Annotated in this window: 50 protein-coding genes and 3 pseudogenes; 26 read left to right on the top strand and 27 right to left on the bottom strand. The window is 61.3% G+C overall.

Annotation, left to right across the window (positions count from 1 at the left end; translation table 11 throughout):
- The 4 genes and pseudogenes from F3J18_RS13180 to F3J18_RS13165 form a co-directional block, all read right to left on the bottom strand.
- Positions 1–228: pseudogene (locus F3J18_RS13180) on the bottom strand (alpha,alpha-trehalose-phosphate synthase); the annotation flags it as partial.
- 142 nt (positions 229–370) lie between these two features.
- Positions 371–625, bottom strand: a complete 255-nt coding sequence (locus F3J18_RS13175) for a hypothetical protein (protein WP_166913064.1) — start codon at positions 623–625, stop codon at positions 371–373.
- Positions 626–739: 114 nt separating this feature from the next.
- Positions 740–1159: an Hsp20/alpha crystallin family protein gene (locus F3J18_RS13170; RefSeq protein ID WP_166913063.1), complete on the bottom strand. Its 420-nt coding sequence runs from the start codon at positions 1157–1159 to the stop codon at positions 740–742.
- 58 nt (positions 1160–1217) lie between these two features.
- Positions 1218–1658, bottom strand: coding sequence for an Hsp20/alpha crystallin family protein (locus tag F3J18_RS13165; RefSeq protein ID WP_166913062.1), 441 nt, complete (start codon positions 1656–1658; stop codon positions 1218–1220).
- A 207-nt stretch (positions 1659–1865) separates the two neighbouring features.
- Here F3J18_RS13165 and F3J18_RS13160 point away from each other — a divergent pair, with 207 nt between their 5' ends.
- The 3 genes from F3J18_RS13160 (at position 1866) to groL (ending at position 4704) form a co-directional block, all read left to right on the top strand.
- On the top strand, positions 1866–2501 hold the full coding sequence (locus F3J18_RS13160; RefSeq protein ID WP_166913061.1) for a diguanylate cyclase: 636 nt from the start codon (positions 1866–1868) through the stop codon (positions 2499–2501).
- Between the two features lie 174 nt (positions 2502–2675).
- Positions 2676–2993 (top strand): co-chaperone GroES, encoded by a 318-nt coding sequence (locus tag F3J18_RS13155; RefSeq protein WP_166913060.1) that lies wholly within the window; start codon positions 2676–2678, stop codon positions 2991–2993.
- Positions 2994–3081: 88 nt separating this feature from the next.
- On the top strand, positions 3082–4704 hold the full coding sequence (gene groL, locus F3J18_RS13150) for a chaperonin GroEL (RefSeq protein WP_166913059.1): 1623 nt from the start codon (positions 3082–3084) through the stop codon (positions 4702–4704).
- Positions 4705–5815: 1111 nt separating this feature from the next.
- On the opposite strand, the gene F3J18_RS38150 is transcribed toward groL, so the two are convergent.
- Positions 5816–6037, bottom strand: coding sequence for a hypothetical protein (locus F3J18_RS38150; protein ID WP_240154482.1), 222 nt, complete (start codon positions 6035–6037; stop codon positions 5816–5818).
- 537 nt (positions 6038–6574) lie between these two features.
- On the opposite strand from F3J18_RS38150, the gene F3J18_RS13140 reads away from it, so the two are divergent.
- Both F3J18_RS13140 and F3J18_RS13135 read left to right on the top strand, forming a co-directional pair.
- Complete coding sequence (locus F3J18_RS13140; RefSeq protein WP_166913057.1) at positions 6575–6919, top strand: zinc ribbon domain-containing protein YjdM; 345 nt, start codon at positions 6575–6577, stop codon at positions 6917–6919.
- A gap of 32 nt (positions 6920–6951) precedes the next feature.
- Positions 6952–7782, top strand: a complete 831-nt coding sequence (locus F3J18_RS13135; protein WP_166913068.1) for a fused MFS/spermidine synthase — start codon at positions 6952–6954, stop codon at positions 7780–7782.
- 12 nt (positions 7783–7794) lie between these two features.
- Here the strand turns inward: F3J18_RS13135 and F3J18_RS13130 are convergent, their stop codons facing one another.
- Entirely contained in the window at positions 7795–7992 is a 198-nt protein-coding gene (locus F3J18_RS13130; RefSeq protein ID WP_166913056.1) for a CopG family transcriptional regulator, read from the bottom strand.
- Between the two features lie 170 nt (positions 7993–8162).
- Here F3J18_RS13130 and F3J18_RS13125 point away from each other — a divergent pair, with 170 nt between their 5' ends.
- Positions 8163–8873: a YoaK family protein gene (locus tag F3J18_RS13125; protein WP_166913055.1), complete on the top strand. Its 711-nt coding sequence runs from the start codon at positions 8163–8165 to the stop codon at positions 8871–8873.
- Between the two features lie 572 nt (positions 8874–9445).
- Here F3J18_RS13125 and F3J18_RS13120 read toward each other — a convergent pair.
- Together F3J18_RS13120 and F3J18_RS13115 are read right to left on the bottom strand one after the other, a co-directional pair.
- A complete protein-coding gene (locus F3J18_RS13120) occupies positions 9446–9730 on the bottom strand; it encodes a hypothetical protein (protein ID WP_166913054.1) in 285 nt (94 codons plus the stop codon).
- 372 nt (positions 9731–10102) lie between these two features.
- Positions 10103–10798: pseudogene (locus F3J18_RS13115) on the bottom strand (IS3 family transposase); the annotation flags it as partial.
- Between the two features lie 529 nt (positions 10799–11327).
- On the opposite strand from F3J18_RS13115, the gene F3J18_RS13110 reads away from it, so the two are divergent.
- Both F3J18_RS13110 and F3J18_RS13105 read left to right on the top strand, forming a co-directional pair.
- Positions 11328–11831, top strand: coding sequence for a hypothetical protein (locus tag F3J18_RS13110; protein ID WP_166913053.1), 504 nt, complete (start codon positions 11328–11330; stop codon positions 11829–11831).
- Between the two features lie 291 nt (positions 11832–12122).
- A complete protein-coding gene (locus F3J18_RS13105; RefSeq protein WP_166913052.1) occupies positions 12123–12344 on the top strand; it encodes a hypothetical protein in 222 nt (73 codons plus the stop codon).
- Between the two features lie 21 nt (positions 12345–12365).
- On the opposite strand, the gene F3J18_RS13100 is transcribed toward F3J18_RS13105, so the two are convergent.
- Complete coding sequence (locus tag F3J18_RS13100) at positions 12366–13898, bottom strand: PAS domain-containing sensor histidine kinase (protein WP_166913067.1); 1533 nt, start codon at positions 13896–13898, stop codon at positions 12366–12368.
- Positions 13899–14330: 432 nt separating this feature from the next.
- On the bottom strand, positions 14331–14687 hold the full coding sequence (locus F3J18_RS38145) for a DDE-type integrase/transposase/recombinase (protein WP_240154509.1): 357 nt from the start codon (positions 14685–14687) through the stop codon (positions 14331–14333).
- On the opposite strand from F3J18_RS38145, the gene F3J18_RS38140 reads away from it, so the two are divergent.
- Positions 14586–14960: a hypothetical protein gene (locus tag F3J18_RS38140; RefSeq protein ID WP_240154510.1), complete on the top strand. Its 375-nt coding sequence runs from the start codon at positions 14586–14588 to the stop codon at positions 14958–14960. The two genes, F3J18_RS38145 and F3J18_RS38140, sit on opposite strands and share 102 nt — an antisense overlap.
- Positions 14961–15158: 198 nt before the next feature.
- Positions 15159–15830 carry a hypothetical protein gene (locus F3J18_RS13085; protein WP_166913051.1) on the top strand — a complete coding sequence of 224 codons (672 nt, stop codon included), beginning with the start codon at positions 15159–15161 and terminating at the stop codon, positions 15828–15830.
- A gap of 447 nt (positions 15831–16277) precedes the next feature.
- On the opposite strand, the gene F3J18_RS13080 is transcribed toward F3J18_RS13085, so the two are convergent.
- From F3J18_RS13080 to F3J18_RS13070, 3 genes are all read right to left on the bottom strand, one after another.
- Positions 16278–17189, bottom strand: a complete 912-nt coding sequence (locus F3J18_RS13080) for a LysR family transcriptional regulator (protein WP_166913050.1) — start codon at positions 17187–17189, stop codon at positions 16278–16280.
- 293 nt (positions 17190–17482) lie between these two features.
- Positions 17483–18418 carry a threonine/serine dehydratase gene (locus tag F3J18_RS13075; RefSeq protein ID WP_166913049.1) on the bottom strand — a complete coding sequence of 312 codons (936 nt, stop codon included), beginning with the start codon at positions 18416–18418 and terminating at the stop codon, positions 17483–17485.
- Positions 18415–19404: a nitrilase-related carbon-nitrogen hydrolase gene (locus F3J18_RS13070; protein WP_205195422.1), complete on the bottom strand. Its 990-nt coding sequence runs from the start codon at positions 19402–19404 to the stop codon at positions 18415–18417. The genes F3J18_RS13075 and F3J18_RS13070 overlap by 4 nt, the downstream gene beginning before the upstream one ends.
- Before the next feature lie 115 nt (positions 19405–19519).
- Between F3J18_RS13070 and F3J18_RS13065 the strand changes: the two genes are divergently transcribed.
- A complete protein-coding gene (locus tag F3J18_RS13065; RefSeq protein WP_166913048.1) occupies positions 19520–20257 on the top strand; it encodes an IclR family transcriptional regulator in 738 nt (245 codons plus the stop codon).
- Positions 20258–20311: 54 nt separating this feature from the next.
- Here the strand turns inward: F3J18_RS13065 and F3J18_RS13060 are convergent.
- Together F3J18_RS13060 and F3J18_RS13055 are read right to left on the bottom strand one after the other, a co-directional pair.
- A pseudogene (locus tag F3J18_RS13060) lies at positions 20312–20807 on the bottom strand (helix-turn-helix domain-containing protein); the annotation flags it as partial.
- A 592-nt stretch (positions 20808–21399) separates the two neighbouring features.
- Positions 21400–22308, bottom strand: a complete 909-nt coding sequence (locus tag F3J18_RS13055; RefSeq protein ID WP_166913047.1) for a LysR family transcriptional regulator — start codon at positions 22306–22308, stop codon at positions 21400–21402.
- A gap of 132 nt (positions 22309–22440) precedes the next feature.
- On the opposite strand from F3J18_RS13055, the gene metE reads away from it, so the two are divergent.
- The 6 genes from metE (at position 22441) to F3J18_RS13025 (ending at position 28824) form a co-directional block, all read left to right on the top strand.
- On the top strand, positions 22441–24735 hold the full coding sequence (gene metE / locus F3J18_RS13050) for a 5-methyltetrahydropteroyltriglutamate--homocysteine S-methyltransferase (RefSeq protein ID WP_166913046.1): 2295 nt from the start codon (positions 22441–22443) through the stop codon (positions 24733–24735).
- A gap of 58 nt (positions 24736–24793) precedes the next feature.
- The gene (locus F3J18_RS13045) at positions 24794–25093 is read left to right on the top strand and encodes a hypothetical protein (protein ID WP_166913045.1); all 300 of its coding nucleotides are present in this window, start codon (positions 24794–24796) and stop codon (positions 25091–25093) included.
- Between the two features lie 126 nt (positions 25094–25219).
- A complete protein-coding gene (locus F3J18_RS13040; protein ID WP_166913044.1) occupies positions 25220–25891 on the top strand; it encodes an epoxyqueuosine reductase QueH in 672 nt (223 codons plus the stop codon).
- A 237-nt stretch (positions 25892–26128) separates the two neighbouring features.
- Complete coding sequence (locus F3J18_RS13035; protein WP_036047976.1) at positions 26129–27112, top strand: DUF1852 domain-containing protein; 984 nt, start codon at positions 26129–26131, stop codon at positions 27110–27112.
- A gap of 26 nt (positions 27113–27138) precedes the next feature.
- Positions 27139–28167 (top strand): methionine synthase, encoded by a 1029-nt coding sequence (locus tag F3J18_RS13030; RefSeq protein ID WP_345891692.1) that lies wholly within the window; start codon positions 27139–27141, stop codon positions 28165–28167.
- Positions 28168–28314: 147 nt separating this feature from the next.
- The gene (locus F3J18_RS13025; RefSeq protein ID WP_166913043.1) at positions 28315–28824 is read left to right on the top strand and encodes a flavin reductase family protein; all 510 of its coding nucleotides are present in this window, start codon (positions 28315–28317) and stop codon (positions 28822–28824) included.
- A gap of 25 nt (positions 28825–28849) precedes the next feature.
- Here the strand turns inward: F3J18_RS13025 and F3J18_RS37830 are convergent, their stop codons facing one another.
- The 3 genes from F3J18_RS37830 to F3J18_RS13015 all read right to left on the bottom strand — a co-directional run bounded on the left by F3J18_RS37830 (position 28850) and on the right by F3J18_RS13015 (position 32152).
- Positions 28850–29314, bottom strand: coding sequence for a methylenetetrahydrofolate reductase C-terminal domain-containing protein (locus F3J18_RS37830; protein ID WP_205195421.1), 465 nt, complete (start codon positions 29312–29314; stop codon positions 28850–28852).
- Positions 29271–30311, bottom strand: a complete 1041-nt coding sequence (locus F3J18_RS13020; protein ID WP_205195420.1) for a methylenetetrahydrofolate reductase — start codon at positions 30309–30311, stop codon at positions 29271–29273. The genes F3J18_RS37830 and F3J18_RS13020 overlap by 44 nt, the downstream gene beginning before the upstream one ends.
- A gap of 1445 nt (positions 30312–31756) precedes the next feature.
- Positions 31757–32152 (bottom strand): group 1 truncated hemoglobin, encoded by a 396-nt coding sequence (locus F3J18_RS13015; RefSeq protein ID WP_166913042.1) that lies wholly within the window; start codon positions 32150–32152, stop codon positions 31757–31759.
- A 141-nt stretch (positions 32153–32293) separates the two neighbouring features.
- Between F3J18_RS13015 and F3J18_RS13010 the strand changes: the two genes are divergently transcribed.
- Positions 32294–33247 (top strand): GlxA family transcriptional regulator, encoded by a 954-nt coding sequence (locus F3J18_RS13010; protein ID WP_166913041.1) that lies wholly within the window; start codon positions 32294–32296, stop codon positions 33245–33247.
- Between the two features lie 740 nt (positions 33248–33987).
- Here F3J18_RS13010 and F3J18_RS13000 read toward each other — a convergent pair.
- Positions 33988–35373 (bottom strand): integrase family protein, encoded by a 1386-nt coding sequence (locus F3J18_RS13000; protein ID WP_166913039.1) that lies wholly within the window; start codon positions 35371–35373, stop codon positions 33988–33990.
- A 596-nt stretch (positions 35374–35969) separates the two neighbouring features.
- On the opposite strand from F3J18_RS13000, the gene xopAD reads away from it, so the two are divergent.
- Positions 35970–43883: a XopAD/skwp family type III secretion system effector gene (gene xopAD, locus F3J18_RS12995; RefSeq protein WP_166913038.1), complete on the top strand. Its 7914-nt coding sequence runs from the start codon at positions 35970–35972 to the stop codon at positions 43881–43883.
- Positions 43884–44139: 256 nt separating this feature from the next.
- Here xopAD and F3J18_RS12990 read toward each other — a convergent pair whose 3' ends face one another.
- On the bottom strand, positions 44140–45066 hold the full coding sequence (locus F3J18_RS12990; protein WP_166913037.1) for a LysR family transcriptional regulator: 927 nt from the start codon (positions 45064–45066) through the stop codon (positions 44140–44142).
- Positions 45067–45214: 148 nt separating this feature from the next.
- Between F3J18_RS12990 and F3J18_RS12985 the strand changes: the two genes are divergently transcribed.
- The 3 genes from F3J18_RS12985 to F3J18_RS12975 all read left to right on the top strand — a co-directional run bounded on the left by F3J18_RS12985 (position 45215) and on the right by F3J18_RS12975 (position 46862).
- A complete protein-coding gene (locus tag F3J18_RS12985) occupies positions 45215–45607 on the top strand; it encodes a tautomerase family protein (protein ID WP_166913036.1) in 393 nt (130 codons plus the stop codon).
- Between the two features lie 133 nt (positions 45608–45740).
- Positions 45741–46622: a fumarylacetoacetate hydrolase family protein gene (locus F3J18_RS12980; RefSeq protein ID WP_025100998.1), complete on the top strand. Its 882-nt coding sequence runs from the start codon at positions 45741–45743 to the stop codon at positions 46620–46622.
- Between the two features lie 63 nt (positions 46623–46685).
- The gene (locus F3J18_RS12975; RefSeq protein WP_166913029.1) at positions 46686–46862 is read left to right on the top strand and encodes a hypothetical protein; all 177 of its coding nucleotides are present in this window, start codon (positions 46686–46688) and stop codon (positions 46860–46862) included.
- 228 nt (positions 46863–47090) lie between these two features.
- On the opposite strand, the gene F3J18_RS12970 is transcribed toward F3J18_RS12975, so the two are convergent.
- Positions 47091–48059 (bottom strand): hypothetical protein, encoded by a 969-nt coding sequence (locus F3J18_RS12970; RefSeq protein WP_051598372.1) that lies wholly within the window; start codon positions 48057–48059, stop codon positions 47091–47093.
- 53 nt (positions 48060–48112) lie between these two features.
- On the bottom strand, positions 48113–48487 hold the full coding sequence (locus tag F3J18_RS12965; protein WP_166913035.1) for a hypothetical protein: 375 nt from the start codon (positions 48485–48487) through the stop codon (positions 48113–48115).
- Here F3J18_RS12965 and F3J18_RS12960 point away from each other — a divergent pair, their 5' ends adjacent.
- Entirely contained in the window at positions 48488–49288 is an 801-nt protein-coding gene (locus F3J18_RS12960; protein ID WP_166913034.1) for an FkbM family methyltransferase, read from the top strand.
- A 13-nt stretch (positions 49289–49301) separates the two neighbouring features.
- On the opposite strand, the gene F3J18_RS12955 is transcribed toward F3J18_RS12960, so the two are convergent.
- Genes F3J18_RS12955 through F3J18_RS12945 form a run of 3 tightly spaced genes read right to left on the bottom strand, consistent with a single transcriptional unit; the run spans position 49302 to position 52112 of the window.
- Entirely contained in the window at positions 49302–50687 is a 1386-nt protein-coding gene (locus F3J18_RS12955; RefSeq protein WP_025100994.1) for a HAMP domain-containing sensor histidine kinase, read from the bottom strand.
- On the bottom strand, positions 50684–51235 hold the full coding sequence (locus F3J18_RS12950; RefSeq protein ID WP_152554506.1) for an oxidoreductase: 552 nt from the start codon (positions 51233–51235) through the stop codon (positions 50684–50686). The genes F3J18_RS12955 and F3J18_RS12950 overlap by 4 nt, the downstream gene beginning before the upstream one ends.
- A 4-nt stretch (positions 51236–51239) precedes the next feature.
- Positions 51240–52112 carry a helix-turn-helix domain-containing protein gene (locus tag F3J18_RS12945; protein WP_025100992.1) on the bottom strand — a complete coding sequence of 291 codons (873 nt, stop codon included), beginning with the start codon at positions 52110–52112 and terminating at the stop codon, positions 51240–51242.
- 24 nt (positions 52113–52136) lie between these two features.
- Between F3J18_RS12945 and F3J18_RS12940 the strand changes: the two genes are divergently transcribed.
- Complete coding sequence (locus F3J18_RS12940) at positions 52137–53246, top strand: cell division protein FtsZ (RefSeq protein WP_166913033.1); 1110 nt, start codon at positions 52137–52139, stop codon at positions 53244–53246.
- Here F3J18_RS12940 and F3J18_RS12935 read toward each other — a convergent pair.
- Complete coding sequence (locus F3J18_RS12935; protein ID WP_166913032.1) at positions 53243–54160, bottom strand: LysR family transcriptional regulator; 918 nt, start codon at positions 54158–54160, stop codon at positions 53243–53245. The two genes, F3J18_RS12940 and F3J18_RS12935, sit on opposite strands and share 4 nt — an antisense overlap.
- Before the next feature lie 113 nt (positions 54161–54273).
- Here F3J18_RS12935 and F3J18_RS12930 point away from each other — a divergent pair, with 113 nt between their 5' ends.
- Positions 54274–55008, top strand: a complete 735-nt coding sequence (locus F3J18_RS12930) for a glutamine amidotransferase (RefSeq protein WP_166913031.1) — start codon at positions 54274–54276, stop codon at positions 55006–55008.
- Between the two features lie 33 nt (positions 55009–55041).
- Here the strand turns inward: F3J18_RS12930 and F3J18_RS12925 are convergent, their stop codons facing one another.
- On the bottom strand, positions 55042–55812 hold the full coding sequence (locus F3J18_RS12925; RefSeq protein ID WP_025100988.1) for a DeoR/GlpR family DNA-binding transcription regulator: 771 nt from the start codon (positions 55810–55812) through the stop codon (positions 55042–55044).
- Between the two features lie 258 nt (positions 55813–56070).
- On the opposite strand from F3J18_RS12925, the gene F3J18_RS12920 reads away from it, so the two are divergent.
- Positions 56071–57075 (top strand): 2-keto-3-deoxygluconate permease, encoded by a 1005-nt coding sequence (locus F3J18_RS12920; protein WP_025100987.1) that lies wholly within the window; start codon positions 56071–56073, stop codon positions 57073–57075.
- Positions 57076–57167 lie beyond the last annotated feature (92 nt).

Here is a 57167-nt window from a genome sequence, read left to right as displayed (position 1 = left end):
GTAGTCGCGCTGCGAGAGGTCGATGGTGGCGAGTTCCATGTTGCCGTATTCGCGAACCTGCACCTCTTGGTTGCCGGGATCGCTGTCGGCCTCGGCGAGCTTGCCGCTCCAGCCGAACCAGATGCCGTCGCGCTGCTGCAGGCTGTCGTTGAGCGCGACGGCCAGCCCGCCAGGGGCGGAACTATCCGGGTCTGCTGTCCGGTTCGATACGACGATGAGACGACTCACGTATACCTCCTGCTTATCATTCCGTTGTTCATACTCTGCAAAGCAAAGAGTGGATTTTCGACTTTTCCTTGGAATGCCAGCGTGCCAAGCTGGCTGGTATCCCGATAATTCTTCCGTGGGGCACACGGACTGAGGAACGCTGTCAGTCAGACAGATAGCGGATCAGCAGGGCTGGGTCTGCAATATCTAGAATGATCTTGCGAAGGATGCGCCGCCGCATGTGATTGGCGTCAAGCGTCCAAGGACCGGTTGTTTCGTTTAGATGTCGGGTAAGCGACTCCTGCAGGCTGTGGCCGAGTGCTGGTGGCAAATCGAGACGAATGGCAAATAGCCCGGCGACAACGTCGTCGAGCTCAAGATCGAGTGACCTCGATTCGATTGTGAGGCTGAGTTTCATAATGCTTTCTCAAGAGCAGGAGAAACTGCCCGCGACGGAAATCTGATGCCGTCGCGGGAGTGACAAATGGCGAGACGGAGATCCGTACCTCACCCTACCTTTGGATGTTTTTCGTCATCCCGCGATGACTTCGATTCTCCGGGGTTTCGCTTCGTCGCGCCGCGGAATCGTAAGCTTCAGTACGCCATCGCGCAACTGCGCGTCGATACGCGTCACATCGAAATCTGAACTCAGCGCGAAGGCGCGCGCGTAATGAGGGTTGCGAATCTCTCCGTGATGGAGTCGCAAACCTGCCGGCATCGGGACAATCGCCTCTGCCTCGAGAGTCAGATTTCCGTCCTGCACGCGTATGTCTAGTTTGTCGCGCGGAACGCCAGGTAGGTCTGCGTACAGCGTGATGCCATGGCTGTCTTCGACGATGTCGACTACCGGTACGAGACGCGTGCGCGACTCATTAGTGCGCCCGTTATCCCCACTCTTGGGGGTATCCGTTGCTTCCTTTGTCGGGACGCTCAGCTCAGTGCTATTGCTCATAATATTCTCCATCAATTAATGAATGCGATGATCGTTGTCCTAAATTTTGACCATCTGATCACTGCACGGTAATCGCACGCGGTTTCGATGCTTCCGAGCGGACAATGCGGATCGTTAGGCATCCATTGACATAGCGGGCCTTCACGTTCGCCGGGTCTGCATGCGGCGGAAGTTCGATCACACGCCGGAATGCCCCCGCGAAGCGTTCCTGCGCGTAAACTTTCACGTCGTCGGCTGCTTCGCGCTCAGGCGCCTTGCGTTCACCACTGATCGTGAGCAACCCCTTGTCGATCGACACCTCGATCTGCGCGGGTTCGAGACCTGGGGCAAAGGCGACGATCTCGATCGAATCATCAGTGCTGCCGATGTTGACAGGCGGAAATAGTCCTGCACGCGTGGCACGCAGGCTAGCAGGGAAACTTGTGAGAACACCCGCGATCTGGCGTTGCAAGCGATCGAATTCGCCCAGCAGATCGGTGCTGAAAATAAAATCATTCATGGCTGGCTCCTTAGAAAAGGGCCTGCACGGAGGTCGAACAGGACCACGCGCTCCAGTTCACCTGTCCGCAGCAGGCCGCAGACTGACAAATCGAAACACGCAGCGCGCTGGCGAGGTGAGTCGCGCGACTGCCTAAGCGAAACCTAAAATAGTTCAGCGTCCGCAAATTTCAAGAGGTTGCGACGCACATTGTTAAAAGGAGGCTTCATGGATCTTCTCGATACCCTGCGCGAGCAGATGGATGCCGTGAAACTGCCGCTCTACGCGGTGACCGTCACTGCCGTGGCGCGGGTCAATACGCCGCTCGTCGCCATCCTGCACTGGCACGGTTTCCGGCGGGCAACCCCGCTCGTGCTGCCCGGCATCGACATCCCGCCCCGGCCGGTGCCGGGCTCCGCGATCCAGCTCGGCAAGCCGTGGCACAGCTTCGAGACGGTCGATGCCACCCTGCTCGATGCGGCCTGGCAGCTCGGCGCATGGGACGTCGAACGCATCGAGCGGCGCGCCTGCACGGTGATCGGCGCATCCGCCGCCGAGGCGCTCGCCTGCCGCCAGGCGTTCGGCGGCTATGACGACGGCGAGCCCGTGGACCGGCATCTTCTCGACGGCGCACCAGACCGGGAAGCACTCATGCAGCTCGCCGCGCGCCGGGGCTACCTGCGCTGGCTGTTCCGCCCGGTCAAGGGCGGACTCTGGCAGACGCTGGACGAACCGGACGACACGCTCGACGCCGACGGCGGCCGCCCGCTGCCCTGCCCGGTACCACCCAGACCGCACCGGCCTGGCGTATCGGGCCGCACCGTCTACCGGCTGGGCGCCGTCCGGCGCATCCTGCTGCGCTGAAATATTTTGTTACACATTCGCTGTGTCGTGACCTCTTGAAGCACACGCGACGCGCCTCTATTTCGCTTTCCGCCAGACATTGGCACGGCCCGCGCGCCGGAGCGGCAACGCCCCGTTGTCGCTCCGGCGCGCGGCCGGGTTCCCTTTTGGTGATCTATCGTTCAGGAGATGGAAATGCAGATTCGTCCCCTCTATGACCGGGTTATCGTCAAGCGAATCGAACAGCAGCGCACGACGGCATCCGGCATCGTCATCCCCGACTCCGCCGCGGAAAAGCCCGAACAGGGCGAAGTCGTCGCGGTCGGCAATGGCCGGCTGCTACAGGACGGCACGCAGCGCCCGCTCCAGCTGAAAGTCGGTGACCAGGTGATCTTCGGCAAATATGCCGGCCAGACCGTCAAGGTCGACGGCGAGGAACTGCTCGTCATGCGCGAGGAAGACGTGATGGGCGTGCTCGAAGCCGATCAGACCATCGCCCGCGAGGCCGCTTGATACCCGAACCGGTCGCGGACATCCTCTCTCCCATTTCGACTGGCTGTTCGCGACGCGTTGAGTCAACGACTTTTCCCGGAGCAAGAACATGAGTGCAAAAGACGTCAAATTCCATGACAGCGCCCGCGCCCGCATCGTCAAGGGCGTCAACGTGCTGGCCGATGCCGTCAAGGTGACGCTCGGCCCGAAGGGCCGCAACGTGCTGATTGAGCGCAGCTTCGGCGCGCCGGTCATCACGAAAGACGGCGTGTCCGTCGCGAAGGAAATCGAGCTGAAGGACCGCTTCGAGAACATGGGGGCGCAGGTGGTCAAGCAGGTCGCGTCGAAAACCGCCGACGTGGCGGGCGACGGCACCACCACCGCCACCGTGCTCGCCCAGGCGATTGTGCAGGAAGGCATGAAGCACGTCGCTGCCGGCATGAACCCGATGGACCTGAAGCGCGGCATCGACAAGGCCGTGGCCGCCGTGCTTGACGAACTGCGCAAGCTGTCGAAGCCAATCTCGACCAACAGGGAAATCGCGCAGGTCGGTTCGATCTCGGCGAATTCGGACGAGTCGATCGGCAAGATCATTGCCGATGCGATGGAAAAGGTCGGCAAAGAAGGCGTGATCACGGTCGAGGACGGCAAGTCGCTGGAGAACGAACTCGACGTCGTCGAGGGCATGCAGTTCGACCGCGGCTATCTGAGCCCGTACTTCATCAACGACCCGGAAAAGCAGGCCGCTTACCTCGACGACGCGCTGATCCTGCTGCACGACAAGAAGATCTCGGCGATCCGCGATCTGCTGCCGATCCTCGAAGCGGCCGCGAAGGCGGGCAAGCCGCTGCTGATCGTCGCCGAGGACATCGAAGGCGAAGCGCTCGCGACGCTCGTGGTCAACGCGATGCGCGGTATCCTGAAGGTCGTCGCGGTCAAGGCGCCGGGCTTCGGCGACCGCCGCAAGGCGATGCTCGAGGATATCGCGACCCTCACCGGTGCCACCGTGATCTCGGAGGAAACCGGCAAGCAGCTCGACAAAGCGACGCTTGAAGACCTCGGCAGCGCGAAGCGCGTCGAAGTGCGCAAGGAAGACACCATCATCATCGACGGTGCGGGCGACGCGAAGCGTATCGAGGCGCGCGTCAAGCAGATTCGCGTGCAGATCGACGAGGCGACCTCCGACTACGACCGTGAAAAGCTGCAGGAACGCGTCGCGAAACTCGCGGGCGGAGTCGCGGTGATCAAGGTCGGCGCGGCCACCGAAGTCGAGATGAAGGAGAAGAAGGACCGCGTCGACGACGCACTGCACGCGACGCGCGCGGCTGTCGAGGAAGGCATTGTGCCGGGCGGCGGCGTCGCACTGCTGCGCGCCCGCGCCGGCGTGACGAACCTGAAGGGCCTCAACGCCGACCAGGACGCAGGCATCCAGATCGTGCTGCGCGCGCTGGAAGCACCGCTGCGCGTGATTGCGTCGAATGCCGGCGACGAGCCGTCGGTCGTGATCGCGAAGGTGCGCGATGGCAAGGGCAACTTCGGCTACAACGCGGCCACCGGCGAATATGGCGATCTGGTCGAAACCGGCGTCGTCGACCCGACCAAGGTCACGCGCACGGCACTGCAGAACGCCGCGTCCATCGCCGGGCTGATCCTCACGACGGACGCGACCGTGGCGGAAGTACCTAAGAAGGAGGAGGCGGGACCAGCACCCTCGGGTGAATTCGAGTACTGAACGTTATTGCCGCTGGGAGCCTGGCGGAATGTCGGCGCTGCTGGCCGTTCTGGTCGGCAGCGCTTTTTTATTATTCTGAGGGCGCTGCCGCATCAAAGGTAAGTATTGGAAGAATGTGTCGTTGCTTTGACTGCATGTATTTAGATTTGTGCATCGCGCGGACCTGCATTTGAGTGATACCCTGTTAGGGGGGTAACGTGCCGCAACCCAATAAGATGTATGCGAATCGGACTGCGCGCTAGGTGGGAAGTGGTCAAGGGATTAAAATTTTGGCTTTATTGTTGAAATTTATGTTGTTAATAGTGGGGGTTCTAGAAGAATTTTAATTTCAGCGAGCGACTCATTCATCAATTTACAGGTGTGAAATGTGGTCATTATTCAAACGATGGAGGGTGGCTCGTGAACCGACGCCTGAGCGTGTTGCCGCAGCTGAGTTGCGTCGCGCTCGACAACAACTGCTCGCGGCGCAGTTGCGTTTGCAGGATGCTGAATTCGGCCGTCGTCTATGGCGTCAACGTCTTATATGGTTGTTGCAACTGGCTGCTTTTCGACATTCCGATGGCACTCAGATAGTTCGCGAAAGCAAGGATGATGTCCCTGTAGATCCGTCGGATAATGTTTGATCGAGTCGAGAGGCATCATATGGAGAGGATCCCACAGCGAAAGTAAAATTCTATGTCTCTGGGTCACTCAGGTAGTGAAGAGTTAAGTGTCGTTAGAAGTTAAACCCCTTCCGTCGACGACCTCTTGTTGATAACCGGTGGTGTTTATTTGGAAGGGTGTTTTATGGGGCGCGAGATTAATGCTTTCTTAATTATTTACTCCGGAATTTCATTTGTTATTGTGTCCCTGTTTTTGTCTAAGTGGCGTGCGGCAGTGGTTGTTATGGTGTTGGCTCTAATCGCGGCTGCTGGATTTTGGATAATTGGCTAAATTAATTGTCTTAATGTCGGTAGATTTTTATATCGAGATGGCATATGTGTTGTTGAGGCATGGGGCCGTTGAGGTGAGGTTGGGTTGTTGTTATTCGATTTTTTTGGTGTGACATCAATATTCGCAGGGATGTTGGTGTGAGGCGCATGCTGGTGCGGAAATATTATAAAAATAAACTTTATTTTTTGCTTTTAAGAAATGCACGACCGATTGGTGTAATTGTGGGGTGGTGGCGACTGCTCCCTGAATGAGAAATGAATCCCGCGTCGAGAAGTTCGTGTGTTACAGACCAGCCAAGCGGAGGCGTATTCCGTCCGTAGCGAATTTCAGCGAGACGTTCAAGCGCCAAAATCGCTGATGATGATAAGGAAATCGGATAATTATTTTGCATGTTTTTCATAAATTAAAATAGATGGAATTGGTAGTCGTTGCCATTGTTGTTGAATTGGTTGTTCGGAGGCAGAGTGGCTGCCACTTTATTGAGTTGGTTGTAGGATGCGTAGCATACTTTGCATAGCTGCTTCCTCATCCGGCCCGGTAATGAGCAATTGAACGTGTGTGCCCGCACGACCGAATAACTCTAAGGGCGAGATCATCGTTTTTACATGGATTGTATGTTCATGATCTATTAGGACGATTTCACTATGGAATTGCTTGGCGGTGCTGACGAGGTCGGCAGCCTGCGCAGCCGTCTCAGTGCGATCCAGACCAGTCCGTATCCTGACTTCTATGCACATTGCCATCACCTCTCTCCTGCGTGAATTCGATCAGTCCGAGTTTTCACATCTGGCCTCCTCAAGCGGCGGAGAGGAGGCGGGCCTGCAGAAGCAAGTTGAAAGTATCATACCATGTGTATTGTATTATAATGAAATGTACATGATTCGGTCGCTGCCGCTGCGGGATGGGGGCGGCGCACAATTGACCTAGAGGAGGCCACATGTCTGTCTTGTCCGTTTGCCCTCGTTGCGCAAAGAGCAACGTCTATCCTGACGGCGCACTCATCGTTTGCGCTGACTGTGGTCACGAATGGACCCTGCGAGCAGGGCTCGATGATGGCGAGGATGAGGACGACTTGGTCATCAAGGACGTCAACGGAAGCACCTTGAAGTCTGGCGACTCGGTGGTACTCATCAAGGATTTGCGAGTTAAGGGTTCGTCGATCACGCTGAAGATGGGGACGAAGGTCAAGAGTATCCGCCTCGTCGATGGCGATCATGAGGTCGATTGCCGGACGGATAGTGGCAATTTCATGTTGAAGGCATGCTATCTCCGGAAGGTCTGATGACTTGTCCTGCAAGGGAGCGAATGACGGCGATGGATTGGAGATCGCGAGAGGCGCTGGTCGACTTCTTTAGTACACCATCGATAAGCTGTGAGCAGCCGTTCATTCTTGAAACGAGGGGTATTGTTTCTCTACATTTTGATCACTTTGCGACGCAGAGTCTGATGTCGAAGCGGAAGCCAGACCAGCTGATGCTCGACTATACGAGAACGATGATGGGTTTTTTGCTCCTTGTGCCCGACCCAGCGCAGATAACGATGATCGGCCTGGGTGGCGGCTCTCTGGCTAAGTATTGCCATCGGCATCTACCGGGCGCCTCTATTATTGCAGTCGAAATTAGCCCTGAGGTCATCGCGTTGCGCGATGCTTTTCAGATTCCAGTCGACGGTCCCCGCTTCGAGGTCGTCTGTATGGACGGCGCAGAATACATCTCTCGCGAGAAGGCCGCAGCCGACGTGATTTTGCTCGATGCGTTTGCCGCGCAAGGTGTACCGGACCAGTGCGCTAGCGAAGCGTTTTTCGCAGCATGTCGGCAGAGATTGAGTCGCGGAGGTCTGCTGGTTGCGAATTTCGTCGATGACGACCCAGCTTTACGAGCATATCTCGAGCGCATAGACGCGGTCTTCGGTGCATCACGCGCGGTGCTGACATCGACAGACGGCGGCAATTTTCTGGTGTTTGCATGGAATGGCTTGACGCCCCTGCCGTCCGGGACGGTTCTGCGTGAGCGAGCCAAGCGGTTCTTGTTTTCGGAAGATTTGGGACTGCATGCTTTAGCCGCTAGGCTAAAGAAGGGGCAGTCCTTCAATCTTTCTCAGCTTTGTTGGGTCAAACAAGCGCGCCAGCGGTGGTGCATTGCCTGAACACTTCGCGACCTACTTGTCGTGACGAGGCGAGCGCTCGCTGGCAACTTGCTTTGTGTTGTACGTCACGCCGTGCTGCGCCAGATAGTCGCGAATGAGCTGCCGAACAACCTGGGATGGCGTTAGATCTTTCTCTGCACACAGCATTTCAAACGCCTCTTTTTTGGCGGGATCGATCAAGACGGTCAACCGTGCGGTCTTCGTTTCCATAGTGTAGATGAAATGGTTTTATGGTAATTTTATTATAATCTAATGTGTGTGAATTTGCTCTCGGAATCTGTGTCGCCATGTACCTGGAGTCAGACTGGGGAGCGGTGGCGGCATGACCTCGATCCGGCGTTTCCCCCTGCCGGTTTTTGCATCAACGCAGATGGAACATCATGCTCCTACATCAGGGTGCCGAACGGTCTCAGTCGCTGGATCTTCGCTTGGGTTGCAGTCTGGCTTTGGTTGCCGGGGCGCTGAATTCAGCGGGCTTCTATTCGTTGGGTTTCTTCGCTTCCAATATGACTGGAAACGTGTCGACGGGGGCTGACAAGCTTGCTCTTGGCGACTTGCTTAGCGGGGCGATCTATTTGCTTTTGCCGATCGCATTCATCGCTGGTGCGGCATTGGCCGCCTTCGTCATTGAGCTTGGGTTGAGACGCGGCATTTCGCGTATTTTCGCGCTATGTATTTTGAGCGAAGCAGTGTTGTTGTTCGGGTTGGGTCTGATCGAACTATTTGCACATCGCGGTGGCATACAGTTGGTGCTCGGACTGAGTATTCTGATGGGATTTCAGAATGCCGTGGTTACTCGGATCTCCAACTGGCGGGTTAGGACGACGCATGTGTCGGGGATGTCGACGGATATTGGCGTAGGACTTGGGACGCTTGTAGCGCAGCGCATGGATGGACATGTCGAGCCGGCTAACCTAACGGTAATCAATAATCTCAAGCTGCACGGCACTACCGTCTTGACGTTTTGTGTCGGTGGTGTACTCGGTGTGTTTGCTTACAAATTATTGGGTGGCGTACTGTTGTTGATCGCCGCGATCGTTCTTGCGCTGGTTGCGGGCAAGAGTGTGCGGCGTGTCGGTGGGAAAAGGTAGCGTCAAGGGCGATTCTTTTCACATCACATCGGGTATCTGATGCAGTAAGTTCCGTGAGCGCTCGCACCTAAGCGCCATCGCGAAGATGATTTCCAGGACATTGACCAGGCCTGGGAGCACGTCGCTTCGATCGAATCGGAAGCGTTGGCGTCCGGTTCCAGATTTGGCTCGTCGAAACCAATGGGTATCGGCGGAGCCGGGTTCTGGGGATCTCCGCCATGCCTTGCATGGCGGATGCTGCTATCGACCACAGCCTCATGCCGCCTCTGCCCGGATTATCGCGATGGTTTGTGCGATTGCGAGATTGACCTTTAGTGAAAGCCTGTTGTCACACTGAGTTGGTTAGAAAATTACTTCGATTACAGTTAGCCGGGCGTTCCTCTCTAGGCTTTATGCTGACCCTAATTTGCATCAAATACCGGCGACATCCGAATCGCAGAACCTCTCCGCGGCAGCCAGGGCGGGCGATTTGCTTTGGCTAAAACCGCGCATAGGGTTCCCGTGATGTTGTGACGTTTGCGGAGTCGGTTTGCGCCCAATTTGCGTGCTTAGGGCAGTGCAGTCGGTAATGGCTACAATTTCGAGCTACGGTCAATCATCCCTGATCGCGGCTGGGTCAATGCCTGGAGCCGATTCATGGCGGCGTCATAGTCACGAAGCGCAGTTGGTGAGGGGTTTTTCGTCGAAGCCTCGCAGGCAAGATGAGACCACAAGAGAAACGCGCCCAGTGCGACGTCTTCGTACAGTGCTTTACGCGATGGATGTGATGCCTGGTCTGCGCGGCGCATGTATTGATGGATGACACGCTCGGTTTCCACCGTTAAAACCTCTAGGCTCAGGGTTATTTCAAGGGACATGATGGTTTTCCGATGATGAGGGAGAACGCGTATTCGGTCGCAATTATTGGACCTTCCTACCGACCAAAATTGGGGAGTGAGATTCGAGCGTTGTCCGAACCACTAGGCCAGCATGCGGGTAATTAGGGGTGGATGCGCTGGTCTGTCTATCGTTCAAACTGCTAACTCCTATCATTTCGAGAGGACAAGCCCGAGTCGGCGCTGCTGGTTATCCTATGACGCAGGTGCCCGTAGGTCGTGACGCAGAACTTTATAAGAAGTCCGTCGGCGCTGGGCCCGCCACTTTTGTCCATCTACGTATACCAAGGAATTCCGATGACCGAAACGTTCCACGGTAATCCCCCCGTTTTCCACGGGGTTCAGAAGTAGAAACTAAGCGGCCATGGCCCGCCGCTGCTTTGGCGTAAATCCACCCAGGGCCATATGCGGGCGATCCTGATTGTAAGTCCACATCCAATCGGTGGCGAAGCGCTGCACGTGGTCCAAGTCTTCCCAGTGGTACTGCGACAGCCATTCGTAGCGCACGGTTCGGTTGAATCGTTCGACATACGCATTCTGCTGCGGCTTGCCCGGCTGGATGTAATCGAGCCTGATGTCATACTGTCGAGCTAATTCGATGATCGCTGCGCTCAGGTACTCGGGCCCGTTGTCGCACCGAATCGCTTTGGGCCTGCCACGCCAACCGATGATCTGCCGCAGCGCACGGATCACGCGTTCCGATGGCAATGAGAAGTCGATCTCGATGCCGAGCGCCTCGCGGTTGAAGTCGTCGATCACGTTGAACAGCCGGATGCTGCGTCCATCGGCCAGTTGGTCGTGCATGAAGTCCATCGACCAGACCTCGTTGACGGCGCACGGTATCGCTAGCGGCTCCGGTACCTGCCTGACCAGCCGTTTACGTGGCTTGATCCGCAGGTTCAGCTCCAACTCGCGATAGATCCGGTACACCCGCTTGTGATTCCAGCCGAAGCTCTTCACGTTGCGCAGATACAGGAAGCACAGTCCGAAGCCCCAGTTCCGGTGGTTGTCCGTCAAACGCAGCAGCCAGTTCGCAATCTCGTCGTTCTCGGCGCTGCGCCTGACTTCCCCCCATTAGTCGTCTTCCTCTCAAGTTTCAACTGATGCGAAAGTCGCCAGGCGTGTCAAGGCAGCGGTAAACATCGTTGAGTTTTTCTGTTTCATAGGAACAGAAAAACTCGGTTTATATTTTATTTTTCGAGATATATCATTTTATCCATCGGATGGGTGAGCGATATTTGTAATCTCCTCTAAAAGTCTAATGTTTGTTAATTATTGAGTTGCCTGGACGGTGGTATGTCGATTTTTTTGCGGCCAAGCAATCAGATTGATGTATCTGCTCGCAAAGCAGTTATATCGAAATCGTCATTGCTGAAATTTATCTCGGAATCAAAGGTGGGTAGGGGAATAAAGTCGGGTGGTGTTTTGCATTATTGAAATAATAGTTGGCTCTTGTCTGGTGTTTTTGGGTGGTATTTTTGATTAATTGAGGTGTAAATTTTTGTGGGTTAATTGGTTGTTGTTGTGGGTGCCGCCAAGGCGGCGTTGATATTTAGTTGGTTTCTTTAAGAGAAACATCATGGTTCATCCCATTTCGCCGCTTGGCGTGGTTCATACTGTGATCGGCCTGGTTCCGATTGTTGCTGCCCTCTACGGCTTTGTCCGTTATCGTAAGATCGACCCGGAGATGCCTTCCGGCAAGATTTATTTGATTGGTACGGTGCTCTCAGTCATTACGTCGTTCGGAGTGTCGAGTACCGGTGGGCTGAACGCGGGGCATGCATTTGGCGTCGTAGTTCTTCTGGTGGCTTTTGCGGGCGCGCTTGCCCATAAATTGAGATTTATGGGATCGCTTCGATCGTACCTGTCTGTTTTCGGGCTTTCCTTCAGTTTCCTCCTTTCTCTGGTTCCTGCCACAAACGAAACTCTAACCCGACTGCCACCCTCGCACCCGCTGGCTGCTGCTCCTTTGAGTCCGTTGGTAATGCATGTATTAATTACTTGGGTCGGGATTTTTATTGTGGGATTTTCTGTGCAGTGTTGGTTGGTTTATTCTGGAAATAGGGGTGTGTCGCGCATATGAAAAATCGATAAGGTTTGCCGCTAATTCTTACGATGTCGGCATGTGCAACACGCCGCGCGATGTTATCGTTCCGAGCGTTGTTGCACACGTGATCATGCAGTGCAGCGCAGCATGCTCCTCGATTCAAACGATGGATGGCGTAGTTGCCGGTTCGGCCGGCAAGGTGCGAACCCCGGCCGCAGCCCGCCGGGGCTGGGCGCGAAGCACGAGCGCTCCGCGAAGGGCCGTGGTGCGGGCATGAACGATGCCTCCCCGTCCTGGGCGATCCGGTCCATTCACTCGGGAGGAAACATGTACGACGCCGCATCGCAGCCGCCGGCAAGGCAGGACTGCGCGACGAACAGCACCAATACCACCGGCACCTCCGGCACCCCTGGCGCGAGCCGCGCCAGGCGGCAGCCCGCGGCGGCCGCGCCGCGTGTCTGGCGGATCCGCTACAGCGGCACGGTCGAGCTCGAGACCGGGCGGATCGCGCGCAGCGAGCACCGCATCGAATTCGACCAGGAAGCCTGAGCTGAGGCGGCGTCCGCCGCCTCAGGTTCTCAGCGCCTTGGCGAGGTCCGCCAGCCGGTAGGGCTTGTAGAGGAAGGTGAATTCGCCGAGCGCGCCGTATTCCTGTCGCAGGGCCGCGAGCGGATACCCCGAGGTCAGGATCACCTTGAGCCCGGGATGCCGATCGCGCGCCAGCTTGGCCAGTTCCGCGCCGTTCATGCCGTGCGGCATGGTGATGTCGGTGAACAGCACGTCGATGTCGTCGCGGCGCGCCAGGATCGCGGCGGCCTCGTCGGCGCTGGCGGCGGCCACGACCTCGTAGCCGATGCTGCGGAACAGCTCGACGGCGACATCCAGCAGGTCGGTCTCGTCCTCCACCAGCAGCACCGTCTCCACGTCGGACCCGACGGCCCGCGGCGCCGCCTCGGCCGGCTCGACCGCGGGCAGGAACAGCTCGATGGTGGTGCCCGCGCCTTCGGTGCTGTGGATAACCACATCGCCGCCCGATTGCGTGATGAAGCCATACACCTGGCTCAGGCCGAGCCCGGTGCCCTGGCCGGCGGGCTTGGTGGTGAAGAACGGCTCGAAGGCCTGGGCCAGCGTGCCGGGCGACATGCCGATGCCGGTATCCGAGATCGAGATCCGCGCGTAGCGACCCGCGTCCAGCACGGTGGTGAGCGGCACGTCGGTCTCGACCAGGGCGGCGCTGATCTTCACGGTGCCGCCCTCGGGCATCGCGTCGACGGCGTTCACCACCAGGTTCAGCAGGGCGGCCTCGAAGCGGGGCGCGTCCACCAGGGCCGCCAGCGGCTCGGGCGGCAGCGCCAGCCGGAACTGGGCGGGCTGGCCGGCGCGCACGCGCGCCAGCATCGGCTCGAAGCGCCGGACCAGGGTGCCCAGGTCGTGCACCTCGGGCTTGAGCGGCTGCTGCCGCGCGAAGGACAGCAATTGCTGGGTGAGCGTGACGCCGCGATCGATCGCGCGGCGCATGCCGTCGATCAGCCGCATGTCGACGTGCTCGCGCGACTGCGTGGCCAGCACGTGCGTGCTGCCGGAGAGGATCGCCAGCAGGTTGTTGAAATCGTGTGCGATGCCGCCCGTGAGCCGGCCGATCGCCTCCATCTTCTGCGCCTGGAACAGCGCCGCGTTGGCACGCTCCAGCTCGGCCGCGATTTGGCGGCGCTCGGTGTTGTCGCGCGTGACCTTGGCGAAGCCGGCCAGCTCGCCGTGCTCGTCGCGGATCGCGTCCACCACCACGTGCGCCCAGAAGCGGCTGCCGTCCTTCCTGAGCCGCCAGCCCTCCCGTTCGGCCCGGCCTTCGCGCGCCGCCGTGGCGAGGATCGATTCGGGCAGGCGGCCCGCGCGGTCCTCGGGCGTGTAGAAGCAGGAGAAGTGGCGGCCGAGGATCTCCTCGCGCGTGTAGCCCTTGATGCGCTGCGCGCCCATGTTCCAGCTGGTGACGATGCCGGCCGGCGAGAGCGTGAAGATCGCGTAGTCGGTCACGCCCTGCACGAGGAAGCGGAACTGCTCGGCGTCGTCGCGTGCCTTGCGCGGGTCCTGCTCGTGCTTGTCCATCTGGGTTCCCTGGTCGGTGGCGGGCAAGGCGGCGCCGGACACGATCGCCGACGTCGTTTCGGTCTGGAAAATGAACATTGTAGGTGCCTGAAATCACGCTGCGTAGCATGGTTTTCGCGATGGTTTTCGAGCAGGGCGGCGGGTTTCGCGGTGGGTACGGCGTATGCGGGCCCAAGGAAGCCGTCCGTCGAACCCAGGGGCGGACCAACCTGACGAGGCCAGCATGAAACCGGCAATCCACGTGATGGCGGCAGCGGCGGTCGGCGCCGCCGCGATGTACTTCCTCGATCCGACCGCCGGGCGCCGGCGGCGCGCCTCCCTGCTGCGCGGCGGGCCCCTGCTCGATCCGGCCGGGCCGGGCCTCGCGGCCGGCGCGGGCGTGTCGGGCCCGGCAGGTCCAGCGGGGCGCGACGAGGCGGGGGCCGATGCGGGTTACGACGCGCCGGCCGTCGACGAATCGCTGATCGCCGAGGGCGTGCACGAGCTAATTGGGCGGCTCGGCGGCGATCCGCGCGAGGTCGAGGCGGTGGTCGAGCACGGCCGGGTGCGGCTGGTCGGCCGGGGCGATCCATTTCCTGTAGAGCTAAATCGACACGGAGACCACGCTGCCTGTCGGTGCGCCGCGAGAAAAAGCGACGTTTCTGTGCTCGACCGCACCTGCGGCCGCATCATCGCGCGCGGGCCGCCATGACGCTTGGGCAGCTTGGTCGCCGCGGCATCGCGCCGGCGTTGCACCAGGACATCCAGCACGGCGCTGTGCTGATCCACGGCCCGCCACAGCCAGTGCATTTTGCTGCGGATCGTTACCACCGCCTTGTCGAGATGCCACTTGTCGCCTCGCGCTCGTGCCGTTGCGCGAATACGCCGGGCAATGACCAGGCCGAATTTCGCCGCCTAGCAGCGGGCCGTTTCGTACGTGAACACGATGCCGCGGACCGTCAGCATTTCCTCGACCATCCGCAAGTTCAGCGGGAACCGGTAATAGAGCTACACCGCGTATCCGATCACGTTGGGTGGAAAGCGATGGCCCTTGAACGAGATCGGCGATTCAACAGCGGCTGAGCGGCAAGATCGGATTTCTTCATGCCCCACGATACAAGCCATCCACGCAACAACCTGACAGTACCTCCGCGATGGAATAAACCGGCGCACCGGGCCGTTCTCCTCATGAATCGACCGACAAGGTCCGTGGGCCGCGATATCCGCGGCGCCCATTCAACCCGGGCGTTCGACACCGAGCGGCCCCGAGCGGAGGTGGCGATGGCCAACACATTCACAGAGAACTGGGACCCGAAGCGCGGCGACATCATCTACGGCGTGGACGAGGATCGCACCAAGTATCGGGGCAGGATGCCCGCCAGCTCAAACGGCAGCTGGTTTCTGATGGATCAGTTCAACAACAACCTGCTGCCAGGCGCGAAGCAGTTCGGCAAGACGGGGTATCCGAAGAACCCCGACATCGAGACCGTCACGCAGGGTAAGGTCGCCGGCAGCAAGAACCCCGCCGCCGCAGACTACCTGAAGTACCAGAAGGTGGCGGCCCACAGTGCGCTCGATCTTTCGCAGCTCGACAAGCGCTACGATGGCAAGGAACCGGCGGATGCCGACCCGCGCTATTCGCTGATGATCCGGCGCGCCTGCAAGCATGGCATCGAGTTCGTGCTGCGCGAGGAGGCCCAGTCGCATCTGCACTTCGTGCTCGACTCACTGGCCGCCGACAATTTCCAGAAGGTGCAGCTGAAGGTGATCGAGTACGGCTACACCTCCTACACTTACTCGGAACTGCGCTATGTGTACCGCAACTGGGATAAGTTCAGCGCGACTGGGCGGATCCACTTCTATCAAAACTACGCGGAAGTGCCGGCGCCGTGGACCGTCAATGCCTGGCATCTGCAGAATCAAGCGAATCCGGCCAAGCGCACCGCCACCTGATGCGCGGGGGCGTGTCGAAGGCGGTACGAGAGGGGCGCCACGATGGATTACGAGTCGCTCGCGCTGCCAATTATAGGCCAGCGGAGTCTAGCATTCCCTGGGAAGTCCAGTCGCCCCCTTGAGCAGCACGACGCCTCAGGCTCCGATCAAATGGTCAGGAGAGTGGCCGCGGAGAGACGATCCACCGAGGCGCAGATCAATGACTTCTTGCGCGAGGCGGGGACAGGCTCGCCGGTCGAGGAGTTTCTCCGTCAGCATGGCGTGTCCGAGGCAAGTTGCCATGCCGTGGCGCAGCGAGTTCGGCGACTGCGGGTTACCGAACGCCACGCGGCCGGCCAAACCCACGGATCATCGCCACATTGCGACGTTTAACGGACCATGCTCGGGACATTCGCGCGCGATTTGATCCGGAACTGCCCGGAGGATCACGCATGCGACGAAAACGGTTCAGCCGTTCGGGCCAATCCTCGACGCCATCCCAAGTGCAATTTCTTGTGCCATCGCGGCCAAGGCCTTGGACAACGCCCCGTCGTCATGCGCGACCCGCACGTGGGTCTGAGGCAGTTTGGGCAACCCAGCTTCCGGGGGGGCGGGCAACATGTCTGCGTTCGACATGGAGGCGGGCAGTGCCGCGATGGCCAAATCCGCGCGTACAGCGGTTGCCTGTCCTGCAATCGAATCGCTGCTATAGGCAATTCGATATGCTCGATCGCCCACGTCCAGAGCATCCAGGGCGACTTCGCGCCATGCACAACCATTCGAAGCCACTACCACCGGTAAGGGGTCGAGAGAGGGCGCTCGTCCTCCACGCGCCATGAGCCAGACCAAGGGCTCGGACCAGACTTTCCGTGATGGTATGGCTGGCGGGCGAACGTCGTTGAAAAACGCTATATTGCTGCGCCCTTTCGCGAAGCCATTCATCACGCTTGAGCCGGCGCCAAGTTGCACATCGATGCGAATACGCGGATAGCGCTCCGCCATTTGAAGCAGCAATTCAGGCACGAACGCCGCGCTGAGGTCATGAGACGCTGCAAGCACCAAACTCCCCTGCAGGGGCGATTGACAGAAAAGCGCCAAGGCTTCGTCATTACGCGCTAACAGGTCCCTCGCATGTTGCAACAGTAAACTGCCATGCTCGGTCAGCGACACTCGGCGGGCGTTCCGTTCGAGCAGACGATACCCGAGCAATGCTTCGAGTTTGGCGATCTGCAAGCTGACGGCGGAAGGCGAGAGGTTGACTCGTGACGCGGCGCGCCGAAACGAGCCGGTTTCCTGGATCGCCACAAAGCTACGCAGCGCTTCTAGGCTCAGGGTCCGACTCGAGGATGGCAAGGCTGTCGTTGAGCTTTCCTGTTTCATGGGTAAAGTAGATTTCGTGTTTTGACCTTACGCCATGTCATGTCGCCCATCGTATGGATCGACGATGCCTTGCGTCTACTTGTCGAGATCCAATGCGCGGTCCATATGGATCACTACCATCTGAGCTCACATCGATCGACCTGCTCGTCTTGGCATGGCGTTAAGTCGGGCGAACACCACGCAGTTTGCTGCTCGAACCCCGGGAAAATCATCGACGTTGTTTGATCGTCAAACGCCTCTTCATGATATGAATGCGGCGCGGAATCAGCGCCTCGGCAGCCGGATTCATAAAATCACGACGCTCGAACGAAGGATTCTGGATCGGCGTTGCCTCCGCATATGACCACGGCGATCTTCTCTCCGGATGAATGAACGTACGCACCCGAGGCAAGAGCCGCGAAAGCGGTCGCTCCCCCAGGCTCCGAAGCGAGCCTCAGCCTGTCCCACAAGATCCTTTGGGCGTCTCGTATCTGCTCATCCGAGACCAGAACGGATTCGCTCACGGCAGGTAGAAGCACGGAAAAGGGAACGTTGCCGATGCGCCTGCACCCGAGCGAATCCGCAGCAATCCCGCCGGTCTGGACGTCGACGGGTGCACCGGCCTGCCGCGCCTGATGAAAAGTGGGGCATTGCATCGGCTCGACAGCGACGACCTTGACGCGCCCGGCAAGGTAGGCAGCGATCCCGGCAATGAATCCGCCGCCACCAACGGATACAAGCACCGTGTCGACATCGGGCAGCTGTGCTTCCATTTCGATGGCAATCGTGCCCTGCCCCGCCACCGTTGCGGGATGATCAAACGCGTGGACGGCCAGCGCGCCCGACTCAGCGGCCCGAGCTTCACTAGCCGCAAGCGCCTCGACATACGAGTTCCCGGCCACGACAACGTTCGCGCCAAGGCTCGTCAGCACGTTCCGCTTGAGCTCGGTGACAAGGGTGGGCACATAGATCTCGGCATGAGCGCCCAGCTTCCGTGCCGCATAGGCGACGGCGATACCATGATTTCCTCCAGACGCTGCGATGACGCCAGCCGGCGGAATCGGCTCGCCGAGCAGGCGATTGAAGGCACCTCGGGGTTTGAATGAGCCCGTAACCTGAAGCGACTCGAGCTTCAAGTACGTTTCCCCGGGATCTGCGAACCAACCCGGCTCCAACCGAATAGTAGGTGTCCTACGAATGTATGGCTCGATTCGATGCGCAGCCAAACGAATATCGTCTTTCGTGATCATTGAAGCGGACCCTCGCGCGGCGTTTCTGGCTGGTGGATGGCGGGAACGACGGTCACGGGCGTCTGCCGGCGCTCATCGACTGTCAGACGAAACACATCGGGCCGACTGTAGTGGCCGGTTACGTCGAAATCAAACTTGCCGCGCGCTATGTTCCGCAAATCAATTTCAGCGGTGAGAATGACTTCCTCGCCGAACGCCGGCCCCGCGAGGATTTGCCCGAAGGGATCGACAATGCAACTTCCGCCGTTCTGGACCACGGCTTCAGGATCGTTGCCAAGCAGGCTCGTGTAGGTATCCGGGAAATCGCTTCTGCGGAGAAACTGGTTGCTAGCAAGGACATAGCAGCGCCCTTCGATCGCGATGTGCTGCATCGACGCGACCCACGTCGGCCGGGAATCGGCGGTCGGCGCGCAGTAAAGCTGGATTCCCTTGGCATACATGGCGGTGCGCATCATCGGCATGTAGTTTTCCCAACAGATGACAGCACCAAGTTTTCCCAGCGGCGTGTCCAGGACGGGCATCGTCGAACCGTCACCATAACCCCAGATCATGCGCTCGGCACCGGTGGGCATCAGCTTGCGGTGCTTGCCCAGGAACGCTCCGGTCGCACTGAAAAACAGGACGCAGCAGTAAAGGGTGCCTGCGTCGCGCTCGATCACGCCGATCACCATATGAACGCCGTGACGCCCGGCAATGGCGGCAAGTTCATCCACGCACGGCCCCGGAACATCGATTGCCGCCTCCCAATACTGGCGGTACGCGTCCCTGCCCTCGTCGCTACGACCGCCAACATACGATCCAAACACATGCCCCTTCGGATAACCACCGACGAATGCTTCCGGAAACACGACGAGACGGGCCTTTCGAGACGCAGCGGACGCGACCAGATCGTTGACTTTCGCCAACGTTCGGCGCTGGTCGAAAGGAATGGGGGTTCCCTGAATGACGGAAGCGATCCACGGCGCCTCCACGTTCAATTCTTTCATCGCCGATCCTTGTGTATCTATAGTGAACATGAGAGAATCAATTTCGAACATCATAGCGGCTTGCCCAGCACGGAGCAAGCGCTGCGCATTCGTCTACGTTTAGCGAGGAGAGGGGATGAGTAAAATCGCGACGGTCAATAGCGTCGAGCACGCCATTCGTCTTCTGGAGTTGATGGCGGAGTCGCCAAACGTCCTCAGCGTCAGTCAGATGGCGCAGTCCCTCGCCCTGCCGCGAGCAACCATTTATCGATTGCTCAGGACCTTGATGCAATGTGGATGGGTTATTCAGGACGATAAGGTCTACCGGCTCAGCCTGCGCTTGGCTGGACTATTCCGCGATGTCGGTGACGGCGCCGGCGCGGCGCTGGCTGAGCGGCTGACGCCCTTATTGCATCAGTTGGTCAGTGAAACCGGAGAGACGGCTCATTTCGCGGCGCTCGACGGCGATAGCGTCGTCTATCTTGCAAAAGTCGACTCTGCTCATCCGATTCGGATGTTCTCGCGAGTTGGTTGGCGCGGCCCGCTCCATGCAACCGGTGCGGGCAAGATCCTGCTTGCCTGGACAGACGGGAGCTTGTTCTCACGAGTTTGCGAGCGTGAGTTGGAGCGATTCACGCCCAATACGATCGTCGATAAAGATCGACTCCAAAAGGAACTGGCGAAGATTCGCAAGCAAGGGTATGCACTGGATGCCGAGGAATTGATCGATGGTCTGACCTGTGTAGCGGTGCCGGTGATGGACGGCGAGCAAATTCGTGGTGCGATATCGATAGCCGGCCCGACGGCCCGACTGACGGATTTCAAAGCATTTGCCGATATTTTGAAGGCTGCACTTGGGACAACGTTGACCTGAACGGGCCTGTCAGAATTTTCGTGTGATTGGACCGGCCCCCGACGAACCAGATCCAGTGCATTGCGGAGCCCGGTCCCCGAACCACGCGTGCTCGCTGCCGTCGATCTGGATCAGTTCACCCAGACACGCTCGACGATTGCGGGGCTGGTAGACCTTGGCAGGACGATCCCTCCGAGGAATCCATAGACCCGCGGTCATCATCAGCACGCGAACCGTCTCGACTGCCAGACCGATGCCGTGACATTCCCGAAGCTTCTCGCAAGCCAGCGTCGGGCCGAAATCCGCATAGCGTTCGCGAATAATGGCCAGCGAACGTCGCGCCACGCCATCGGCCGACTGATGGTTGCCCGGGCGCCCACGCTTGCCCGAAACCAGTCCCAGCAACGCCTGCGGCCTGATAGCGCCGCACGAGGCGTTCAACCTGACGCACGTTCAACGCGAGCCGATCCGCTGCCTGACCTGGCTTCAGACGCCGCTCGCAAACAGCCTGTACCACCTTCAACCGGTCCAGCTCGGTCATCGACATGGTGATCGTCCCAGTTGCGTTCATGGCCAGCGCTCCTCAAGCAATGCTGGCCGCCAGCCTGAACCCGCAAACACGACATTTCAACTTAGCGGAAACACGACATTTCTATAAAGCTACTACAAAGAAAATATCGATCATTGTATTTATGTAAAATAATTTGTTATCCAAATTATTTTTATCATTCACTTATGCTACGCGTGTACTTCCGTAGCGTTAGCCATTGCGGCATCGTTTGGTCATGGCCAATACCTCCTGAATTCGCCGGCGGGCTCGGCCGGCGACCGAAGCGCACACGCGGCGTCTCGAGCATCTCGGCCGAGATCCAGGCATCGTCCTACCCTACGATCGAGGTCAGCAGTTCGCCGATGCGTTGCTCTGGAGTGGCGCACGCGCGGTAAGCGGCAATCCAGGTAGAAATTGTTCAGACAATCATCTTGTATCCTTCTTATGTAGAAGTTTGAGGGAGGAATGGCGAGAGTCGTGCCAGCGGCCGGGCCGGCGGACGCAAACGAAGCGAATCAAGTGTTCGCGTGCATTCAGGCCGAATCGTGTACGGTGCATGAGTGTGTCGAGATGCGATATGCCCGGTCGCTGGTCCGCTCCGTATGAGTGGGGCTCAGCGTGCAAAGCGCACCGTCTGCCAACTGGTGTCCCGCGCGAACTCGATGAACGAGGAAAGGTAGTCCACCGACTCATCGTCGTTACGTGTGCCGAGGAAGATCTGCTTGGCCACGCCGGTCTTGCCGAGTTTCACTGGTACCACGGCCACGCGATCCGAGTATTCCTCGGCGAGCCAGCGCGGCAGAGCTGCCACGCCGCGCCGGTTGGCCACCATCTGCAACATGATGTCGGTTGTCTCGATCGCCTTGGTGCGCCGCGGCACCACGCCCGCCGGACGCAGGAAATGTGTGTATATGTCCAGGCGATCGGTCTCGACCGGGTAGGTGATCAGCGTCTCGTCGCTCAACTGCTCGGGCTTCACGTAGCGCGCATTGGCCAGCGGATGATCGTCGGCCACCACCAGCACCTGCTCGTAGTCGAACACCGGCTCGAAGCGCAGCCCCGGCCGGTTCAGCGGATCGGGCGTGACCAGCACGTCCACGTCGTAACCGAGCAGCGCGGCGATGCCGCTGAACTGGAAGCGCTGCTTCACGTCCACGTCCACGTCGGGCCAGCGTGTCAGGTACGGCGACACCACCTTCAGCAGCCACTGGTAGCACGGCGCACATTCCATACCGATGCGTAGCGTGCCGCGCTCGCCATTCGCGTACTGTTTCATGCGCGCTTCGGCGTGCTCGAACTGTGGAAGCAGCCGTTCGGCGAGCGACAGCAGATAACGCCCGGCTTGCGTGAGCCGCAGTCCGCGCCCCTCACGATCCCAGATCGGCGTGCCGAGCTGCTGCTCGATCTTCTTCACGGTGTGGCTTAGCGCCGATTGCGTTAGGAACAGCTCGGCGGCGGCCGCCGTGAGCGAACCCTGCCGCTGCACCTCGCGGATGATGACCAGATGAATGCGTTCGAGCATGGTGACCTTGCGTGTCTTAGGCGATGAGAAATATTAATTGATGGATGAAATATTGCCATTTTTCTTCATGGCGACGACATCCTATCATCGCTGCCAGTGTTTCATTCATCCACGCTTGGGACGACGGCAAACATGGCACGTACACACAATCTCGGTTTTCCGCGCATCGGCGCAAAGCGCGAACTGAAGTTCGCCCTCGAACGCTACTGGAAGGGTGAGAGTGCTCGCGATGACCTGAAAGCATGCGGAGCGGAATTGCGTGTCCGCCACTGGCACGATCAGCGGAATCTCGATCTCACGCCGGTCGGTGACTTCGCCTTCTACGACCAGGTGCTCGACATGAGCTTCACGCTCGGCAACCTGCCGGAGCGTGTGCGCAATTTTCACGGCGACATGCTCGACAACTATTTCCGTGTGGCGCGCGGCCGGTCGGCCGAGACGGCTGACGCGCACGCCGATTGCTGCGGCGGTGTGGCCGCAGGCGAAATGACGAAATGGTTCGATACGAACTATCACTACATCGTCCCCGAATTCCGGGCTGATACGCAATTCAGGCTCGATGCGTCGCGCTTCATTGCGCAACTGGCTGAGGCGCGCGCACAGGGTGTGAAGGCGAAGGCAGTGATCATAGGTCCGGTTACTTACCTGTGGCTCGGTAAGGCGAAGGATGCATCGGACAAGCTCGCGTTGCTGCCGGGCTTACTGTCTGCGTATGTGGCGTTGCTCGATGCGCTAGCGGCCGAGGGCGTCGAGTGGGTGCAGATCGACGAACCGGCGCTGGTCACGGAGCTCGACGACGCGTGGCGGCAGGCTTTCGTGACTGCTTACGCCGCGCTGGGGCAGCGCAAGCTCAAGCTGCTGCTTGCGACCTACTTCGGTCAGCTGCAGGAGAACCTCGAGCTGGCTGTGAAACTGCCGGTGGACGGCCTGCACCTCGACGCGATCAACGCGCGGGACGAAGTCGCGCAGGTCGTAGCCCACCTGCCGAGCACGAGCGTGTTGTCAGTCGGGGCGATCAACGGCCGCAACATTTGGAAGACCGACCTGAACGCGGCGCTCGACTGGCTCGAGCCGCTCGCCAGGCGGCTTGGCGAGCGCCTCTGGATCGCGCCGTCGTGCTCGTTGCTGCACGTGCCGGTGGATCTGGCCAGCGAGGTGACGCTCGACGCCGAGATCCGGACCTGGCTCGCGTTCGCGTTGCAGAAGCTCGACGAGGTGCAACTACTGGCCACCGCGCTAAACCGCGGGCGCGAGGCCGTGTCTGGGGAACTGGCCGCCAACGCCGCCGCGGTCGCCGCGCGACGCGCCTCGCCGCGTGTAAACGATCCGGCGGTGAAGGCCGCCGTCGCGAAGATTGACGCGCAGCTCGGCCGCCGCACGAGCGCCTATGCGCAGCGCGCCCCGAAGCAATCGGCACTGCTGCGGCTGCCGGCGTTCCCGACCACGACGATCGGTTCGTTCCCGCAAACCGCGGAGATCCGTCAGGCGCGTAGCCGCTTCAAGGCCGGTGCGCTCGATCGTGACGGCTACCGTGCCATGATGCGCGCCGAGATCGAGCGCAGCGTTCGCGAGCAGGAGCGGCTTGGCCTCGACGTGCTGGTCCACGGCGAGGCGGAACGCAATGACATGGTGGAGTATTTCGGCGAGCAGCTCGACGGCTACGCGTTCAGCCAGTTCGGCTGGGTGCAGTCGTACGGCTCGCGCTGCGTGAAACCGCCGATCTTGTACGGCGACATCAGTCGCCCGGCAGCGATGACGGTGGAATGGATCACCTACGCGCAATCGCTGACGCAAAAGCCGATGAAGGGCATGCTGACCGGCCCGGTCACGATCCTGAACTGGTCCTTCGTACGTGACGACCAGCCGCGTTCGGTGTCCTGTCTTCAGCTCGCACTGGCGATCCGCGAGGAGGTACTGGATCTCGAGCGAGCTGGCGTGAAGGTGATCCAGATCGATGAGGCTGCGCTGCGTGAAGGCCTGCCGTTGCGCCGCGCGCAGTGGGGCGAGTATCTACGCTGGGCCGTCGAATCGTTTCGCATCACGGCCAACGGCGTGCGCGACGAAACGCAGATCCATACGCACATGTGCTATTCGGAGTTCAACGACATCATCGCCTCGATCGCCGAGATGGACGCCGACGTGATCACGATAGAGACATCACGCTCGGACATGGAGCTGCTCGACGCATTCGACCATTTCCGCTATCCGAACGAAATCGGGCCGGGCGTGTATGACATTCACTCGCCGAACATCCCTACCGAGCAGCACATCGTCGCGTTGATGAACAAGGCGGCCGAGCGGATTCCGGCGCAGCGCCTGTGGGTGAATCCGGACTGCGGCCTGAAGACCCGTCAGTGGGCGGAGGTGATCCCGGCGCTGACCAATCTGGTGTCTGCGGCGAAGACGCTGCGCGCCCAGGCCCGCTGAAGCGCGCATCGTCGGTGCCTGCTCCTCGCGGGCAGGCAGGATCCTGGAGAAACACGAGATGAGTACCAACGACGCAGCTGTTTTGGACATGCTGATGACCGCCCTCGAGCGCGACGACGAATCGTGCTGGGCGCTATATGAAGAGATCGGGCGCATCGCAGTGGCGCGCTGGCTGGCGAGTGAGCGCAACGTGCTGCTGACGGTCGCGCGCGCCTGGGTGGCGAGTTCGGATGCGCAGGGTGCGCTGTCCGATTCGTGGCCTGATGCTGCCGATCACGCCGAGATCGCGCAGCGCGCCGAGGTGGCCGATGCCGAGCTGTTCGCGCGCATCGGCGACGCCCTGGCGTGCCGCGTCTGAGGCGCGACCTCGCCCGTGCATCGCCCGACCCATGAGGCAAATCGATCGATCCATGAATAAGTATCGATGGTCGTAGCGATGCCCGGTCCCGGATAATCCGCGATCGGCTTTCCCCTGGATATCGCGATGCCCCACACCGACCCACGCAAACCGTTGCTGCTGCCCGGCGGCCACAACAAGCTGCTGCTGCATTCGTGCTGCGCGCCGTGTTCCGGGGAAGTGATGGAAGCGATGCTCGCCTCGGGTATCGATTTCACGATCTTTTTCTACAACCCCAATATTCATCCGCGCAAGGAATACGACTTGCGCAAGGATGAGAACATCCGTTTCGCAGAGAAATTTGGGATCCCGTTCGTGGATGCCGATTACGATCGCGACGACTGGTTCGCGCGCGCGAAGGGCATGGAGCACGAGCCCGAGCGCGGTGCGCGCTGCACGATGTGCTTCGACATGCGCTTCGAGCGCACCGCACTGTACGCGCACGAGCACGGTTTTCCCGTGATCACGAGTTCGCTCGGTATTTCTCGCTGGAAGAACATGCAACAGATCAACGATTGCGGTGTACGCGCAGCCTCGCATTATCCCGACATGCTGTATTGGGAATACAACTGGCGCAAAGGCGGCGGCTCCGCGCGCATGATCGAAATCAGCAAGCGCGAAAACTTCTACCAGCAGGAGTATTGCGGCTGCGTGTACTCGCTGCGCGATACCAATCGGCATCGCCTAGAAAGCGGCCGCGAGCGCATTCAGCTTGGCGTGAAGTTCTACGGCGACGACGATTCCGCAATCGAGTCGTGAGCCTGCCGTGAGGGCAGCGCCAGCGTGCTTCCGGCGCTACCGATCAGCGGCGGCCGTTCCCTGGCCGCGTGGCGCGGCCCTCGTCATTTCATGACATGAGTGAATATAATGGATGGATGAAGTAAATTCACTTTTATTCATGAATGGATTGACTTAAGATTTGCCCAGTTATCGATTCCCTGAAATTCGCCGAATAAAGCTGCGAGTTTCATTCAAAAATCAGGGCGCCAGACCGACATGAGTAACGATTTCAAGTTTTCCATCAAAAGCATTCGCTTTGATGAGGATTACCGTCCTGCCGAGAGCACGCGTATCACCACCAATTTCGCCAATCTGGCGAGAGGCGAGAGCCGCCAGGAAAATTTGCGCAATACCTTCAGGATGATCGACAACCGGTTCAATGCCCTGGCGCATTGGGATAACCCGAAGGGCGACCGTTATGCGGTCGATCTCGAAATCATTTCCGTGGAAATGAGTGTCGATGGCGAAAGCAGCCTGAATTCCCTGCCGTTGATCGAAGTGCTGAAGACGACCATCGTCGATCGAAAGACCGACACGCGCATCGATGGCATCGTCGGGAACAATTTCTCGTCCTACGTTCGGGATTACGACTTCAGCGTGCTGCTGCTGGAGCACAACAAGAATCACTCGGGGTTCAGCGCACCGGAGGATTTCGGCGACCTTCACGGCAAGCTGTTCAAGAGCTTTGTCGGATCGGACACCTACCGGGCCAACTTCAGGAAGCAGCCGGTCATCTGCCTGAGCGTGTCGAGCAGCAAGACCTATTACCGGACGGCCAACCAGCATCCGGTGCTCGGTGTCGAATACCAGCAGGACGAGTATTCCATGACCGACGAGTACTTCAAGAAAATGGGCCTGCAGGTGCGCTACTTCATGCCGCCGAACAGCGTTGCGCCGCTGGCGTTCTATTTCGCGGGCGATTTGCTCGGCGATTACAGCGATCTCGAACTGATCGGCACCATCAGCACGATGGATACGTTCCAGAAGATTTACCGGCCCGAAATCTACAACGCGAATTCCGCGGCGGGGAAAACCTATCGGCCGAGCTTGAAGCACGAGGATTTCTCGGTGACCCGGATTGTCTACGATCGCGAGGAACGCAGCCGGTTGGCCGTCGAGCAGGGCAGGTTCGCCGAGGAACACTTCATCAAACCCTATCAGGCCGTACTCGAGCAGTGGTCCGCCACCTGCGCGCTTTGATCAATCAAGACACAAGGTTCTCTATCGTGAAGAAACTGTTGCCCACTTCCACCGCCGGCAGTTTGCCCAAACCTTCCTGGCTCGCGCAGCCCGAGACGCTGTGGTCGCCCTGGAAGCTGCAGGACGAAGGTCTGGCCGAGGGCAAGCAAGACGCGTTGCGGCTGTCGTTGCAGGAGCAACAACATGCCGGTATCGATATCGTCAGCGACGGCGAGCAGACGCGTCAGCATTTCGTGACGACCTTCATCGAGCACCTCGACGGCGTCGATTTCGAACACCGCAAGACGGTCCGGATCCGTGATCGCTACGATGCGAGCGTGCCGACGGTGGTGGGTGCGGTGGCGCGCAAGAAGCCGGTGTTCGTCGAAGATGCGAAGTTCCTGCGTCAGCAGACCAAGCAACCGATCAAATGGGCGCTGCCTGGCCCGATGACGATGATCGATACGTTGTACGACGATCATTACAAGAGCCGCGAGAAGCTGGCGTGGGAGTTCGCCAAGATCCTGAACCAGGAGGCGAGGGAGCTGGAAGCCGCCGGCGTGGACATCATCCAGTTCGACGAACCCGCGTTCAACGTCTTCTTCGATGAAGTCAACGAATGGGGCGTCGCGACGCTGGAAAAGGCGATTGAAGGGCTCAACTGCGAAACGGCCGTGCATATCTGCTACGGCTACGGCATCAAGGCCAACACCGATTGGAAGAAGACGCTGGGATCGGAATGGCGCCAGTACGAGGAAGCCTTCCCCAAGCTGCAAAAATCCAGCATCGGCATGGTGTCGCTCGAATGCCATAACTCCCATGTGCCGATGGAGCTGATCGAGCTGATTCGCGGCAAGAAGGTGATGGTGGGCGCGATCGACGTGGCGAACAATACCGTCGAAACGCCGGAGGCCGTGGCCGATACCTTGCGCAAGGCGCTGAAGTTCGTCGATGCCGACAAGCTCTACCCCTGCACCAACTGCGGCATGGCCCCGCTGTCGCGTGCGGTGGCGAGAGGCAAGCTGGAAGCCTTGAGCGCCGGCGCGGACATCGTTCGGCAGGAGCTCTCGAACTAGTATCGAGTTGAAAGCGGGCGCGATCCTCGGAAATCGAACGCGTCCGTTGCTTGCGCCGCTTCGCGTCTCGCGTCCCGCGGGACCGAAGCGGGCTGTCGCAGCCCGGACGCCACCGGCTCGAACCTCACCCGCCATCTCTTTACTATCATGTCAATCCTCAGTGCTGCCATCGAGCCATTGCGCTTTCGCGAAGCGCTTGGGCACTACGCGTCCGGTATCACGGTGATCGCATCGCACGTCGATAGCGAGCCGATCGGCTTTACCTGCCAATCGTTCCATAGCGTATCGATGAGCCCGCCGCTGGTGTCGTTCAACGTGATGAGCAACTCGGCCAGCTACCCGAAGATTCGCCAGGCGGGCCGGTTCGTCGTCAATATCCTGTCGGACGAGCAGATCGGAATTTCCAATCAGTTCGCACGACGGGGCACGGACAAGTGGCAGGGCGTCGAATGGCGGGCTTCGCCGCTCGGCAATCCGATCATCGCCGGCAGCCTCCATTGGCTTGACTGCGAAATTTACGCCGAATACGCCGCCGGCGATCACTTGATCGTGGTCGGCGAGGTGAAGGCGATCGACGTGCAGGCCGCGGCGGCCGCGCAGCCGCTGCTCTATTTCAAGGGGCAATATTGCAACCTCGCCGTGCATGACGAGGTTTGAGCGCCGATTTTCGCTCGGTCGGCGATCACTCGCTGGGACTCGATTCGATGTCCTGCGCTAAATCTTCCGGCTCGAACCATGCGGGCCAGGAGCTACGGTGCCTGCCGCGATCTTCGATGCAAGGAATCAGCGTCTGCGCCAGCAAGGCGAACTGACCGGTTGATTTGGCGAGCCGGTATTTGACGCTGTGTACACACTCGCGATCATCGAATTCGCAACGATTGAGCCGGGTGCCGCCGCAGGGGCCGTTCGCCAGCCCTTTAGGGCATGTTTCGGGACACACGTAGAGCGTGTCCTGCAAGCGACAGCTACCACAAGTATCGCAACCGACCAGCGGCCGCTTGACCGCCCTTTCGACAGCATGCAGCGCATCCGCTCCCATGCGGGTTTTCCAGATCGGCTGTGTCACGCTCCAGCCGACCGCCTTGCCGAGCCATCCCTTGCGATCAAACAGCGCGTCGTGAACTGTGGAGAGCAACGTATAGCGCATGCGCTCGCGGCGGCTGGCGGCGACATCGGATCGCCCCATCTGCCACGCATTGGTTTCGGGAGCGAAGATCACCTGTGGCGCTCCCGGCATCTGCCAGCTCGTGTTCCCGTTCGCTCCATTCGGCCAGCGAGCGCATGCTGTTGCGCTGCTCCGAAATCTCCTGCTCCAACGCAAGCAACTCTTCCAGCGTATGCACGCCGGAGAGGTGCACACCGGCATAGCCCATTAATTTCAGACCAACGATCTGCAATGCCAGGCGCTGCAGGCTGCGTGCCTCGGCAAAGTCCGGCGACACCTGTCGCTCCATACTCAGGACCCCGCGCATAGACTCGGTGATGACGACGCCCGGCACGCCCTGCAGAACCTCCGCGCGTCGGGCGTTCAGTCGCATCACGCAGGCCAGCATGGGTTTCACGCGTGCCTGGGCGCGCATCCAGGTTTGCGCCTCGAGATGCTTCGCGGCATCGAAACCCAGTTGCAGCGTAAGAAAGTCAGCGCCGGCAAGCAGCTTCTTCTCGGCCTTGAGATACTGGGCGCCGCCTTCTTCCTCGCGATATTTGAATGGATTCAACGCCGCGCCTAGCAGCCAGTCCGGGCCGTGCTCGCGGGCAATCTGCAGGGCGGGCACCGACTCCAGATAGCGCACAGTCGCCTGGCCGGGATCATGGCCAGGCAAGCGATCGCCGCTCAGTAGCAGCAACTGCTTCAGACCTCGGCCGCGCATCGATTCCATCTGACGCAGCAGGTCGGCACGCGCGCGATCCTTGCCTGAAAAGTGCACCAGCGACGAAGTCGGCGTTTCCAATGCGCTGGCGCTTTCCAAGGGACTCATTTCCGAGTTCAGGCCTACACGATCGGCGAAGGCCGGCAGCAATGGCCAGCCCGCGATATGCCTGCATTGCACGATTTGATCGAACGCGGCGGTGCGCGACGAGGATTGTTGCGTGATGATTTCCAGCACGCAGACGAAGCGTCCTTCGCGGAGTGCTTGTTTCAATGAACTCAAGTCAGTCCACTACCTTGTAGATCAGAGGGGCGTTGCTGCCGCGACCTCTTTGTCATATGAGAAAGCAACCACTGATATCGCGGTTCGGTGCCGGATGGCGGTAACGAAGAAAACATCTGCGCAGCAGCAAGTCGACGTGAATCTGACATTATCAATGTATTTGTCCCTGTTGTGACCTTAACCCACGAGTACACCGCTCGTAATTTAGTGAGCTCTGGACTGCCCAGGGAATGCTAGACGCCGCTGGTCTATGATTGGACTGTGATCGCGGATAACTCCCCATTGCGGCTTTTCGTGTAACGTCCACGGCAAAGCTTATCCGCGTAGGGGTTCGTCATCGTTCGCAGTGTTCTTCAGGGCGTGTGCCCGGAAGTCGTTCAGCCCTCCGCCAAGATTGCCGGCCTTTCAACCAACCCATGTAGAAAGGTATCGCCGCAAGTTCCGGCGTGTGCGACAAGGCTGGACCACATAAGACAGCGTGACGTCAATTCGCACATCGAATTCGTCCGCCTGCTGGCGAATCTCTGTCAGGATTGGTACCTGAAAGACGTGGCATTCAGCCGCGTGAATCTCGGTGTCACCGCCGGTCATGAAGATTGTGTGGTGGTCGGTGTTTCCGGCTGCGCGTTCCTGGTCAGGGATGCCGTACCCCAAGCAGCGCATCCGACGCTGCGTTAAGCAGGGCTTGCTTCTCTGCTTGCAGCAGGTTATCGGGCGGATTGCGCAGGAGCGTCAGTACATCTTCAGCCCAAGCCGGCCACTGCGCGGACTGCACGACGACGATGCTACGATGGGCGCCTCGTTCGCTCCGGGCTACACTGAAATTCTGCGCTAGCGAACGGATCTAAGGGAAAACATCCAGAGCATCGTTTTTTTCACTGCCGACCGCTTGTCCCTTTAATACGCTGGCAACTGGCGTAGGCGTCCGCTGCGCCGCAAAAGCATGACATTTCAGGCAGCGCTGATAGCAAGCGTCTTCCACGTCATTTGCGTTGCGAATTCCCAAGTCGCGACGCGATCGATGCCAGCGGCACGCCACCCTCGCGCGGTACCCGCCTACGGCGTCGGTCGTGATGAGATACCCGGCGACATTGCAAGTGGCGTCACCGGGTATCTATCATCTGAACTTGGTTGTGTGAGCAACGACAGTTCAAGGCCCCGTTGCTGTAAGACTTTGCATTGTTCAGCTCCGTTTGCAAGTCTCCGGTCTAAGGTTTTTGGTTCGGACAACGAGGCTCAGTGTTCATGGCGCCTTGCCGGAACTGCACTGCTTAAGCGGGTCGCGCCCAGCGAAATGTGCTCTAATCGCCGCAGCAGGGTCAGTGGTCAGCGATAAGTCGGTTAGGATTTCCACCTGTGGCCCCGCACCCAAAGGTCCGAAGACGGTATGGCGAGGTTGCGTGTTGATCTCCCTGCACTCCGTATTCGCAGGGCGGTTAGGTGGTCGGAGTGGCGATCTCGTCACGATAGAGATGGATGATTTCCATGAATTCATCGATTTCCTGACGCGGAACAGCTAGTTGATAGAGCGTATTGCGAATCTCGTGCGCTGTCACATCGAATTCGTACTGGCTAAGAACGAGGTGATGATGAGATTCGAGCATTCCGCGTCCCGGGTAACATTTTGGGCCGCCGGTCGTCTCGATGACCCACGCCGTTACCATGAACTTGTAGCCGGCTTTGAATGCTTCACTATGAAACGCCTTCACCTTTGCGTTGGTATGATTAAGCGTTTCGTTCCTATGAAGATTTTCGATCAAGCGGTCCACTGCTGTGGCGATGGAGTATGCCCCGCCGAGCCGATCGTAGAGAGATTTTTCTTGTCGATCCATTGTGTTTTTCCTTTGTGTTTAAAGTTTAATTAACCAAAGATGTGCGACGATAATACGTCGAAACTCTCTAAGCCTCCATGTCGGGGATGCCACAATTTGGGCCATGATTGGACGCGCTTATTGAAGTAATAGAGACTCCCTATGCACACAGTTTGCCTGATCATTTACCCGAGCTTTCAGCCTATGTCCCTCGCGATCGGAACAGTGTTCGAATACGCGAATCACCTTTCGGAGCGCGCGATCTACGAGTTCTGTGTCGCTTCTGAGCACGGAGGTTCGGTGCAATCGTCGGTGGGCTTTTCTATCGATACCATTCCACTAGACGCGGGAGTAGGCGATACGCTGATTGTCTCGGGAAACAACGATTGCATCCTTCCTAGTAGCGGTCTGATGAAAATCGTTCGCCAAGCCCAGCCGTCGGCAGGGCGAATCGCTTCGATCTGCACGGGTTCGTTTATGCTGGCGGAGATGGGATTATTAGATGGCAGGCGCGCAACAACGTATTGGGTGCACGCTCAGGAATTCAGGAGACGATATCCGCAGGTTCTGTTGGAGGAGGGCAAGATATATGTGGTCGACGGCAATATCTGGACGTCCGCTGGGATGACGGCCGGTCTGGATCTCGCTTTGGCTATGGTCGAGAGCGACTTGGGCCCGGAAGTGGCCAGATCGGTGGCAAGGCGTATCGTTGTTCACCAGCGACGCGGAGGGGCTCAATCTCAATTTTCTGTGCTGCTGGAACTGGACGCAAAGACGGACAGAATTCAGAAGGCGCTGATCTATGCGAAGGAAAATCTGAGCGCTAGGCTGTCCGTTGATGTCCTCGCTGAAGCGGCCAGTATGAGTCGCAGGCAATTTAACCGCGTATTTCGCGAAGAGACGGGGCAATCCCCCGCGAGGGCGATAGAGCAGCTTCGCGCGGAGGCAGCTAGATTCATGCTGGAGACTAGCGTGCACCCGATCGGGACTATCGCCCGTGAGACAGGTTTCGGCGACCGCGAACGAATGCGATTGGCATTTTTGAAAATATTCGGTCAACCTCCTCGAGCGGTCCGGCAGCATCGACTTGGCGACGAGCATTCTCTCGAAGATTGAATGACCCTCGCGCGATGTTTGAACAGCTAACTCTTGGGCATGCCATAAACGCTTATGGGTCGACGGATCGCTTGCCAACACGACGACCTCGGGTGCCTGAAGTGTTGTCGCCAGTAGAGTTCTGGCCAGTTCAGTACGCGATATGATTCACGACGACTTGAGCGAGCGACGCACGCTGCGAGTGATTGGCTGAGCGCTGATGGTGTCTATCCGCTCCAGCGGCGATGACACCTCCCGCCGCAACGAGCGAGTTAAAGCCCCGAATGGCTCCCGGTGCCTTGGCGCCTCTCGCATCCATCGTGATGTCGAGCATCGGCTGCGCCGTGGGCGAGGCGGCCAGTTACTCACGTACATCTTTACCTTGAGATTCGTATGACCTGCGCTGAAACCTAGCAACGAGCGTTTCATGCGATCTCCTTCATCGACGGATAAAAAATCGCAGCTCACCAGCCAGCTTGTCGACGGCTTGGCGCGGCGCGAGTGCGGCCCGGGCGTGTGGACGTGCTGGCATAGCGCGTGTCGCCGTGCGGCACACTATGCTGTATTGCGCGGCGGGGTTTTTGTTTGCTACTCGAGGTACGTTGCCGACACCGCTCAGGCAATGCTGTCCTTGGGGCGCGTGTGGCACCAGCGCATCGCTTTCCGGGGCGCCGGCGGCACGCTGGCAATGTGCTAGTCCTGCTGCTGTCTCCGGCGCCATCCGGTTTGACTCTCGATACATCAGTTTCACTGACCGTAGATTAGAAATCTGAAAATTCGAGATCAGCTTGCTCTAGTATCCATGCCTCAATCAAATCATGCCATTTTCTCAGCAAGTCTAGCGGACGACGTCGGTAGTGTTTTTCCGCAATTGCTGACGGTCGATGGCCTTGAATTTGAGCGACCACCCCTGTCGGTACTTCAACCCATTCAGACAAGGTGCCGAATGAGCGTCGGAGCCCATGCAAGCTGAGATGTGGCAAGTCGACGCTTGCGAGCGCTTTGTTATGTGCGATTCGCGGTTCCGCCAATTTGCCATCCCCGGCCTTCTTGCTTGCAAATACCCACGGAGAGGGGGACCACTGCTTTCCTTGGTTTGCGAGCTCTCTGACTTGACGTCGATTCGGCGGCAACTCGTTGAGGTGCTTGAGGTGTAGCAGCAACTCTGAGAGATATGGCGAGAGGGGAATAGTACGACCACCCGTTCCTTCGATCTTGTCGTTCAATGTTATGCTGCGCCACCGAAAGTCAACGTCGGTCCACTTAAGTGATGCCAGCTCTTCGCGTCGAGCTCCCGTGATCAGCAGCCCCTGAAGATAAGCTGAGATTACGGGATTAGATATGGCCCTGACAGCGCTGAACCAGGATGCTAACTGTTCCCGCTGCAAGCAGTCGCCTTCCTTTGCTCGTTGCCGCGGGATCGTATCCTTAACGGCCGGATCGATGCAGCAGTCAGCATTCGTTGCTGCACGAAACTGCTCTGATGCCGCACTCCATCGAATGAACGCACGAAATTTTCGGTACGCGTTCGTTGCCATCGTCTTCCGAGTCGTTTGCTGACTGCGAAACCAGGCCTTCACAACATCAGCATTGACCTGCGAAAGTGGCATATCGAGCAAAGGCGCAAGAGGGCCGGCAAGCGTGACACCTTCACCGCGCTTTCTTGGTGCTCCGCCAGGATCGGCCGCCTGAATATGATCGGCGCGATGTCGCTCTCCCCATTTTTCGTGGGGGGCATCCATGTACGCGTTCCAGGCCGTGCGGGCGAGTAGCGATGTTCTTAGCAACTCATCTTCGGCCATTTTCCGCGCAAGAGCTTCGCGTTCGAGACGCTCCTCTCGTGCTCGTGCATGCATCTCTTTCTCTGCAGCGGCTACTTCTCGAGGATCTTTGCCTTCGCTCACGAGCGTTTGCAGGCGCCTGGCCTCGGCCTGAGCCTTTTCTATCGTGAAGCTGCGTGGGTCACCGATGGTGATCCGCACGGTTTTCCCATGCACCTTAGACTGAAAAATGTACGCCTTGACACCGTTCGCCGTGACGCGGAGTCCAAGGCCAGGTGCTCGGCTGTCCCAGAGAAATGCTTGTGGCTTGCCGTCAGGGCAGTGGTGCGCGTCGACTCGCGCGACCGTGAAGTTGACCTTGGACATCGGGTGAAAGGTTCCTAGTTTTCATGTAACCGCCATGTAACCGAATTCTAGGATTTTAGATCAATCTAGGTCAACATCGCTTTTCGACGGATTGATAGAAAATTGTTTTTTTTCAGTGACTTAGTGGAGGATTTCAATGCGGATCCATGTCGAGGAATGCAAAAACCTTCGGCCTTCTAAGCCGTAGGTCACACGTTCGAATCGTGTAGGGCGGGCCAGTTGGATCAATGTGGCAGCTCGATTCGCGGCACTCTGATCCCAAGTATCCGAATTTTTATGCAGGCACTGTCTAGGTGTCGAGAATCCTTTCGAAGTAGTCTGCGAGGTCAGCGCCAACGACACCCATTTCGCCTCGATGCGGCTGTTTCCGCACCTAGATTGCCGCTTACGGGGTGTTGCGGGCGAAGATAAGTGTACTGTTCGGATGGACGGTCGGCCTAGACGACTCGTGATCGACGGGTTCGAGCAGGTCGACCTGCCAGACGGTTCTTTGAACACACATGCCCCGGAGGCAGTCGATGTTCACTCGTAGCCGCCGCAAACCGACGAACTCGCAGACGCCTCCCGGTCGGAGCGCTTCCGGACCCACGGAGGGCTTGCCCGAAGACCTGCGCGGCAGTACCGAATCGCTATCGGGGATGAACCTCGGAGACGTTTCGGTGCACCGAAACTCGCCGCGTCCCGCGCTCATCGGCGCCGAGGCATATGCGCAAGGCTCGGACATCTATCTGGGGCCAGGTGCCGATCGACATCTTCCCCATGAAGCCTGGCACGTGGTCCAACAGATGCGGCACCAAGTACCGGCGACCGACGTCCGCGAAGACGGCTTGGCCGTAAACCGGGATCCGTCGCTTGAGCAAGAAGCGCAGATATATGGTGCGAAAGCCGCTGCCTCCTCTTCCTCGTCTCCTTATTTCCGTTCGTCGATCAGTCCCGCGAGCGTCGAAGGCACCGCCATGCCCACGACCTATACGCGAGGCACGGGTGTCGTGCAGGGATACTTCAAGACCGAGGATGAGCTCCTGGGCACCAGTCGATTGCCGCTCGACCACGCGACCATCAAGATGGTGGAGTCGTACCTTGCGCAACACGACGGGCAACTGCATGGCACCTTCGTGGGCCTCGCGTCGTCGGAGCAAGACGAAGGCAGCCTGGCGCCATGGCTTGCCGCGCACGTAGGGCTGACCGTGCACGAATTGCAGAGCATGGCATCGAATACACCACCCGAAATCCACCAAGCGCCTGCTTCGGTTGCCCCGCGAGCGGGAGGATCGCCCCGTCCCGCCGACATCCCGCTGAACCGCGAGCCGGGGACGAAGACTCAATCGAAACCGAGGGCGTCCGGTGGCAAGGGCTCCAATCGACGGTCGCGAGATGCGGCAGCCCCTTCGCTCCCGCGCGGGGCGCCGTCCCCGCTCGCGGCAACCGGCACCGGTACCCTCGGGGCGCCAGCCTCGCAGGCGCTTCCGCTGCGTGCGCCGCGCCATGCCGGATCGAATCGGGAGGCGCGCACGATCGATTACGACTTCACCACGAACGGGCCGTCGCGCGACGTGATCGACTACCGGCCTATCGATCCCCGTGATGTGCGGACCTTGATCTCCCAGCGCGAGTCTCAACGACACTACCTGCAAGCCGGTATCGAACACTCACGCGAGGCCGTGCTCGCGCTCGCAACCGACAACATGCTTGTGCGAAAAGAAAAGTATCCGCGTGCGCTGGCATTCCTGGATCGCAAGGACAAGCCCGACATCTCGCTGTTTTGGCTTGGGCAATACCTGGCCTTGCTCGACACCTTCATGCCGCGCCGGCCGGCCGCGCGGAATCGACCCGTGCCGGACCTCGAGATCGAGTCGCGCATCGAGGACGTGGCGCACTACCTGGTCAAGGCGGAATGGTTGAGCGGCGGGTCCGACTATCACCTCGGCCACCTGGCGAACCGGCTCAGCAAGTTCGAGCGCGTCCCGGCCGCGCTCGGCGCGATCGAATGGATTGCCCACGAAGTGACTGACGAAGAGAGTACGGCGAATTTTACCGACCCGAAGGTAACGGCGCTGCTGCTCAACGCGTTTTCGAAGCTACCCGGCGAGCCGCGTGAAATGGCGCTGTCGGGCGTCGCGAAGCGGCTGCTCGACAATACGAAGAGCCTGCATGGTTTGAGCGGGCAGAGCCTGAGCATGTTTCTCAACGCGTTTTCGCGGTGCGCGAATGATCCGAACTGCAGCCGGGTGGCGCAGGTCCTGGCCGCTAAGATCCAGGCCGAGCCGCTGCTGGTGAAGTCCCTGGACGCGCACGGCGTGAGCAACGTACTCGGCGCGCTCGCCAAATGGCCGGAAGACGAGGCCTGCCGCATGGCAACCGAAAAGATCGCGGCGCGCGTCGGCGATGACGAGCCAATGCGCAAGGCCATGACGGCGCAGGGCGTCAGCAATGCGCTGAACGCCCTGGTGCGGGGCGGGCTCGGGGCCGACTCGCAGGGCGCGCACCGGCATTTGATCATGCGCCTGGAGAGCGATCGCGAATTGCGCAACAGCTTGAACGCGCAGGAACTCGCGAGCGTGCTCAATGTGGTCAGCAAATGGCCACAGATCACGTCTTGCATCAAGGTGGTGCAGGCGCTCGTGGCGCGTCTCGAGGGCGAACCGGAACTGGCCAGGGGGCTGCAGGAGCAGTCCCTCGCGAACGTGTTGAACGCCTTGTCGAAGTGGCCGGAGGCAAAACCTTGCTGGAATGTCGCGAACACGCTGGCGAAGCAGATCGCTTCTCGCTCCGAGTTGCAGGCCGGATTCAATGAGCAGGAAGTCAGCAATGTACTGGCCGCATTGGCGAAATGGTCGGAAGCCCCCAATTGCAAAAACGCGGCGCTCGCGTTGATGAAGCGTATTGCGAACGATCCGCTCCTCGTGAGCTCGTTCAACGAGCAGGAGGCCGTGCAGGCGCTCAATGCATTGCGGATGTGGGCGAAGGAAGCGAGCAGCGTCCCGGCCGCGCGGACCCTGGCGAGCGTGCTCGTGCCGAATGGCGAGCCGGCGCGTCGCCTCGCGGGCGGCCATGTCAGCCTGGTGGCCAACGCGCTCGGCCACTGGCCGCAGGACGCGGTGTGCCGCAATGCGGCGCTGACGCTGGTCGAGCGCCTGGGCAACGAGGGGGAACTGGTCGGGTATTCGCTCGATTCCGTCAATGCCCTGTCGGCGATGGCACGGCAGCCGGACGCACCGGAGCACGTCGCTGGCGCTCGCGATATTGCGCGCCGTCTGCTCGGCAACAAGCAGGCACTCAAGCAATTCGGCGTTCGGGAAATCGCAGGTATCCTCGCCGCGCTCGGCAAGTGGCCGGAGGACGAAACATGCGCGGAGCTGGCCGCCGCGTTGACCGCTCGCATCGTCGATGAAAAAAGCTTGCGCGAGGCGTTTGCCGTCCACCAGATGAGCGGAACCTTGAACGTCCTGGGCAAGATGCCGGAACTGCCTGGCAGCGCGGACGCGGCGCGAGAGTTGGCGAAGCGGCTGGCGCAGGACGAATCCCTGCTCGGGGCGATGAACAGCGAGGACATCAGCAATACGCTCAACGCCTTGTCGAATTGGCGTGCCGAGCCGGCCAGCCTGAGCGTGGCCGGAGCATTGGCGAAGCGCATCAGCGAGGACGATGGGCTGCGCGCCGAGTTCAACGATCAGGGGCTTGCCAATACGCTCGCCGCCCTCAGCCAATGGCCCGAGGATGAACGATGCGTCGGGGCGGGGCGCGCGCTCGCGCAGACGCTGGTCGATCGCCGGGAAGCGCTCGTCGATCCGGCGAAGTTCGGGGCTCGCTCGCTCGCCACACTGGCCAATGCGCTGAGCAGGTGGCCGCGCGAGCCGGCCTGCGTTGCCGCGCTCCAGGCCATCGTCGAGTCCATTTTTGAGGGCGGGCGGCAATGGCCGGAGTTCAACATGGTGTCGATCGCGCAGCTCGCGAACGCGATCTCCCGCCTGCATTCGGTGGAGGCCGACAGCGCCGACGACCTGCAGGCGCTTTCGCAGTCGCGCCTGCACACGCTCGCGGCCCATCTCGACACGTACAAGGGCGAACTGCTCGGCACGGCGTCATCCAGGCATATCGGCATCATCTTCAAGGCGCTCGGCTCGGCTCGCATGCAAAAGGCGATGAAGCCGCTCGTGCCGACCGCCCTGGCGCGACTTCACGCCTTGATCGATGCGGACGGACTGCGCGGCGAGAATCTCGAATCGCTGGGCACGCTCTGCATGGGCCTCGTGCCGGTGCTGCGAAGCCCCGATCTCGTGCGGCACCGCGAGGCCGCCTTGAAGCTGATGAATCGACTGCAGCCGATCGCCGACCGCAAGCTCGGCATGTTGCTGGAAGAGGCGGATCCCGAACCCGGCGCCGGCCAGTCGACGGAGCAATTCGATACGCGTCGTCCCGCGCTGAGCTTCGTTCATCTATTGAAGTCGTTCTCGATCATGCGAAGCCTGTGGAAGACGCGCTGGGTCGACTCGCCACGCACCGAGGTGCTGGAGCGGCGCGCCGAGCTGGGGGGCTGGATCGAGCACCTGCTCGATCGCACGCGCGACACGGTCACCTCCGACCTGCAGGAAATGAGCTGGAACCTCATCGCGCAGATCGAGGTGGGCGACGACATCTTCGACGCGCTCGATGCTCGCATGCGTAGCGCGGAAACGCTGTTGACGGCGAATAGCAAGCCGATCCCGCTCGACCTCGATCAATTGCAGGCCGGCATGAAAACGACACCCGGCATGCTGCGCGCGGTTCAGGAAGGAGAAGGCGCGCCCCGCTACACGCTCATCGACATGAGGGGGAACACGCTGAAGAGCGACGAAGCCGATGGCGGGCCGCAATATTCGTTCTATTCGCGCCTGACCGGCCAGCCGGTCACCGAGGTGAAGCTGCCCGGTCCGTTGAGCCCCTTCATGCTGGCGCGAACGATCACCCACCACGGCGAGCAGTGGCGCTTCGACATGTTCGGCGGCAGCCACCTGAAGGTGCCGAGCATGCGGCCGCAAGCGATCCTGGCCGGATCCAAGCGCGGCTACGGACGTCTGCCCGCGATCCGCTACTCCGATAGCGCGCCGACCAGCCCGTTCATGAAGCTGGTCTCGAAGCTCGGGCCGCAGCGGGAGGATTGGTCGCGCATCCAGCGCTCGCTGCTGGAGACGGTGCCCGTCGATCACGCGGTGGAAGGCACGCTGAGGATCGGCTGGTTTCCCGACGTGCCGGGTCCCGAGCATCCATTCAAGCCCGTGGATCCAGCCTCCGGCGAGGACATCGCGTTGTGCCCGAACGATGGCTGCGGATTCCTGCGCTACGAGGCCGCGATGCAGATTCCCGCCGTGGCGAGGCTTATCAATGCGTGGAACGCGTCGCGCACCGATACGGCGGACACGGCGCAGCGCAAGCTGATCGAGTCTTTCGAGCAGGAGCCGAGCTACATGCCGCCCCAGGCACTGCAGCATTTCCCGCGCGACGAGGCGGCAGTGGAAGAGGCCAGGGGGCTCATCGAGGGCAGGCTGAACGAGATCTTCAGGACCGCGACGGGCAGCGACAAGCCACCGGTGCTCGATGCGAGCCGGCCCGGGCCGCTCACGCCCGAGAACGTCACCAAGCTGCAGCAGTACCGGTTGCTGGTCAATGGCGGCTACGAGGGGCGCAAGGTTCGAGCGGTGCCGTCGGCCGACGACAACCTTCACCTGCCAGGGGAAAAGGGCCGCGCGTTCGACGAGAAGGGCGGTGACGTGCTGCTGGGCAAGCCGCCTTACGACAAGGAAAACCTGCTGCCGATCGAGGCGGCGCGCGTCAAGACGACGAAGACAGGGGATCTCACGGCGAAGTTTCTCGAGAACGACTGCTTCGCGATCCAGTACAGCTATGCAGGCTTCGACGACGCGAAACAAAGCGATGCTGACATCCTGCACAGCAAGGGCATGCTGATCATCCCACCCAAGGGCGCCTGGCCGAAGGCCTATGCGGACCTCGACCTGGCGTGCTCAACGGAGGACATGAAGACGCTGTCGGCCTGGACGGAATCGAGAGCGCGTCCTCGATCGGCAGTTTCGATGACGACTACGGGAAGCTTGCGCGTGAAGGACCTGCTGTTGCCGGGCGAACTGGGCGCGGTGCCGATCCGCGAGCTGCGCAAGCGCGACATGGATACCGATGGGGACGATGCCTACGTTTTCGCCGGCTATCCGAAGCTTACCGAGCTCATCACGAGAGTCGTCGCGGACCGCGCCCGTCGCAAGGGAGAGCAGCGCTCCTTCAAACCGCAGAAGACCGCGCAGACGGCCTATGACGCGGAGCGTCGCTATCACGCCGGGCGCGCGCGCAACATCATCGATGCGCAACAGGGTGATGCGCTGGTGGGCAAGGCGAGCATGGCGGCCACCCGCTTCATGGCGCAGCCCGACGCGCTGCGCGAGAAGATCGCGGAAGATTGGATGTTCGGTACCTACGAGGGTACCGAGCGCGAGCTGCGCAATGCCTTGCGCGAATTGATCGCGGATGACGTACCCGACCTCGCCAGAATCGACCCGCAGCTCGAAGCGGCGCGACGCGCCGTCGATCATGCGCATCACCCGGTCGCGAAGGAAGTCGCGCAACGCTTGCACGACGCCGTCGAGGGCTGGCGACGCAAGCTCGCCAACGACGACGCAAAGCCGCCGGCGGCGCTTGGCGAGAAGCTGCAGGCACGGTTTCCCGAGCTGGCGGAGCGTTACGGCAGGGCGCAAACGCCGGTCGACTGCATCGAGGCCATCCTCGATCACTATCCAGTGTGCCGCCTGCTGGCCTCGACGTTCCCGGAAGGCCGGCCCGGCTACGTGAAGGGCGAGACCGAACTGACGGCGCGCAACCTGCTGACGTTGGCAGTCAAGGTCGGCACCGATGCACTCAAGTCGAACACCGGGACGGAGACCTTCATGTCGGTGATGGCGTTGTTCGAGCGCGTCGAGAAGCAATACGACGAACGTGTCAGGAACGTGCCGTATGGCAAGCAGACGGCGCGACTGTTGCGCGACGATCGCTTTGATGCCGATGCCGCCCTGGAGCAGTTGCGAAACATGCCGTCGATGGCCGCGGCCGTGATGGAGACGTCGATCGAGCAGCAGCAGCGCTTCGGCCTGTTGGCGAAATCGCTGACGCCGCAGGATCGCATCGCGCAAACCGCGACGCAGGCGGAGATCGACCGGGAAGCAAAACGCATCCGAGCCGCAGCCGAGCGCGTCGAGCAAGTGGCGACACCCTTGATGCAGGGCGTGATCGGCAAGATCGAGGGCGCCAGCCTGCAGAACATGGATCACCGACTCAAATCGGTCGGCTCGCTGCGGGAGAAACTCAAGCGTTTCATCGGCGTGCGGGGGATGTCACTCGGCGAGGCGAGCGGCGGCGTGAACGACGCCGTCCGATATTCAGTCGTGTTCGATGCCGCCGGGTTCGGGAAGTCGTATGCCCAGGCGATCGAGGAACTGGCCAGGAGCGGGATGTCGCGGGTGAAGGTCGTCAATCACTTCAGGAAACCGGCGGAAGCGTTCAACGCGGTATCCGTCACCGGTGAGTTGCGCGTACCGAACGAGCGGGGCGAGGAGGAGCGGAAGCTTGTCGAGATCCAGTTCCATACGCAGGAAAGCTTCGACTTGAAGGAGGCCAACCACGAGCAATACAAGCGATCGCATGCGCTCGAACTCGCGGGGCAGCATGGCGAACGTGCGCACCTGCTCGAGGGCACGCTCGAAAAGGCAAAGGCCATGCCGCGGCCGGAAGGTTGGCTGGAGATCGACGATTGGAGCCGCGAGGTCGAGCGGCCGAAGCGTGCGAGCCCGAAGCCGGCCACATCGAGCGGCGTGGCGAACCAGGGGCCGGCGATGTCGAAAGCGTGGGAGATGTCGAAGTCGGCAGGTCTGTTGGAGAAGGAGCAGACTCCCAGGATCGAGACGCTGGTGAAAGCCGTTGGTGGTGATTGGGCCGATAGCAAGTACTGGCGTTCGTCCCTGCTCAAGAAGCCAGCGTCGATCGCGCGCAAGATCACGCTGATTCAGCGCGAGAACGGACTGCCGCTCGATGAAGCGGCACGGCAGGTGCACGATGCGCTGCGTTATACGGTGAAACTTGACGCGAAGACGTTTACGGCCTCGGCGCTTCGTTTGCTCGACAGTTTCGCCAAGCACGACCTGAAGGTGATGCGGGTGCGCAATGCCTTCGTGTATGGTGACGGGACATATCGAGGCATCAACATCAAACTGCGGACCCGGGATTGCAGGGATTTCGAGGTCCAGCTTCATACCGAAGAGAGCTTTCGTGCAAAGTACAGGAATCACGAGCATTACGAGGCATTGCGGAAGCTGAGCAGCACGAAAGAGGCGGGCAGCGAGCGCGAAGGGACCGATGGCACGGAAGTGCTCGATGCGGAGCGTGCGAGGCTGTTGAATCTCATGCTGGAGCGGGCGCGTGACGTCGAGATACCGGCCGACGTGGGAGAGATCGAGGCGTTCAGTCTCTATTGAGTGAGGCGATACAGCCGAGCATGGAACGCATGTCATGAGCAGCTTCCATTCATCCAGCGCGCGTCACATCGCCAACCAGCTCGATGTCCCGGCCGCGTTTTTCGTCACGCACGATGCTGCCCGAGCGTGTGTCGCTCGCGGTCGGCTGCGCGCGCGACGTCCACGGTGCGGCGGCTCGATTGGGGATGCCAGTTGTTCGGGCCGTTGTTGTTCGCCGATTCGATCACGTCTCGTGTTCGGACCGGCAGGGCGCTCCTCACCTCGACGCGGCGCCTTTCGCACCGCGCGCCGACTGCCCATCGAACGACGCCACGATCGATTCGCGCAGCACCTCGACGGCCTGCCGGAGATTCCCCAGATAGCGTGGATGGACCAGCCAGAGGTCGATTGCCAGGGCAAAATCGCTGACTTCCACCACGCTCAGCTTGCGATGCCATTTGCTGGCCCGCAGCACGTCGATCGGCACCAGGCCGAGGCCTAGGCCGCTGGCCACCAGTCGCAGTTGCATGTCGGTGCCGTAGGTATCGATGCTCAGCCTGACGGCTTGTCCCTTGTCCGTCATGGCGCGTTCCAGCGCCGCGCGATAACCGCAACCATCCGGATTGAGGATCCATCCATGGGCGGCCAGCGCACGCATGTCGGTCCTGCGCGCGACCAGCGGCTGGTCCGCGCTCTGCACGACTTTCACGTCGAAGCGGGCGACCCGGTTGCCCGCCAGGCCGGCCGGCAACGCCGCCCCCGAGGGCAGTATCAGCATCGCGACATCGAGCGATCCGTCGTCCACCCGCTCCTGCAACCTGGGGCTGCTGTCGGTGAGCAACTGCACCTCGAGTTCGGGAAATCGGCGCTTCATGCCGGTCACCGCGTCGAACAGCACGATGTCCGTGACGGCCTGGGGCAGGCCGAAGCGCAAGGTCCCCGACGGCGGCGAATCCTCGTGGGCGATGTCCTGCAACTGCTCAAGTGCGCACAAGACCGGCACCGCCTGTTCGTAGACGCGCTTGGCCAGTGCCGTCGGTAGCGGTGGCTTGGCATTGCGATCGAACAGCACGCCGCCCATCAATTCCTCGAGACGCTGGATGCGCTTGGAGATCGTCGATTGCGACACGCACAGGACGTCGGCGGCGCGGGTCAGGGAGGCTGCGTCGACGACCGTGACGAAGGACTTCAGCTCATCGATCATTATTCCGTACCGTCATGTTTTCCATGAATATCATTCGCTTGAGGAAATGTAAGCGCCAGCCTACGCTTAGGCATCGTTTTGCGCCAGTCCCCTGTTTGCCGGGCGCGATGACCTCACGAGGCTTGCCGCCTCACACCAGGAGAATGAAATGCCCCTCATCCGTATCGATCTGTCGAAGTCCGCATCGCCCGAAGTCGTCGCCGCCGTGAGCGAGACGGTGTATGAGGCGATGGTCAATATCGCCAACGTGCCGGAGCACGACAAGTTCCAGATCATTTCGCGCCACGCGCCGGACGAGCTCGTTTATCCGGCCGAAGGTTATCTCGGCGTAGATTACACCCCGGGCATCGTGTTCATCCAGGTGACCTGGAATGCCGGGCGCACCGTCGAGGTCAAGAAGGCGTTTTATCGTGCCATCGCGGATGGCATCCACGCCAAGGTCGGCGTGCGCAAGGAGGACGTCTGGATCAGCCTGGTCGATGTCGCGCGCGAGGACTGGTCGTTCGGCAATGGCGAGATGCAATACGCGCCGAAGGCGTGATGGCGTGGCGGGGCGAGCCCGGCACGAAACACGGGCTTCGGGCCGGCCGTCGCGACGCGATGCGTCGATGATCCTGGGCATGCCTGCATGCTGTTGCATCGAACGCCGTTCCAGCACTAGGAGACATTCAATCATGCGATTCGCAAACGTTGTGACGAACGGTGTGCCGACGGCATCGCTCGTATCGCCCAACGAAGCAGACTACTGGCCGGTATCGGAACTGATACCCGGTTTCGTGGGAGGCCTGGAGCAGGTGGTGCGCCAGTTCGCCGAACTCGAGGCGCGCTTGTCCCCGGCCTCGTCGGGAAGGCCGCTGGATCCGGCGCGGATCGTGGCCCCGCTGGATCGGCTGCACCGCAATATCTTCTGCGTCGGCAAGAACTATCACGAGCATGCAGCGGAGTTCCAGCGCTCCGGTTTCGACTCTAGCGCCAAGGACGGCGAGCACGCGCCCGAAGCGCCCGTCATCTTCACGAAGCCGCCCTCGACCGTCATCGGACCAGGCGCGCCGATCCCGCGTCACGCCGGCGTGACGAACCAGCTTGATTACGAAGCCGAGCTGGGCGTGGTAATCGGCAGGGCAGGCGCAGGCATTCGTAAGGCCGACGCGATGAAGCACGTGTTCGGATACACCGTGATCAACGACGTCACCGCGCGCGATCTGCAGAAACTGCACCGCCAATGGTTCATCGGCAAGGCGCTCGACGGCTTCTGCCCGATGGGGCCGTATCTAGTCACGGCCGACGAGGTGGATGGCCGGAACCTGGGCGTGACCTGCTGGGTGAACGGCGAACTGCGTCAGCAAGCCAATACGCGGCAGCTCATTTTCGATATCCCGACCTTGATCGAAACGATTTCCGCCGGTATCGAACTGCAACCGGGTGATGTGATCGCGACCGGCACGCCGGCCGGTGTGGGTATCGGCTTCGACCCGCCGAGGTTCCTGCAGTCCGGCGACCTGATCCGTATCGAGATCGAGGGCGTCGGCGTGCTGGAGAACCAGGTTGGAAGCTAGTTCAGTTCCGACTTGCCGATAGACGAGCCCATATCCGCCTGCATTTGCGACTTCGAGCTCCTGGTGGACGCCACGCGCGTCACGGTCGAGGGCGGCGTCACGCAATTGGACAGCATGCCCTGGTGTGCCGGCGAGCCGCTGCTCGACGTGCTGGAGACGCTGCCGGTGGCGATGGCCGCCGGCAGCTGCGAACATCCCGGCCGGCATTCGGAGTCGGAGCTCGAGCGTGCAGTGCGATGACGTCCTGTCGGTCGACACTTGCACCAGTACGATGTCTCGAACGTCATCGAGCACGACCGGGTATTCGACGCGTTGCGCGTGCGGTCGCACTCGATGCTGGGCCTACCAGGCCGGCGCTGACGGGACGATTATGCTCGGGGCCGAATTCGTGCGCTTGTTTCCTCGTCGGGCCGGATTGCGACAGGTGCGGGAGACGAGGCCTCGACGGCCTCGACATCGCGGCAACGATCAATCGTCCTTCTTGCGAACGACCAGGCCGCACGACGTGGTCACGTATTGGGCTAGCCGCAGCTTGAGATGCGGTTCCGACGCGTAGGGCGGCATGTCCACATGGAAGTCGAGGAAATGCGAATCCGGCGCGACAACGAAGGGCTCGACGGTATGCCCCAGGTCACGAAGCCGTTCGATCAGTTCGAGCATGTCGCGTTTCCGATAGATCACCGTCGGGCCGGTCGATAGCGTCTCGGTATTCGATGAGAGATTGAGCTCGGTCGTGTGGCAGGCGACGCCGCCGCCCTTGAGCGACTTCTCCACGCTGTCGATGACGAACTGCATTCCTGCTTCGAGTGAGCCCAGATGCTCGAAACAGCATGACGACCATGTGAAATCGAAGCCGTTCAAGGCGGGATCGATCGCCGTCATGTCGCAGAACTGGTGCGTGACGAGACGATCGAAGACCTCGTTCGCGACCACGTCGGGATAGCGCAGTTGCTCGAGCGAGCTGCTGTGTTCGGCGGACGTCGTCCAGCCGGCACTTTCGCCGATCTCGGGCGGCGCGTCGGTTGCGACCACGGCTACGCCGCGGCTGGCGAAGTAGGCGGGAAGACGTTCCTGGCCCACACCGAAGCTCAGGGCGCGCCGGCCGGGTGCCAGCATGCCGGCCTGGTCGATCTTGTGCACGACGTAGATCCATTCCCAGGTCTTGCGATGGAAGCGCGGCTGAAGGCCGAGGTTCGCGCAGATGCGCCGGTACTCGGGATGGAGCAGGTCGGCCGCGGTGCAGGTCGAGGATGCCATGAACTGGCGCGATGGGTCTGTATCGAGCACCTCGAAGCTCGGGATGAATCGGCGATGCTTGATGAAATCCTCGATGCGCGCCTCGATCGATCCATCGAGTCTGCGGACCGCTTCCTCCAATCCTTCGATTCGTGCCAGGAAATCTGCGTCCGGTGCTGCGCCATTGTCGGACTTGAGCATCTATCACCTCTTCATGTGTGCAACGCGAAATAGGGGAGCATGATACGACGAAATTATGACGGAATCGCAAGTCGAGTCATGCCGATGCGAAATGCTCGCCGGCCTTCGGCACGCGATCGCGCCGCCCGCCCCGGCCCGGCCGGCAGTCGGTGGCGAAAGCCCCGTCCTGGCAGGCGCCTCGGCGGCGGGACGGCGCCTGGCAGGGCCGCATCGCCTGGCCAGGCGGCGCGCGCCGTCATTGATGACGGGAGTCGGCCGATGTTAGAGTTCGACATTAATCGATAAGGACGCAATCGGGCGAATTTCGCAATGAAAATATCGATGTTTTTGTTCATTTTCCCGATTTCGAATTTTGAAAACCATTCCCCTGTTTTGCTTGTGCTCATGAAGATGCCTGGTGCGGGCAGGATTATTTTTCCGGAATCCATATGAAAATCTCGTACATCGTGGCATCCACCGTTCATGGCACCCTGATCGTCAATCGCAACGACGAAAACCAGAGCGAGCAATACGGCACCTACGGCGTCGGGTTCAACCTGCTGGAGACCGGCGGTTTCTACAAGTCCGATATCGATCTGCTGGTGTCGATCCTCCGCTTGAAGAAACGGCAATTGAACGGGAAAAGAAAAATCGTCGCGATCGACTGCGGCGCGAATATCGGGGTGCACACCATCGAACTGGCGCGGGAATTGTCGGAAACCGGGAGCGTCGTCGCCATCGAGGCCCAGAAGGCGATCTACTACGCGCTGTGCGGGAATATCGCCATCAACAACTGCTTCAACGTCGATGCGAGGAATGTGGCGGTGGGCGCGGAAGACGGCGTCCTGAAGGTGCCCCATGTCGACTACCAGAAGAAATCGAGCTTCGGGAGCCTGGAGCTCAGGAAAGCGGATTCCAACGAGGATATCGGGCAAGCCCCGGATTACGAGCGCGGTTATGACGTGCCCCTGGTCCGGATCGACTCGCTGCGCCAGGACCACGTCGATCTCGTGAAGATCGACGTGGAAGGGATGGAGCAGGAGGTGATCAAAGGCGCGATCGGAACGCTCGAGTCGTCGCGCCCGGTGCTGTTCATCGAGAAAATCAAATCCGATTTCGCGCAGATCGAATCGTCCCTGCTGTCCCTGGGCTACGAAGTGCTGGATGTCGGGCCGAACGTGCTGGCCGTGCACGAGGCCGATGCCGACCTGGCCGGCATCCGCGACTTGGTGGCCAACCAGCCCCGGTGAGGGCCTCGCCGCCTCACTTCGAGCCGGGTTCGGCCAGGCGCCTGTCGGGCGGCCCTGATTCGTAGGGCAGCAGGACCCGGAAGGCCGTGCCTTTCCCGGGCTCGCTTTCCACGGCAATCTTTCCGCCCAGCACCTGCACCAGGCCGCGGACCACGGCCAGGCCCATGCCGTAGCCCGGCATCGCCTGGTTGCCGGGGAATTGATGCTGGAAGAACGGCGAGAACAGGAAACGGATCTTCTCCTTGTCCATGCCGATGCCTTCGTCGCTGATCTCGACGTGGACCGGAAAATCCTGCGCCCGGCCATCGATGCCGTAGCGTATCTCGACGAGGCCGTGATTCGAGTACTTGATCGAATTCTCGACCAGGTTGTCGACGATCTGCTGCACCCGCTGCTCGTCCGAGATGAACGAGGTGGCGCTCGTTTCCTGGGTCGCGACGAGCCGAAGCCCTTTCTCCGCTGCCCTCGCGTCGAATTTCCTGGCGGCGCGCGAGACGATCTCGGCCAGGTCGATCTCCTCGATATCGAGGCTGATCTTGTTGGTATCGAGCTTGAGGAAATCGGTCAGGTCGCGCATGTGCGTTTCGATGTGCTTGACCGCGCGATCGATGTTCAGCACGGCCAGCATGGCTTCCCTGTCCAGCGGCGAATGCGAGATGTTCTCGGTCGCGGACACGATGGTCTGCAGCGGGTTGCGCAATTCGTGATTGATGGCGCCCAGGAACACCTGCTTGGTATGCGCCACCTGGCGCGCCGTTTCATAGGCTTTTTCGAAGTTACGCGCCGAGCGGGCAAACATGAGCAGCGCCATCAGGTAGAGCAGCGACACGCCGATGTTGCTGTAGAGCAGGATTTCCCGGTCCCGCAGCGCATTCTTCAGCACGGCATCGCGGCGCTTGATATCGGCGGCGCCGATCGCCTTGACGAACTGGTCGTAGGACAAGGCGACATGGCCCAGCTCATCCAGTATCGATTGCGTGACGGCGGGCCCTCCCTGGGGAAACCGGTCCATCAAGGCGTCCATGCGCGCGAACGATTCCCTCAGTTTTTCGATGGTCGTCGCGTACAGCGGCTGCTGATAGGCGAAATAGGTCGAATCCGAATGCTGCGAGATGATGAAATACTTCGAGACCAGGATTTCGTAATCGAATTTCAGCTTCCGCGTGTCGTGTTCGGTATTCAGCGCGTAACGAAACATGGATGCCTGGAAGTCGTCGGCGGCGGTGCGAAATTGCGCGGCGTTCCAGTAGGGATTGTCGTTCGGGCCGACCAGTTGGTAGATCGACTGCTGGCGCGTGATGCTGACCAGGAAGATCAACCAGAGGGCGAGAATCATCACCAGCGCGAAGGTGAAGTACTTCAGCTTCGAGGCATTCCGGCGGATGGAGAAATCGATCATTTGACGACGATCGCCTTGATCTGCCGGATCTCGCGCGTGGTGTAGTCGGCCGCTTTCAGGATCTCGCGGTCGTCGTCGCGGGAATAGACCAGGAACAGCGGACCGAGGTCGCGCAGCCGCAGGTAGGCATGGTTCGCCATGTAGGCCAGCAGGGGATGGAAGGACTTGACGTCGCTGACCTGCACGTCGTGGAGCACATAACCGTCGTAGGCCACGATGTCGATGCGCGAACCCCGGGATTGCACCCGCGCCAGGATGTCTTCGAGACGCGGGCCGCGGAATGTCCAGGCCGGGGTCCACGGTGTCGACGTCGTCATCTCGTACTGGGGCAAGGCTTCGAGCGCGGCGCGATCGAAACGGTAGAGGGTCCGTCCGGCATCGGTATGGGCATCGATGTTGCCCGACACGGTGAGCTCGAGGGGGACGATATCGGCGAAGCCGGACCGGCAGGAGAAAACCAGGGCGCCGAACATGCCCGCCCTGGCGATTCGCTGCAGGAGATCGCGGCGCCGCATGGCCGGCCTGCCTGGTGTGAGTCGGACCGTCATGAGGCTAGCGCTGGTAATGTGGCTCGAGCGCCGCCGCGATGACCGGCGCGCGCGCCGGCTTCTCGTAGGGGCCGATGATCTTGTAGGTGGTCATCATCTCGGCAATCGAATTGGCATGCTCGGCGTGGCCCATGTAGGCGGTCAGGATCACGATCGGGGCGGTGATGCCCCGCTTGATCCGGATCTCCTCGATGCAGTTCCTGGCCGTCTCGGTTTCGAGCATCCAGTCGAGCACGAAGCCGCCGAAGGTGGTCGTGTCCATGGCGGCGAGCAGGGCGCTGCTGGAGTGAAAGGGGATCGCCGAGAAATTCCGCTTCTGCAGGGCGCGCGCGAGCTCGTTGGCGGCGTCGCCGTTGTCGTCCAGGATCGCGATGAGCGGTTTGTCGGGCGTCGATTGGCGGCCGTCGATCTCGATCTTCTCGACGAAGTACTTCTTCCCCGCCGGCGCGTGCGGGGCGCGATACACACGCCAGTGATCGCCGATCCATAGCGCGACGAACAAGGGCGGCGAGGCGTCGGCGACGATTTCCGCGCCGATCTGCGCGAGGCAGGGCAACTCGTCGTTGCCGATGGCCAGGATGCAGCGCTGGCCCAGGTAGTTGAGGTTCTCCTCGTCGTCGGCTTCCTGCAGCAGCTCCGCGGGCGCCACGCCGAAGGCGGAAGCGATTTCCCGGATCTGGGCGAGGGTCCAGGGGCTGTCGCCCTTGATCTTGCGATGCGCCTGCGACGGGCTGAGGTGCAGATACTCGCCGATCGTCGCCGCGTGGCGGCGCTTCGCAATCCCCTTGCTATCAAACAGGTTTCTCACTCGCTCCGCGATGAGTTTCGCGTCGATACCGGAACGGTTGGTTTCCGCGGATTTCGGTTCAGTGCTCATGTCCTGTCTTGATGATTGCATGTCATGCAATTAATTGTCAAAATTCGTCGGTCAAATTATCTTGACGCAATTTTGGGGGTGATCTACTGTGCGAGCGTTGTCATCATATGCTGCAGATCGGCATCGGGAAAAGCGACCAGGGCTCGGTATCAGGGGCTTGCGCGCCGTGATCGGTCAGGCAAGGGCCGTGAAGAGAGCGCGGGCCGGCAGCACATCCATGGCCGCTTCCAGGCCTGCCGAGGAAAAATCACGATGTCATCATGCAGCGAGAGCACGGACAACCCGTCATGCCGCGCCTTGTTCGCGACGCCCATGTCGAGCGGGGGGCACGAGCATGCCGGTGCTGAGCCAATCGAGCTCGTCGGCGTCGGCCGGATCGGTTCGGCTATCGCGCGCGCACTGCAACGTCGCATGAATTCGCGCGGCCTGGAACGGCTGGAGCGCGAGGGCGCGGGGTGGCAGCGCAAGGGCGCGCGCGAACTCGCCGCCGCGCCACCGTCAGGCGATTCGGCCTCGTCCGACCTGGCTTTCCTGTTCATTGCCGCGGGCGAGCCCGGTGCCCTCGATCTGGCCGAAACGGCCGGTGCCGCCGCGCGGGCGAGCGGGGCCCGCATCGTTGCGCTGGTGATGCATCCCCCGCTTCCCGATCGCGCCGCGCTTCAGGACGCGACGGCGAGCCTGGCCGCCGAGGTCGACGCCATCGTCGTGATGCCCGACTATCCCCACCTGACGCTGCTCGACTGCATCGTGCGCGCCTACCGCGCCGCGGTCGGCGAGCGGCCGACGCGCGCGAGCGCCTCGGCCATGCCGGCCGGCAGCGAATTCCTGGACTTGCGCTCGGCGTTCCACGGCGCGGGACGCGCCTCGCTGGGCAGCGGGCTGGCATCGGGCCCGGAGCGCATCCTTGATGCGGCGACGGACGCGGTGGACGAGCTCGGCGACATCGCGCTTCACGCGGCATCGGGCATCCTGGTGATCGTCGCCGGCGCCGAGACGCTGCGGCTCGCCGAGGTCGCCTCCGCGCTGTACCAGGTGCATGCCCGCACCCGCGGCGACGCGCAGGCGGTGCTGGCCGCGCACTATGACGAGCGCATGGGCCATGCCGTGCGCGTGATCGTGGTCGCCGCAAGCTAGCCGGGCTGCCCGATGCGCCCGGCGATGAAGGCGAGGAAGCTGCGGATCTTGGGCGCGGTATGGCGGCTCGGCGAGCAGAACGCCCAGGCATCGCCGTAGTAGTTGGTCTTGAACAGCCAATCCGGCAGGACCTGCTCGACGCGGCCGTCCTCTAGCGCGGCGGCCGCCACGAAGCGCGGCACGCCGCCGATGCCGAGATCGGCCAGCACCGCCTCCAGCCGCACGCCGGAATGATTGGCGACATACCGGCCGAGCACGTCGACCGCCACCGTGCCTCCCCCTCGCTCGAAGCGCCAGCGCGTGTCGACCGGGTCCTCGCTGAGCGTGATGCAGCCGTGCGCGGCCAGCTCGCGCGGATGCGCGGGCCGGCCGTGCCGCGCCAGGTAGGCCGGCGTCGCGCATACCACGTGCTCGATGCGCATCAGCTTCCTGCCGACCAGGCCCGGCGGCGGATCGTCGGTGATCCGAAACACGATGTCGACCTGGTCGTCGACCGGATCGAGCTGGCGGTCGTCGAGCTTCAGCACCACGTCGACGGCGGGATGCGCCGCCAGGAAATCGGGAATGTTGGGGTGGATCAGGAAGCGGCCCAGCGCGCGCGGCGCGCTGATCCGGATCGTGCCGGCCGGCTCGGCCGAGCGGCGTTCGGCCAGCGACATCACCGCCTTCGCGGCGGCCACCAGCTCGCCGGCATGGCGCAACACCTCCAGGCCCTCGTCGCTGAGCCGCAGCTTGCGCGTGCTGCGCAGGATCAGCCGCATGCCGAGCGCACGCTCCAGCCGCGCGATCGAGCGGCTCACCGCCGAGGGCGTCGAGCCGAGCCGGCGCGCGGCCTCGGAGAAGCTGCCGGCTTCCGCGACCTTGACGAAGGTCGCCATCTCGTCCATCAGCGGCGGAATCTGATTTGTGCTCACGGGGAACAGGTCCTTGCTCGGTCGCGCGTATTATCGGCCGGCGCCCGGCTGCGTACAATCGGCGCACCCGATTCACTGCGGATTCTCTGCCGATTCCCTGCCGACTTCCCTCGATGAACAAACCGATCCTGATCGTCATCACCGGCGAGACCTTCGCCTCGATTAGCGCGGCCCACGGCGATTTCGTCGACTGGATCGAGGCGGGCCTCGCCGCGAGCCCGCTGCCCGGCCTCGCGATCGAGCGCTTCGACGCGCGCGGCGCGGCTGCCTTGCCGGATGCGGACGACTACGCCGGCATCGTGCTGACCGGCTCGCATGCGATGGTGACGGCGCGGGAGCCCTGGAGCGAACGGCTCGGGCATTGGCTGGCCGATTGCGCGGCGCGGGGCGTCACGCCGATGCTGGGGATCTGCTACGGGCATCAGCTGCTGGCCCAGGCGCTCGGCGGCGAGGTGGGCGATCGCCGCGACCGGCGCTTCGAGATCGGCACGGTGTCGATCGGGCAGCGCGCCGAGGCGGCGGGTGATCCGCTGTTCGCGGCGCTGCCCGCGCGCTTCGACGCGCAGGTGGTGCATTACCAGTCCGTGCATCGGCTGCCGCCGGGCGCGCGCCTGCTGGCCGCCAGCGACACCGATCCCTGCCAGGCGTTCCGCCATGGGCAGGCCTGCTGGGGCGTGCAGTTCCACCCTGAATTCCCGCTGCCGGCGATCGAGCAGTACCTCGCGATCCTGCGCGCGCAGCCGGGCGCGCACGGCGCCGATGCCTTGCCGCCGCAAGTGCGCCTGGCATCCACGCCCGAGGCATTCGCCTTGCTCGCGCGCTTCGCGCGTTTGTGCCTGCCGGCCTGAACGCGCCGGGCGCCGGGGCTCGGCGCTACCGCTTCACGCTTCCCGCGCCGCGCATTCCACCGTCACCTCCTCGTGCTGCGCGAAACGCGCGAGCAGGGCCGGGTCGGCCTGCGCGTCGGTGAGCAGGGTCCAGCGGCGCGCCAGCGGCGTCCAGTGCTGCTGGCTGGCGCGCTCGAGCTTGTTCGAGGTCACCAGCACCAGCACCTGGGCCGCCTGCGCGGCGATGCATTCCTTCAGGAAGGCCTGCTCGGCCGAGGCCTCGCACAGGCCGCGGCCGGCCACCACGCCGTCGGCGCCGAGGAAGGCCTTGTCGAAGCTCACGCGCGACAGCGCCAACTGCGCGATCGGTCCGAGCGTGCTCATGCTCGAGGGCCGCACGTCGCCGCCGATCAGGGTCACGCGCAGTTCCGCCGCGGCCAGCGTGGCCAGCGCCAGCAGGTTGTTGGTCACCACGTGGATGTCGCGGCGCCCGGCCAGGCAGCGCGCCAGCGCCGCGGTGGTGGTGCCGCCGTCGAGGAAGATCGTGTCGCCGTCCTGCACGTGCCGCGCGGCCGCGCGCGCGATCGCCGCCTTCTGCTCGCGAAAGCTCTCGCGCCGTGTGTCGAGCGATTCCTCGGGCTCGTGCGCGCCCACCGAGGCGGCGCCGCCGTAGGTGCGCAGGATGCGGCCTTCGTCGGCCAGCGCGCGCAGGTCCCGGCGCACGGTGGCCTCGGACATGCCGAAATGCTCGCAGAGCGCGGCCACGTCGTTCATGCCGGACAGCACGGCCTTGAGCATCGCCTCGCGGCGTTTCTCGACTTTCATGAAGCTCCTGTGTGGTGTGGCGATGGCGAGCGCCAGTGTAGCGGAGCCGCCGCCGGCGCCGCTTGCCCGGCGGGGCCGGACCGGCACGCGCGCCGCTTGATCGATTTGCGCACTCTGGCGCTGTTTTTTGATCGATTCGATCAGGGTATTCCCGTGTGAACCCGAGATTGCGACAAATTGAGGCAGCCGTTACACTCCGACCTGATCGAATCGATCAAATTATGATCGATTCAAACAAAACTGCCAGCGGAGACAGGGATGGCCCAGATTCACATCAAGCGCGCCGTGGAGCGCGTGCCCGGCGGGATGATGATCGTCCCCTTGCTGATCGGCTCGCTGATCGCCACCTTCCTGCCGGACATGCCGAAGTTCTTCGGCTCGTTCACCAATGCGCTGTTCACCGGCTCGCTGCCGATTCTCGCGGTGTTCTACGTCTGCATGGGCGCGAGCATCGACGTGAAGGCCACGCCCTACCTGCTGCGCAAGGGCGGCGCGCTGTTCGTCACCAAGGTCGGCACCGCGATCGTGGCGGGCGTGGTGCTCGGCCACTTCCTCGGCGAGCAGCCGGTCTCGTCGGGCCTGTTCGCGGGCATTTCCACGCTGGCCGTGGTGGCCGCCATGAACGACACCAACGGCGGCCTCTACATGGCCCTGATGGGCCAGTACGGCCGCTCGGAGGACGTCGGCGCCTACACCATCATGTCGCTCGAGTCGGGCCCGTTCCTGACCATGGTGACGCTGGGCGTGGCCGGCCTCTCGGCGTTTCCCTGGCCGACTCTGGTGGGCAGCATCCTGCCGCTGGCGATCGGCATGCTGCTCGGCAACCTCGATCGCGAGATGCGCGCCTTCCTCGGCCGCGCGGTGCCGGTGATGATCCCGTTCTTCGCCCTGGCGCTGGGCGCCGGCCTCGACCTGCACAAGGTCTGGCAGGCCGGCCTGCTGGGCATCGTGCTGGGCGTGGCGGTGGTGATCGTGACGGGCGTGCCGCTGTTTTTCGCCGACCGGCTCACCGGCGGCACCGGCGTGGCCGGCGTGGCGGCGGCCAATACCGCGGGCAACGCGGCGGCGGTGCCGGCGCTGATCGCCGCGGCCAACCCGGTGTACACCGAGGCGGCCAGGACCGCCACGCTGTTGGTGGCGGCCTGCGTGGTGGTGACCGCGATCGTCTCGCCGATCCTGACCGCCTCGGTGGCCAGGCGCGTGGGCGGCAAGTCCGGCGCGGCGAGCCAGGATGGCGGCACGGCCGGCGAGGGCGCGCGATGAGGGCCTCGGGACTGCTGATCGTGGCCGACGACTTGTCGGGCGCGGCCGATTGCGCGATCGCCTTCGCGGCGGCGGGGCGGCGCACCGTGGGA

It is taken from the genome of Burkholderia sp. Ax-1720, assembly GCF_011753035.1.
In the GTDB taxonomy this organism is placed as follows: Bacteria; Pseudomonadota; Gammaproteobacteria; order Burkholderiales; family Burkholderiaceae; genus Burkholderia; species Burkholderia gladioli.
The sequence above is the reverse complement of the archived record's forward strand: the minus strand, read 5'-3'. Positions and strand labels throughout refer to the sequence as shown.

What these genes read in the sequence shown, in the direction of transcription:
- F3J18_RS12965 (WP_166913035.1), bottom strand. Translation starts at nt 48,487, where the DNA reads ATGGATTCCGGAAAAATAATCCTGCCCGCACCAGGCATCTTCATGAGC.
- F3J18_RS13140 (WP_166913057.1), top strand. Translation starts at nt 6,575, where the DNA reads ATGTCTGTCTTGTCCGTTTGCCCTCGTTGCGCAAAGAGCAACGTCTAT.
- F3J18_RS13175 (WP_166913064.1), bottom strand. Translation starts at nt 625, where the DNA reads ATGAAACTCAGCCTCACAATCGAATCGAGGTCACTCGATCTTGAGCTC.
- F3J18_RS13070 (WP_205195422.1), bottom strand. Translation starts at nt 19,404, where the DNA reads ATGAAAGAATTGAACGTGGAGGCGCCGTGGATCGCTTCCGTCATTCAG.
- F3J18_RS13135 (WP_166913068.1), top strand. Translation starts at nt 6,952, where the DNA reads ATGGATTGGAGATCGCGAGAGGCGCTGGTCGACTTCTTTAGTACACCA.
- F3J18_RS12945 (WP_025100992.1), bottom strand. Translation starts at nt 52,112, where the DNA reads ATGAGCACTGAACCGAAATCCGCGGAAACCAACCGTTCCGGTATCGAC.
- F3J18_RS13010 (WP_166913041.1), top strand. Translation starts at nt 32,294, where the DNA reads ATGCACACAGTTTGCCTGATCATTTACCCGAGCTTTCAGCCTATGTCC.
- F3J18_RS13120 (WP_166913054.1), bottom strand. Translation starts at nt 9,730, where the DNA reads ATGTCCCTTGAAATAACCCTGAGCCTAGAGGTTTTAACGGTGGAAACC.
- F3J18_RS13080 (WP_166913050.1), bottom strand. Translation starts at nt 17,189, where the DNA reads ATGAAACAGGAAAGCTCAACGACAGCCTTGCCATCCTCGAGTCGGACC.
- F3J18_RS13160 (WP_166913061.1), top strand. Translation starts at nt 1,866, where the DNA reads ATGGATCTTCTCGATACCCTGCGCGAGCAGATGGATGCCGTGAAACTG.
- groL (WP_166913059.1), top strand. Translation starts at nt 3,082, where the DNA reads ATGAGTGCAAAAGACGTCAAATTCCATGACAGCGCCCGCGCCCGCATC.
- F3J18_RS37830 (WP_205195421.1), bottom strand. Translation starts at nt 29,314, where the DNA reads ATGCGCTATACGTTGCTCTCCACAGTTCACGACGCGCTGTTTGATCGC.
- F3J18_RS13015 (WP_166913042.1), bottom strand. Translation starts at nt 32,152, where the DNA reads ATGGATCGACAAGAAAAATCTCTCTACGATCGGCTCGGCGGGGCATAC.
- F3J18_RS13075 (WP_166913049.1), bottom strand. Translation starts at nt 18,418, where the DNA reads ATGATCACGAAAGACGATATTCGTTTGGCTGCGCATCGAATCGAGCCA.
- F3J18_RS38145 (WP_240154509.1), bottom strand. Translation starts at nt 14,687, where the DNA reads ATGCACTGGCTGTGGCGGGCCGTGGATCAGCACAGCGCCGTGCTGGAT.
- F3J18_RS13125 (WP_166913055.1), top strand. Translation starts at nt 8,163, where the DNA reads ATGCTCCTACATCAGGGTGCCGAACGGTCTCAGTCGCTGGATCTTCGC.
- F3J18_RS12950 (WP_152554506.1), bottom strand. Translation starts at nt 51,235, where the DNA reads ATGACGGTCCGACTCACACCAGGCAGGCCGGCCATGCGGCGCCGCGAT.
- F3J18_RS12970 (WP_051598372.1), bottom strand. Translation starts at nt 48,059, where the DNA reads ATGCTCAAGTCCGACAATGGCGCAGCACCGGACGCAGATTTCCTGGCA.
- F3J18_RS12990 (WP_166913037.1), bottom strand. Translation starts at nt 45,066, where the DNA reads ATGATCGATGAGCTGAAGTCCTTCGTCACGGTCGTCGACGCAGCCTCC.
- F3J18_RS12980 (WP_025100998.1), top strand. Translation starts at nt 45,741, where the DNA reads ATGCGATTCGCAAACGTTGTGACGAACGGTGTGCCGACGGCATCGCTC.
- F3J18_RS12925 (WP_025100988.1), bottom strand. Translation starts at nt 55,812, where the DNA reads ATGAAAGTCGAGAAACGCCGCGAGGCGATGCTCAAGGCCGTGCTGTCC.
- F3J18_RS12930 (WP_166913031.1), top strand. Translation starts at nt 54,274, where the DNA reads ATGAACAAACCGATCCTGATCGTCATCACCGGCGAGACCTTCGCCTCG.
- F3J18_RS13045 (WP_166913045.1), top strand. Translation starts at nt 24,794, where the DNA reads ATGAGTACCAACGACGCAGCTGTTTTGGACATGCTGATGACCGCCCTC.
- F3J18_RS13170 (WP_166913063.1), bottom strand. Translation starts at nt 1,159, where the DNA reads ATGAGCAATAGCACTGAGCTGAGCGTCCCGACAAAGGAAGCAACGGAT.
- F3J18_RS13155 (WP_166913060.1), top strand. Translation starts at nt 2,676, where the DNA reads ATGCAGATTCGTCCCCTCTATGACCGGGTTATCGTCAAGCGAATCGAA.
- F3J18_RS13130 (WP_166913056.1), bottom strand. Translation starts at nt 7,992, where the DNA reads ATGGAAACGAAGACCGCACGGTTGACCGTCTTGATCGATCCCGCCAAA.
- F3J18_RS13035 (WP_036047976.1), top strand. Translation starts at nt 26,129, where the DNA reads ATGAGTAACGATTTCAAGTTTTCCATCAAAAGCATTCGCTTTGATGAG.
- F3J18_RS13055 (WP_166913047.1), bottom strand. Translation starts at nt 22,308, where the DNA reads ATGCTCGAACGCATTCATCTGGTCATCATCCGCGAGGTGCAGCGGCAG.
- F3J18_RS13165 (WP_166913062.1), bottom strand. Translation starts at nt 1,658, where the DNA reads ATGAATGATTTTATTTTCAGCACCGATCTGCTGGGCGAATTCGATCGC.
- F3J18_RS12920 (WP_025100987.1), top strand. Translation starts at nt 56,071, where the DNA reads ATGGCCCAGATTCACATCAAGCGCGCCGTGGAGCGCGTGCCCGGCGGG.
- F3J18_RS38140 (WP_240154510.1), top strand. Translation starts at nt 14,586, where the DNA reads ATGACGCTTGGGCAGCTTGGTCGCCGCGGCATCGCGCCGGCGTTGCAC.
- F3J18_RS38150 (WP_240154482.1), bottom strand. Translation starts at nt 6,037, where the DNA reads ATGAAAAACATGCAAAATAATTATCCGATTTCCTTATCATCATCAGCG.
- F3J18_RS13110 (WP_166913053.1), top strand. Translation starts at nt 11,328, where the DNA reads ATGGTTCATCCCATTTCGCCGCTTGGCGTGGTTCATACTGTGATCGGC.
- F3J18_RS13040 (WP_166913044.1), top strand. Translation starts at nt 25,220, where the DNA reads ATGCCCCACACCGACCCACGCAAACCGTTGCTGCTGCCCGGCGGCCAC.
- metE (WP_166913046.1), top strand. Translation starts at nt 22,441, where the DNA reads ATGGCACGTACACACAATCTCGGTTTTCCGCGCATCGGCGCAAAGCGC.
- F3J18_RS12960 (WP_166913034.1), top strand. Translation starts at nt 48,488, where the DNA reads ATGAAAATCTCGTACATCGTGGCATCCACCGTTCATGGCACCCTGATC.
- F3J18_RS13025 (WP_166913043.1), top strand. Translation starts at nt 28,315, where the DNA reads ATGTCAATCCTCAGTGCTGCCATCGAGCCATTGCGCTTTCGCGAAGCG.
- F3J18_RS12985 (WP_166913036.1), top strand. Translation starts at nt 45,215, where the DNA reads ATGCCCCTCATCCGTATCGATCTGTCGAAGTCCGCATCGCCCGAAGTC.
- F3J18_RS12955 (WP_025100994.1), bottom strand. Translation starts at nt 50,687, where the DNA reads ATGATCGATTTCTCCATCCGCCGGAATGCCTCGAAGCTGAAGTACTTC.
- F3J18_RS13105 (WP_166913052.1), top strand. Translation starts at nt 12,123, where the DNA reads ATGTACGACGCCGCATCGCAGCCGCCGGCAAGGCAGGACTGCGCGACG.
- F3J18_RS13085 (WP_166913051.1), top strand. Translation starts at nt 15,159, where the DNA reads ATGGCCAACACATTCACAGAGAACTGGGACCCGAAGCGCGGCGACATC.
- F3J18_RS13100 (WP_166913067.1), bottom strand. Translation starts at nt 13,898, where the DNA reads ATGGACAAGCACGAGCAGGACCCGCGCAAGGCACGCGACGACGCCGAG.
- F3J18_RS12940 (WP_166913033.1), top strand. Translation starts at nt 52,137, where the DNA reads ATGCAATTAATTGTCAAAATTCGTCGGTCAAATTATCTTGACGCAATT.
- F3J18_RS13000 (WP_166913039.1), bottom strand. Translation starts at nt 35,373, where the DNA reads ATGTCCAAGGTCAACTTCACGGTCGCGCGAGTCGACGCGCACCACTGC.
- F3J18_RS13065 (WP_166913048.1), top strand. Translation starts at nt 19,520, where the DNA reads ATGAGTAAAATCGCGACGGTCAATAGCGTCGAGCACGCCATTCGTCTT.